The sequence below is a fragment of the Kitasatospora sp. NPDC001309 genome (assembly GCF_042896295.1).
GTDB lineage: Bacteria > Actinomycetota > Actinomycetes > Streptomycetales > Streptomycetaceae > Kitasatospora.
On the sequence record NZ_JBIAXC010000017.1, the window covers coordinates 1 to 57,671 of the forward strand.

Annotated in this window: 48 protein-coding genes, 2 rRNA genes, 1 pseudogene and 2 riboswitches (1 of these 53 running past the window's edge); of the genes and pseudogenes, 31 read left to right on the forward strand and 20 right to left on the reverse strand. The window is 73.4% G+C overall.

The genetic code is table 11. From position 1 onward, the window contains the following. The 13 genes and pseudogenes from ACFY2K_RS18660 to ACFY2K_RS18720 all read left to right on the forward strand — a co-directional run. Positions 1-93: ribosomal RNA gene (locus tag ACFY2K_RS18660) — 23S ribosomal RNA — on the forward strand; the annotation flags it as partial. Between the two features lie 90 nt (positions 94-183). Beyond that, a 5S ribosomal RNA gene (gene rrf / locus ACFY2K_RS18665) occupies positions 184-300 on the forward strand. Between the two features lie 96 nt (positions 301-396). Then, on the forward strand, positions 397-1,017 hold the full coding sequence (locus tag ACFY2K_RS18670) for a CDP-alcohol phosphatidyltransferase family protein (RefSeq protein WP_375893575.1): 621 nt from the start codon (positions 397-399) through the stop codon (positions 1,015-1,017). A gap of 124 nt (positions 1,018-1,141) precedes the next feature. Further along, on the forward strand, positions 1,142-3,637 hold the full coding sequence (locus ACFY2K_RS18675) for a sugar phosphate nucleotidyltransferase (protein ID WP_380644502.1): 2,496 nt from the start codon (positions 1,142-1,144) through the stop codon (positions 3,635-3,637). A gap of 233 nt (positions 3,638-3,870) precedes the next feature. Next, positions 3,871-4,707 (forward strand): annotated as a pseudogene (locus tag ACFY2K_RS18680) (DUF881 domain-containing protein); the annotation flags it as partial. Positions 4,708-4,892: 185 nt separating this feature from the next. Further along, positions 4,893-5,225: a small basic family protein gene (locus ACFY2K_RS18685; RefSeq protein WP_030062488.1), complete on the forward strand. Its 333-nt coding sequence runs from the start codon at positions 4,893-4,895 to the stop codon at positions 5,223-5,225. 220 nt (positions 5,226-5,445) lie between these two features. After that, complete coding sequence (locus ACFY2K_RS18690) at positions 5,446-6,321, forward strand: DUF881 domain-containing protein (RefSeq protein ID WP_380595134.1); 876 nt, start codon at positions 5,446-5,448, stop codon at positions 6,319-6,321. A gap of 562 nt (positions 6,322-6,883) precedes the next feature. Beyond that, the gene (locus ACFY2K_RS18695) at positions 6,884-7,426 is read left to right on the forward strand and encodes an FHA domain-containing protein (protein ID WP_387712566.1); all 543 of its coding nucleotides are present in this window, start codon (positions 6,884-6,886) and stop codon (positions 7,424-7,426) included. A gap of 182 nt (positions 7,427-7,608) precedes the next feature. Next, complete coding sequence (locus ACFY2K_RS18700) at positions 7,609-8,301, forward strand: MerR family transcriptional regulator (RefSeq protein WP_375893682.1); 693 nt, start codon at positions 7,609-7,611, stop codon at positions 8,299-8,301. A 98-nt stretch (positions 8,302-8,399) separates the two neighbouring features. Continuing rightward, positions 8,400-8,876, forward strand: coding sequence for a bifunctional nuclease family protein (locus ACFY2K_RS18705; RefSeq protein WP_375893581.1), 477 nt, complete (start codon positions 8,400-8,402; stop codon positions 8,874-8,876). Positions 8,877-9,106: 230 nt separating this feature from the next. Next, the gene (locus ACFY2K_RS18710; RefSeq protein WP_380528703.1) at positions 9,107-9,751 is read left to right on the forward strand and encodes a MerR family transcriptional regulator; all 645 of its coding nucleotides are present in this window, start codon (positions 9,107-9,109) and stop codon (positions 9,749-9,751) included. 97 nt (positions 9,752-9,848) lie between these two features. After that, positions 9,849-10,571 carry a vancomycin high temperature exclusion protein gene (locus ACFY2K_RS18715; protein ID WP_375893585.1) on the forward strand — a complete coding sequence of 241 codons (723 nt, stop codon included), beginning with the start codon at positions 9,849-9,851 and terminating at the stop codon, positions 10,569-10,571. 89 nt (positions 10,572-10,660) lie between these two features. Further along, entirely contained in the window at positions 10,661-12,052 is a 1,392-nt protein-coding gene (locus tag ACFY2K_RS18720) for a DNA polymerase IV (protein WP_387712569.1), read from the forward strand. 192 nt (positions 12,053-12,244) lie between these two features. On the opposite strand, the gene ACFY2K_RS18725 is transcribed toward ACFY2K_RS18720, so the two are convergent. After that, positions 12,245-13,735, reverse strand: a complete 1,491-nt coding sequence (locus ACFY2K_RS18725) for an MFS transporter (protein WP_380402126.1) — start codon at positions 13,733-13,735, stop codon at positions 12,245-12,247. Between the two features lie 171 nt (positions 13,736-13,906). Further along, entirely contained in the window at positions 13,907-15,022 is a 1,116-nt protein-coding gene (locus ACFY2K_RS18730) for a PRC and DUF2382 domain-containing protein (protein ID WP_387712572.1), read from the reverse strand. A gap of 223 nt (positions 15,023-15,245) precedes the next feature. Beyond that, a riboswitch (glycine riboswitch) is annotated at positions 15,246-15,349 on the forward strand. A 236-nt stretch (positions 15,350-15,585) separates the two neighbouring features. Here ACFY2K_RS18730 and gcvP point away from each other — a divergent pair. Then, complete coding sequence (gene gcvP / locus ACFY2K_RS18735) at positions 15,586-18,486, forward strand: aminomethyl-transferring glycine dehydrogenase (RefSeq protein ID WP_387712575.1); 2,901 nt, start codon at positions 15,586-15,588, stop codon at positions 18,484-18,486. 144 nt (positions 18,487-18,630) lie between these two features. Here the strand turns inward: gcvP and ACFY2K_RS18740 are convergent, their stop codons facing one another. Together ACFY2K_RS18740 and ACFY2K_RS18745 are read right to left on the reverse strand one after the other, a co-directional pair. Beyond that, positions 18,631-18,822: a DUF5999 family protein gene (locus ACFY2K_RS18740; RefSeq protein WP_360242315.1), complete on the reverse strand. Its 192-nt coding sequence runs from the start codon at positions 18,820-18,822 to the stop codon at positions 18,631-18,633. Positions 18,823-19,229: 407 nt separating this feature from the next. Then, entirely contained in the window at positions 19,230-19,802 is a 573-nt protein-coding gene (locus ACFY2K_RS18745) for a hypothetical protein (protein WP_380402117.1), read from the reverse strand. 376 nt (positions 19,803-20,178) lie between these two features. Here ACFY2K_RS18745 and ACFY2K_RS18750 point away from each other — a divergent pair, with 376 nt between their 5' ends. Then, complete coding sequence (locus ACFY2K_RS18750; RefSeq protein ID WP_380528710.1) at positions 20,179-21,684, forward strand: glutamate--cysteine ligase; 1,506 nt, start codon at positions 20,179-20,181, stop codon at positions 21,682-21,684. A gap of 76 nt (positions 21,685-21,760) precedes the next feature. After that, positions 21,761-22,549: a CPBP family intramembrane glutamic endopeptidase gene (locus ACFY2K_RS18755; protein ID WP_375893597.1), complete on the forward strand. Its 789-nt coding sequence runs from the start codon at positions 21,761-21,763 to the stop codon at positions 22,547-22,549. Here ACFY2K_RS18755 and ACFY2K_RS18760 read toward each other — a convergent pair. The 6 genes from ACFY2K_RS18760 to ACFY2K_RS18785 form a co-directional block, all read right to left on the reverse strand. Then, positions 22,527-23,063: an HAD domain-containing protein gene (locus tag ACFY2K_RS18760; protein ID WP_380528711.1), complete on the reverse strand. Its 537-nt coding sequence runs from the start codon at positions 23,061-23,063 to the stop codon at positions 22,527-22,529. The genes ACFY2K_RS18755 and ACFY2K_RS18760 overlap by 23 nt on opposite strands. Before the next feature lie 99 nt (positions 23,064-23,162). Continuing rightward, positions 23,163-24,437, reverse strand: coding sequence for an MFS transporter (locus ACFY2K_RS18765; protein WP_375893601.1), 1,275 nt, complete (start codon positions 24,435-24,437; stop codon positions 23,163-23,165). A gap of 106 nt (positions 24,438-24,543) precedes the next feature. Beyond that, positions 24,544-25,245, reverse strand: a complete 702-nt coding sequence (locus ACFY2K_RS18770) for a dienelactone hydrolase family protein (protein WP_380644507.1) — start codon at positions 25,243-25,245, stop codon at positions 24,544-24,546. 104 nt (positions 25,246-25,349) lie between these two features. Next, positions 25,350-26,762, reverse strand: a complete 1,413-nt coding sequence (locus ACFY2K_RS18775; protein WP_380528714.1) for a sugar porter family MFS transporter — start codon at positions 26,760-26,762, stop codon at positions 25,350-25,352. A 113-nt stretch (positions 26,763-26,875) separates the two neighbouring features. Beyond that, positions 26,876-27,559, reverse strand: coding sequence for an FMN-binding negative transcriptional regulator (locus tag ACFY2K_RS18780; protein ID WP_380528716.1), 684 nt, complete (start codon positions 27,557-27,559; stop codon positions 26,876-26,878). Between the two features lie 13 nt (positions 27,560-27,572). Continuing rightward, entirely contained in the window at positions 27,573-28,247 is a 675-nt protein-coding gene (locus tag ACFY2K_RS18785) for a pyridoxamine 5'-phosphate oxidase family protein (protein WP_380402099.1), read from the reverse strand. 34 nt (positions 28,248-28,281) lie between these two features. On the opposite strand from ACFY2K_RS18785, the gene ACFY2K_RS18790 reads away from it, so the two are divergent. Together ACFY2K_RS18790 and ACFY2K_RS18795 are read left to right on the forward strand one after the other, a co-directional pair. Beyond that, positions 28,282-29,613 (forward strand): aminotransferase class I/II-fold pyridoxal phosphate-dependent enzyme, encoded by a 1,332-nt coding sequence (locus tag ACFY2K_RS18790; protein ID WP_387712582.1) that lies wholly within the window; start codon positions 28,282-28,284, stop codon positions 29,611-29,613. 158 nt (positions 29,614-29,771) lie between these two features. After that, positions 29,772-30,974 carry a GDSL-type esterase/lipase family protein gene (locus tag ACFY2K_RS18795; protein WP_387712585.1) on the forward strand — a complete coding sequence of 401 codons (1,203 nt, stop codon included), beginning with the start codon at positions 29,772-29,774 and terminating at the stop codon, positions 30,972-30,974. A gap of 101 nt (positions 30,975-31,075) precedes the next feature. Here ACFY2K_RS18795 and ACFY2K_RS18800 read toward each other — a convergent pair whose 3' ends face one another. Further along, complete coding sequence (locus ACFY2K_RS18800; RefSeq protein ID WP_380528719.1) at positions 31,076-32,434, reverse strand: NAD(P)/FAD-dependent oxidoreductase; 1,359 nt, start codon at positions 32,432-32,434, stop codon at positions 31,076-31,078. A 183-nt stretch (positions 32,435-32,617) separates the two neighbouring features. Here ACFY2K_RS18800 and ACFY2K_RS18805 point away from each other — a divergent pair, with 183 nt between their 5' ends. From ACFY2K_RS18805 to purB, 4 genes are all read left to right on the forward strand, one after another. Next, the gene (locus ACFY2K_RS18805; RefSeq protein ID WP_375893615.1) at positions 32,618-33,373 is read left to right on the forward strand and encodes a HipA family kinase; all 756 of its coding nucleotides are present in this window, start codon (positions 32,618-32,620) and stop codon (positions 33,371-33,373) included. Then, positions 33,370-33,786: a DUF3037 domain-containing protein gene (locus ACFY2K_RS18810; RefSeq protein ID WP_375893616.1), complete on the forward strand. Its 417-nt coding sequence runs from the start codon at positions 33,370-33,372 to the stop codon at positions 33,784-33,786. The genes ACFY2K_RS18805 and ACFY2K_RS18810 overlap by 4 nt, the downstream gene beginning before the upstream one ends. 152 nt (positions 33,787-33,938) lie before the next feature. Further along, positions 33,939-34,397 (forward strand): MarR family winged helix-turn-helix transcriptional regulator, encoded by a 459-nt coding sequence (locus tag ACFY2K_RS18815; RefSeq protein WP_375893617.1) that lies wholly within the window; start codon positions 33,939-33,941, stop codon positions 34,395-34,397. Between the two features lie 103 nt (positions 34,398-34,500). Further along, a complete protein-coding gene (gene purB, locus ACFY2K_RS18820; protein ID WP_380526639.1) occupies positions 34,501-35,931 on the forward strand; it encodes an adenylosuccinate lyase in 1,431 nt (476 codons plus the stop codon). A 7-nt stretch (positions 35,932-35,938) separates the two neighbouring features. Here the strand turns inward: purB and ACFY2K_RS18825 are convergent, their stop codons facing one another. Then, entirely contained in the window at positions 35,939-37,480 is a 1,542-nt protein-coding gene (locus ACFY2K_RS18825) for an MFS transporter (RefSeq protein ID WP_387712590.1), read from the reverse strand. A 312-nt stretch (positions 37,481-37,792) separates the two neighbouring features. Next, positions 37,793-37,975, forward strand: a riboswitch (cyclic di-AMP (ydaO/yuaA leader). A 2-nt stretch (positions 37,976-37,977) separates the two neighbouring features. On the opposite strand from ACFY2K_RS18825, the gene ACFY2K_RS18830 reads away from it, so the two are divergent. Next, a complete protein-coding gene (locus ACFY2K_RS18830) occupies positions 37,978-38,943 on the forward strand; it encodes a peptidoglycan DD-metalloendopeptidase family protein (protein ID WP_380526637.1) in 966 nt (321 codons plus the stop codon). 260 nt (positions 38,944-39,203) lie between these two features. Here the strand turns inward: ACFY2K_RS18830 and ACFY2K_RS18835 are convergent, their stop codons facing one another. The 4 genes from ACFY2K_RS18835 to ACFY2K_RS18850 all read right to left on the reverse strand — a co-directional run bounded on the left by ACFY2K_RS18835 (position 39,204) and on the right by ACFY2K_RS18850 (position 42,568). After that, positions 39,204-39,929, reverse strand: a complete 726-nt coding sequence (locus tag ACFY2K_RS18835; protein WP_387712593.1) for a DUF2470 domain-containing protein — start codon at positions 39,927-39,929, stop codon at positions 39,204-39,206. Between the two features lie 198 nt (positions 39,930-40,127). Further along, positions 40,128-40,538 carry a RidA family protein gene (locus ACFY2K_RS18840; protein WP_375893625.1) on the reverse strand — a complete coding sequence of 137 codons (411 nt, stop codon included), beginning with the start codon at positions 40,536-40,538 and terminating at the stop codon, positions 40,128-40,130. Between the two features lie 46 nt (positions 40,539-40,584). Further along, a complete protein-coding gene (locus ACFY2K_RS18845) occupies positions 40,585-41,334 on the reverse strand; it encodes an IclR family transcriptional regulator (RefSeq protein ID WP_387712595.1) in 750 nt (249 codons plus the stop codon). A gap of 37 nt (positions 41,335-41,371) precedes the next feature. After that, a complete protein-coding gene (locus ACFY2K_RS18850; RefSeq protein ID WP_387712598.1) occupies positions 41,372-42,568 on the reverse strand; it encodes a sugar kinase in 1,197 nt (398 codons plus the stop codon). Between the two features lie 153 nt (positions 42,569-42,721). Here ACFY2K_RS18850 and ACFY2K_RS18855 point away from each other — a divergent pair, with 153 nt between their 5' ends. The 5 genes from ACFY2K_RS18855 to ACFY2K_RS18875 all read left to right on the forward strand — a co-directional run bounded on the left by ACFY2K_RS18855 (position 42,722) and on the right by ACFY2K_RS18875 (position 49,388). After that, entirely contained in the window at positions 42,722-44,059 is a 1,338-nt protein-coding gene (locus tag ACFY2K_RS18855; protein WP_387712601.1) for an amino acid deaminase, read from the forward strand. Further along, a complete protein-coding gene (locus ACFY2K_RS18860) occupies positions 44,059-45,693 on the forward strand; it encodes an amidohydrolase family protein (RefSeq protein WP_387712604.1) in 1,635 nt (544 codons plus the stop codon). The genes ACFY2K_RS18855 and ACFY2K_RS18860 overlap by 1 nt, the downstream gene beginning before the upstream one ends. Positions 45,694-45,719: 26 nt before the next feature. Continuing rightward, complete coding sequence (locus ACFY2K_RS18865; protein ID WP_380592445.1) at positions 45,720-46,388, forward strand: bifunctional 4-hydroxy-2-oxoglutarate aldolase/2-dehydro-3-deoxy-phosphogluconate aldolase; 669 nt, start codon at positions 45,720-45,722, stop codon at positions 46,386-46,388. A 177-nt stretch (positions 46,389-46,565) separates the two neighbouring features. Next, positions 46,566-48,158, forward strand: coding sequence for an alpha-amylase family glycosyl hydrolase (locus ACFY2K_RS18870; protein ID WP_387712607.1), 1,593 nt, complete (start codon positions 46,566-46,568; stop codon positions 48,156-48,158). A gap of 165 nt (positions 48,159-48,323) precedes the next feature. Then, positions 48,324-49,388, forward strand: coding sequence for a hypothetical protein (locus tag ACFY2K_RS18875; RefSeq protein ID WP_387712610.1), 1,065 nt, complete (start codon positions 48,324-48,326; stop codon positions 49,386-49,388). Between the two features lie 100 nt (positions 49,389-49,488). Here the strand turns inward: ACFY2K_RS18875 and ACFY2K_RS18880 are convergent, their stop codons facing one another. Then, positions 49,489-50,301 (reverse strand): (2Fe-2S)-binding protein, encoded by an 813-nt coding sequence (locus ACFY2K_RS18880; RefSeq protein ID WP_387712613.1) that lies wholly within the window; start codon positions 50,299-50,301, stop codon positions 49,489-49,491. Between the two features lie 295 nt (positions 50,302-50,596). On the opposite strand from ACFY2K_RS18880, the gene ACFY2K_RS18885 reads away from it, so the two are divergent. After that, entirely contained in the window at positions 50,597-51,781 is a 1,185-nt protein-coding gene (locus ACFY2K_RS18885; RefSeq protein WP_387712616.1) for a sensor histidine kinase, read from the forward strand. A 92-nt stretch (positions 51,782-51,873) separates the two neighbouring features. Continuing rightward, positions 51,874-52,365, forward strand: a complete 492-nt coding sequence (locus ACFY2K_RS18890; RefSeq protein ID WP_387712618.1) for a hypothetical protein — start codon at positions 51,874-51,876, stop codon at positions 52,363-52,365. 49 nt (positions 52,366-52,414) lie between these two features. Here ACFY2K_RS18890 and ACFY2K_RS18895 read toward each other — a convergent pair whose 3' ends face one another. After that, entirely contained in the window at positions 52,415-54,010 is a 1,596-nt protein-coding gene (locus ACFY2K_RS18895; RefSeq protein WP_380592435.1) for a purple acid phosphatase family protein, read from the reverse strand. A 170-nt stretch (positions 54,011-54,180) separates the two neighbouring features. On the opposite strand from ACFY2K_RS18895, the gene ACFY2K_RS18900 reads away from it, so the two are divergent. Next, the gene (locus tag ACFY2K_RS18900; protein WP_375893646.1) at positions 54,181-54,858 is read left to right on the forward strand and encodes a response regulator; all 678 of its coding nucleotides are present in this window, start codon (positions 54,181-54,183) and stop codon (positions 54,856-54,858) included. 334 nt (positions 54,859-55,192) lie between these two features. Here ACFY2K_RS18900 and ACFY2K_RS18905 read toward each other — a convergent pair whose 3' ends face one another. Both ACFY2K_RS18905 and ACFY2K_RS18910 read right to left on the reverse strand, forming a co-directional pair. After that, positions 55,193-56,875 (reverse strand): peptide-N4-asparagine amidase, encoded by a 1,683-nt coding sequence (locus tag ACFY2K_RS18905; RefSeq protein ID WP_380643583.1) that lies wholly within the window; start codon positions 56,873-56,875, stop codon positions 55,193-55,195. Positions 56,876-57,033: 158 nt separating this feature from the next. Continuing rightward, positions 57,034-57,671, reverse strand: the 3' portion of a protein-coding gene (locus tag ACFY2K_RS18910) for a LysR family transcriptional regulator (RefSeq protein WP_380402036.1). Its footprint extends 265 nt past the window's final position; 638 of the gene's 903 nt are visible here — the last part of the coding sequence; its start codon lies off the right edge, out of view; it ends in the stop codon at positions 57,034-57,036.

Genomic DNA, 57,671 nt, shown 5'->3' on the forward strand with positions numbered 1-57,671 from the left:
GGCTCCCAGTAGACGACTGGGTTGATAGGCCGGATATGGAAGCCCTGTAAGGGGTGGAGTTGACCGGTACTAATAGGCCGAGGGCTTGTCCTCAGTTGCTCGCGTCCACTGTGTTGTTCTGAAACAACGACCCCGACCCGGGGAGAAGTTCACGGGTTGGTGCGGTTGACAGTTTCATAGTGTTTCGGTGGTCATAGCGTGAGGGAAACGCCCGGTTACATTCCGAACCCGGAAGCTAAGCCTCACAGCGCCGATGGTACTGCAGGGGGGACCCTGTGGGAGAGTAGGACGCCGCCGAACAATCATTCAGAAAAGCCCCCGCCGGGTGAACCGGGCGGGGGCTCTTCTGTTGTAGGGTCAACGTGCATTGTCGTGACACAGGACAGGAGGACCCGGGTGGAGGTCCAGGAGACGCGGGTCCAGACCGATCGCGTCCTCACCATCCCCAACCTGCTGAGCATGGGCCGGCTGGTCGGTGTTCCGGTTTTTCTCTGGCTCATTCTGTGGCCCGTCTTCGGCGGGCCGAAGAACGACGGGTGGGCGCTGCTGATCCTGATGCTCAGCGGAATCAGCGACTACCTGGACGGAAAGCTCGCCAGGCGGTGGGGGCAGATCAGCCGGGTGGGGCAGCTGCTGGATCCGCTGGCCGACCGGCTCTATGTGCTGTCCACGCTCGTCGGATTGACGTGGCGTGAGTTCCTGCCGTGGTGGGTGACGGCGATTCTGCTGGCCCGTGAGGTCTTCATCGCCTCGTTGCTGCCCATTCTGAACCGGCACGGTTACGGGCCGCTCCAGACGAGTTTCCTCGGCAAGGCCGCGACCTTCAATCTGATGTACGCGTTTCCGCTTCTCCTGCTCGGCGGCATCGACAGCTGGATCGCGCGGCCGGCCGAGGTGGTGAGCTGGGCCTTCATCTGGTGGGGGACCACGCTGTACTGGTGGTCGGCGATCCTTTACGCGGTGCAGGCGCGGCAGATCATCAAGGCGGGTCCCGCGGGCTCGGCGTCCACAGTCTGAGACGTGATCTGAGAGAAGTCCCACGCCGTCCCGGTGCGTCGGACGATACCTTCCGGGTAGAGAACCCTCTGGAACGGTTTGATGGACCTGCAGGTCCACCACCGCGAAGGAGGACGCACCCGTAATGAAAGCCGTAGTAATGGCAGGGGGCGAGGGCACCCGACTCCGCCCGATGACCTCCAGCATGCCGAAGCCGCTGCTTCCGGTCGCGAATATGCCGATCATGGAGCACGTGCTTCGGCTGCTGAAGCGGCACGGCCTCTCCGACACCGTCGTCACCGTGCAGTTCCTGGCGTCACTCGTCAAGAACTACTTCGGTGACGGCGAGGAACTGGGCATGCACCTCACGTATGCCCATGAGGAGACGCCACTAGGCACTGCGGGGAGTGTCAAGAACGCCGAGGACGCGCTCAAGGACGACTCCTTTCTGGTGATCTCCGGTGACGCGCTGACCGACTTCAATCTCTCCGAATTGATCGACTTTCACCGCAGTAAGAACGCACTGGTCACGGTCTGTCTCACCAGGGTGCCGAATCCCCTGGAGTTCGGAATCACGATCACCGACGAGGACGGCCGGGTCGAGCGCTTCCTGGAGAAGCCGACCTGGGGCCAGGTCTTTTCCGACACGGTGAACACCGGTATCTACGTGATGGAGCCGGAGGTCTTCGACTACGTCGCCGCGGGTGAGTCCGTGGACTGGTCGAGTGACGTCTTCCCGCAGCTGTTGAAGGAGGGCAAGCGGGTCTACGGCTACGTCGCCGAGGGCTACTGGGAGGACGTGGGCACCCACGAGAGCTACGGCAAGGCCCAGGCGGACGTCCTGGAGGGCAAGGTCGAGGTCGAGCTCGACGGCTTCGAGATCTCGCCGGGCGTCTGGGTGGCCGAAGGGGCGGAGGTGGACCCGGAGGCGGTGCTGCGCGGGCCGCTGTACATCGGGGACTACGCCAAGGTCGAGGCCGGCGTGGAGATCCGCGAGCACACCGTGCTGGGCAGCAACGTGGTGGTCAAGCGCGGCGCCTTCCTGCACAAGACGGTGGTGCACGACAACGTCTACGTCGGACCGCAGAGCAATCTGCGCGGCTGCGTGGTCGGCAAGAACACCGATGTGATGCGGGCCGCGCGGATCGAGGACGGCGCGGTGATCGGGGACGAGTGCCTGATCGGCGAGGAGTCGATCATCGGGGCCAACGTCCGGGTCTACCCGTTCAAGACCATCGAGGCCGGCGCCGTCGTCAACACCTCGGTGATCTGGGAGTCGCGCGGCCAGGAGCACCTCTTCGGGCTCCGCGGCGTCTCCGGCATCCTCAACGTCGAGATCACCCCGGAGCTGGCCGTGCGGCTGGCGGGCGCGTACGCCACGACCTTGAAGAAGGGGGCCACCGTCACCATTGCGCGTGACCACTCGCGTGGTGCCCGTGCGCTCAAACGGGCGATGATCTCGGCGCTGCAGACCTCCGCGATCGACGTCCGCGACCTGGAGAACGTGCCGATGCCGGTGGCCCGGCAGCACACCGCGCGGGGGAGCGCGGGCGGGATCTTCCTGCGGACCACGCCGGGTGTGCCGGACTCGTTGGACATCCTCTTCTTCGACGAGCGCGGGGCGGACCTCTCGCAGGCCGGGCAGCGCAAGCTCGACCGGGTCTACGCACGTCAGGAGTACCGGAGGGCGTTCCCGGGCGAGATCGGGGACCTGACCTTCCCGTCCAGCGTCTTCGACTCCTACGCGGGCAACCTGCTGCGGGCGGTGGACACCACCGGGGTCCGGGAGGCCGGGTTGAAGGTGGTGGTGGACACCGCGCACGGCAGTGCCGGGCTGGTTCTGCCCAGCATCCTCGGCCGGCTCGGGGTGGAGGCGCTGACCGTCTCCAGCGGGCTGGACGAGGCGCGGCCGACCGAGGACGCGGAGACCCGGCGGGCCGGGCTGGCCAGGCTCGGCGAGCTGGTGGCCTCCTCGCGGGCGGCCTTCGGGGTGAGGTTCGACCCGGTCGGCGAGCGGGTCGCCTTCGTGGACGAGCTCGGTCGGGTGATCGACGACGACCGGGCGCTGCTGGTGCTGCTGGACCTGGTCGCGGCGGAGCGGCGCAGCGGGCAGGTGGCGCTGCCGGTGACCACGACCCGGATCGCCGAGCAGGTCGCGGCGTACCACGGGACCCAGGTCATCTGGACCACGACCACGCCGGACGACCTCGCGAAGGCGGCCGCCGCCGAGGGGACGGTGTTCGGCGGGGACGGGCGCGGCGGCTTCGTGGTGCCCGAGTTCAGCGGGGTGCTGGACGGCGCCGCGGCCTTCGTCCGGCTGGTCGGCCTGGTGGCGCGGACCCAGCTCACGCTGAGCCAGATCGACGCGCGGATCCCGCAGGCGCACATCCGGCGGCGTGACATCGCGACGCCGTGGGCGGCGAAGGGCATGGTGATGCGTTCGGTGGTGGAGGCGGCCGGCAGCCGGCGGCTGGACACCACGGACGGTGTCCGGGTCGTCGAGGCGGACGGGCGCTGGACGCTGGTGCTGCCGGATCCGGCCGAGGCGGTCACCCACCTGTGGGCCGAGGGTCCGGACGACGAGGCCACCGATGCCCTGCTGGACGAGTGGGCGGCGGTGGTGGAGGGCGCGGGGCGGTGACGTCCTGAGCGGACGGCCCCCTGAACGGCGGGGCGTGCGGAGCCATCCGCACGCCCCGTTGTCCGTTTTCACCTCATTCGGAATGGTCCGTCGCTTTCCGTCCATGTGTATGGCGTGTGTGCAGCTCAGGGGCCGTGCGCAGGGCCCTCCGCCGTCGTGGGACGATGGTCCGCATGCCAGCGACGCCGACGCCGAGTGCTCCGAACGGGCGGTACAACCGCCCCGACGCCTCGATGTCCCTGCTGACCAACGTGATGGACCACAGCCTGGACGAGGGCTACGCCGAGGCGGCCGCGGCCCGGGGCGGTGAGCACGACAGCCGGATACCCCGCACGCTGCGCGGACTGCTGACGCTCGGCGCCGGACTGGCGCTGGTGGGAACCGTGGTCACCGTCGGCGCGGTGAACGCGCACAAGGCGGAACCGACGCTGGCCAAGGAACGGGACGCGCTGATCCACCGGATCAACGACAGCAACGGCTCGGCGGACCGCCTGCAGAAGGAGGTCCAGGACCTGCGACGCAAGGTCGACGACACCCAGCAGCAGGCGCTGGCCTCCGGGGACGGCGGCAGCAGCGGCCTGACCGGTGAGGTCGGGCTGGGGGAGGTCACCGGGCCCGGGGTGAAGCTGGTCCTGGAGGACGCGGCCGGAACCGGCGGCGGGGGCAACGTCGACCCCCGGGCCGGGCAGGGCTTCTCCAACAGCGGCCGGCTGCGCGACCGGGACCTGCAACTGGTGGTGAACGGTCTGTGGGGATCCGGGGCGGAGGCCGTCTCGATCAACGGCCAGCGGCTGACCGCGCTGTCCGCGATCCGGGCGGCCGGTGAGGCCGTGCTGGTGGACAACCGGCCGCTCGTGCCGCCGTACAACATCCAGGCGATCGGGGACGGGCCGAAGCTCCTCACCGCCTTCGAGAACGACATGGCCGGGCAGTACCTGCGGCTGCTGGAGGAGAAGTACGGCATCAAGTCGACGCTCTCCACCCAGAAGAGCCTGACCCTGCCGGCGGCGGTCGGCGTGTCGCTGCGGAGCGCCCAGCCCGTCACGCCCGAGGCCTCGCCGACCGGGTCCGCGTCGGCGTCCCCGTCAGCCGGTCCGTCGGCCGGTCAGAGCGGGACGCCGACGAGCGTCCCGGGAACCTCGGAGAGCCCCGCCGCGTCCGTTTCACCGTCCGCGCCCGGTGCCGGGCCGTCCCCGAAGCGGCGGCCGTCCGGCGGATCGACCAAGACCACCACAGGGACAGGAGCAGCTAGACCGTGATTGCCGTACTGGGTCTCGTGATCGGGGTGGTCGTCGGGCTCTTCGTCCAACCCGAGGTGCCCGACGCCGTCGTGCCGTACCTGCCGATCGCGGTGGTGGCGGCGCTGGACGCGGTGTTCGGCGGCGTCCGGGCGATGTTGGACGGGATCTTCAACGACAAGGTCTTCATCGTCTCGTTCCTGTCGAACGTGGTGGTCGCCGCGCTGATCGTCTTCCTGGGCGACCAGCTGGGTGTCGGTTCGCAGCTGTCCACGGGTGTGGTCGTCGTCCTCGGCATCCGCATCTTCTCCAACGCGGCCGCGATCCGGCGCCATGTCTTCCGTGCCTGAGCAGGGCCGCGGGGCGGCGGCGGAGGAGCCGGCGGAGCCAGCGGCGCCGGCGGTCGAGGAGACCGTCGCGGAGCCGGGCGGGAAGGCGGCCGGGAAGGCTCCGGAGGAGTCGCCGGGGAAGGCCGTCGAGGAGGCCTCGGCGGTGGCCGGGGCCGGCCGGGACGAGCCCGGAGCTGCGGGGGAGTCGGAGAAGTCTGACGCTGAGGCTGAGCTTGAGACCGTGTCCGCGGCGCCGCCGTCGCCGGTGCGGCTGACGAAGACGCCCGTCGAGGCCGAGGCCGAGGCCGGCACCGACGAGCCGTCGGAAGCAGCGGAGCCGGCGGCCGTCGAGGAGTCGGAGGCCGCCGAGGAGCCGCCCGCCGGGGACCGGAACGCCGGTCGGCGGCGGTTGAAGGCGGCGGTCTGGCCGCCGCGGCTGTCGCGCGGGCAGCTGGTGGTGGCGCTGCTGCTGTTCTCGCTCGGGCTGGGGCTGGCGATCCAGGTGCGGTCGACCAACGACCACCACAACCAGCTGCGCGGGGCCCGCCAGGAGGACCTGGTCCGGATCCTCGACGAACTGGACAGCCGTCAGCAGCGTCTGCAACAGGAGAAGGCCGAGCTCGAGCAGTCCCTGGGCAAGTTGGAGAACAGCTCCAACCAGGCCAAGGAGGCCCAGGAGCAGACCAGGAAGAAGATGACCGAACTGGGTGTGCTGGCCGGTACGGTCAAAGCCACTGGTCCGGGCATCGTCCTCACGGTCGATGACCCCCAAGGGCAGGTGAAGGCGGATATGCTGCTGGACACCCTGCAGGAACTTCGAGCGGCGGGGGCGGAGGCGATTCAGATCAACGATGTGCGCGTGGTGGTCAACACCTACTTCACCGACCTGTCGGGCGGTGGGGTGCAGATCGACGGGAAGAAGGTCTCGCAGCCCTATCGGTTCACCGTCGTGGGGAACCCGCAGGACCTGACGCCCGCGCTGAACATCCCGGGGGGCGTCGTGCGCACCCTGGAGAGCCACCAGGCGCGGGCGACGATCACCCAGCAGCAGAAGGTGGTCGTGGACGCCCTGGTGGATCTGAAGACGCCGCAGTACGCCAAGCCGGCTTCGAAGTGACGGGGCGCTCGACGAACGGCCCGTCACGGGCCCGCGGCACCCGGTGCGGGGTGTCGTCGTCGCGTGGGGGAGACTGGTTCGCACCAGTACGCTCCGTAGCACCAAACGCAACACCACACGTCGGAGTACCACTCCAGCAGGCCCGAGCCGCAACCGGGCCCGCAGCCTGTCCGAGGTTCTCACCCTGCCCCGCGGGCGGGTCTGTCACACGCAAGGGGATTCGCCCGTGAGTTTCTTCTCGAAGTTGTTCGGTCGCAACAAGGGCCGCGACGCGGCCGCCGTCGAGGCGCCGACCGCCCGGCACCGCCGGTCGGAGGACGAGCCCGCGGTGCCGGGCATGCGCCCCGCCCCCGAGGCCGGTCAGTACGCCGGTCAGCAGCTGTACCGGGACGGTGCCGCGCAGTACGCCGGGAATCCGGCGGGCTACGGCGCGTCGGTTGACCCCTCCGGCGACCCGCGCATAGGTTTCCCGTCAGGACCCTCAACCTCTGGTGGAGGGTTTGCCCCGGACCCGTACGCCGGGCACAACCCGTCGGGTGTGCCGCGCCAGGAGGCTGTGAACATGGCTGGCCCCACTCCGTGCCCCAGGTGCGGCAACCAGAACCCGGCCGCGGCCCGCTTCTGTTCCCACTGCGGTACGGCGCTGCGCGGCGGCCTGCTGCCGGAGGGGGCGGCGGAGACCACCTCGACGATCTCGATCTCCGGTCTGGAGTCCTACGACCCCTCCGCTACCACCGGCACCGGGACCACGCCGGCGCTGTCGGCCGAGGTGCTGTCGGCGATCGACGCGCTGCCGCCGGGCTCGGCGCTGCTGATCGTCCAGCGCGGTCCGAACTCGGGCAGCCGGTTCCTGCTGGACTCGGACGTCACCACGGCGGGGCGTCACCCGCAGGGTGACATCTTCCTGGACGACGTCACGGTCTCCCGCCGCCACGTGGAGTTCCGCCGCACCCCGGCCGGATTCAGCGTCGCGGACGTGGGCAGCCTGAACGGCACCTACGTCAACCGGGAGCGGATCGACGAGGTGCCGCTGAACAACGGCGACGAGGTGCAGATCGGGAAGTACCGGCTGGTGTTCTTCGCCGGCCACAACCGGGGGTACTGAAACCAACGTCGGCGGGAGCCCGAGTGAATACGAATACTCCTTCCTCTTCTCTCGGGGCGGCCAACCCTGCGTCGTCGTCCGGTCCGCAGGCGGACCGCGGCGGGCGCGGGGTGGTCGCGGCCCCCCGGCAGCCGGTCCGTCCGGACCGGCCCGCCGGCCGCCGGCGCGGCGGTGACGAACTGCTGAGCATCGGCGCGGTGCTGGCCTTCCTGCGCGACGACTTCCCCGAGGTGACCATCTCCAAGATCCGCTTCCTGGAGGCGGAGGGGCTGGTCGAGCCGCAGCGCACCCCCTCGGGGTACCGCAAGTTCAGCCCCGCCGACGTGGAGCGGCTGGCCTACGTCCTGCGGATGCAGCGGGACCACTACCTGCCGCTGCGGGTGATCCGCGAGCACCTGGACGCGATCGAGCGCGGTGAGGCCCCGCCCGCGCTGCCGGCCGCCGACGCCCGGCCCGGCCCGCTGGAGGAGGCCGACCGCGAGCTGGTGGCCTCGGCCGAGGTCGCGTCCGGGGTCCGGCTGGGGCGGGCCGAACTGCTGGCCGCCGCCGGGGCGGGGGAGCCCGAACTGGCCGAGTGGGAGGCGTACGGGCTGGTCATGCCGGGTCCGGACGGCGGGTACGACGGGGAGGCGCTCCAGGTGGCCCGGCTGGTGGCCGAACTCGGCCGGTACGGGCTGGAGCCGCGGCACCTGAGGGCGATGAAGGCGGCGGCGGACCGCGAGATCGCCTTGGTGGAGCAGGTGGTGGCGCCGCTGCGCCGGCACCGGAACCCGCAGACCCGGGCGCACGCGGAGGCCACCGCGCGGGAGCTGGCCACGCTGTCCGTACGGCTGCACGCGGCCATGGTCCAGGCCGGTCTGCGGCCCCGGTCCTAGACCGTGGGGACGCCCTCCGCGGGCCCGGTGCACCGCGCTGACCAGCGGCGTCGGCCCTGCGCTTTCATATCCGGGGTCGGAGCCATAGGGTTGCCTGTGTGAATGAGCTCGACGTCGTGGGTGTCCGGGTGGAGATGCCTTCCAACCAGCCGATCGTGCTGCTTCGGGAGGTCGGGGGAGATCGATACCTGCCGATCTGGATCGGCCCCGGCGAGGCGACCGCGATCGCCTTCGCCCAGCAGGGCATGACTCCGGTGCGCCCGCTGACGCACGACCTGTTCAAGGACGTCCTGGAAGCGCTCGGCCAGCAGCTCACCGAGGTCCGGATCACCGACCTGCGGGAGGGCGTGTTCTACGCCGAGCTGGTCTTCACCGGCGGGGTCGAGGTGAGCGCCCGGCCGTCCGACGCGATAGCGCTGGCCCTGCGCACCGGCACGCCGATCTACGGGAGCGAGGAGGTGCTCGCGGAGGCGGGCATCGCGATCCCGGACGAGCAGGAGGACGAGGTCGAGAAGTTCCGCGAGTTCCTCGACCAGGTGTCGCCCGAGGACTTCGGGGGCGGCGGCCCGCAGTAGGGCGAACGGCGGACGGGGCTGGTCAGCCCTTTTGCATGCCGTTTTGCCAAAAACCGTCCACCTACCCAAACTAGGGGCACGAAAAACCACTCTCCTGAGTGATGTGGTTTGTCTGGCCCGGCGTGGCGATCGTTGACGGGTCATAGGGGACTGCCTACCGTCAGGAGTGGCTGTCCGGGTGGCCGATGCCCGCAGTCGGTTGCCCGCAGCACGAGTGGACGGAGGTAGGCATGAGCAGCACCGGCGATGACGCGGCCGTGGGAGGCCTGTGCTCCGTGCACGTGCCGCGCACCGCTCGCACCGTGTCGGACCTGCCCAGGATGAGCAGGTTCCCGGCCGTGCAGCCGGGCCAGCCCGCGATCGAGCGGCTGGCCCCGACGTCCGAACTGGTCGGCTTCCGCGGTCCGACGGCCTGTGCGGCGGCCGGCATCACGTACCGCCAGCTGGACTACTGGGCCCGCACCGGGTTGTTGGAGCCCAGCGTCCGCACGGCGTACCCGGCGACCAGTCAGCGGCTCTACAGCTTCCGCGACGTGCTGCTGTTGAAGATCGTCAAGCGGCTGCTCGACGCCGGCGTCTCATTGCAGAACATCCGGGTGGCCGTCGCCCATCTGCAGGCGGCCGAGCAGGCCGACCTGGCCGGGCTGACGCTGATGTCCGACGGCGCGACGGTGTACGAGTGCACCACGCCGCAGCAGGTGGTCGACCTGTTGAAGGGCGGTCAGGGCGTGTTCGGCATCGCGGTCGGAGCGGTCTGGCGGGAGCTGGAGTCGACCCTCGGGCGGCTGCACGCGGAGCGGACCGACACCGGTGAGACGCTGGTCGGTGACGATCCGGCGGACGAACTGGCGCAGCGGCGCAACCGGGCGGTCTGACCGGCAGCACTTCCACGGGGCCGTGGGCGGGAACGGGGAACCGTTCCGGCCCACGGCCTCGTCGTGTTGCCTGGTGAAACGATCGAGGGAGGGGCACGTGAAGGTCGGCACCGGGATATCGGAGTTGCTGCGGCGTCGGGCCGGCGGGGTGCGGGCGCGGCTGCGGGAGCGCCGTACGCAGCGCAGGGTCTTCCAGGCGACGACGCTGCTCTGCTCGCTCGCGCTGGCGCCCAGCGCCTGGCTGTGGGTCGGGGCGGGGGACCGGGTGGGCACGGTGGAGAGCGCGCCCTCGGCTCCGGTGGCGGTGGTCTTCGGCGCCGGGCTGGACCAGGGCAAGCCGTCGCCGTACCTGGAGCACCGGCTGGTGGCGGCACTGGACCTGTACCGGGAGGGCAAGGTCAAGGCCATCCTGGTGACCGGGGACAACGGGCGGATCGAGTACGACGAGCCGGACGCGATGTACCGCTACCTGACCGAGCACGGCGTCCCCGGGGACCGGGTGGTGCGGGACTACGCGGGCTTCGACACCTGGAACTCCTGCACCAGGGCGCACCGGATCTTCGGGGTGGACCGCGCGGTGCTGGTCAGCCAGGACTTCCACGTCCGTCGGGCGCTGGCGCTGTGCGAGGCGGCGGGGATCCGCTCGTACGCGGTCGGCGTGCCGGAACTGCACGACACCACCTGGCTGTACGGCGGGCTGCGGGAGGTCGCCGGGGCGGGCAAGGCGGCGGTGAACGTCTGGCTGCGGCCGGACCCGGCGTTCCTCGGGCCCAAGGAGGACGGCATCCCGAAGGCGCTGGCGGAGGCCGCGAAGCAGTAGCCGGGGCGTGGGCGGGCGGGCGCCGGGCGTCGGCCGGGACCTCGGCCGGGTTCGTACGCACTGTCGGACCCGTGCGCGATGATCGGCGGGTGCGATCTCTGCCGAGCATCATCCACCTCGACATGGACGCCTTCTTCGCGGCGGTGGAGCAGGCGGCCAAGCCGAGCCTGCGCGGGAAGCCGGTGGTCGTCGGCGGGCTCGGCGGGCGCGGGGTGGTCTCCACGGCCTCGTACGAGGCGCGGCGGTTCGGGGTGCACTCGGCGATGCCGATGGCCCAGGCGCGGCGGCTGTGCCCCAACGCGGCCTTCCTGTCCGGGCGGTTCGAGGCGTACCGGCAGAACAGCGAGATCGTGATGGGACTGCTGCGCCAACTGTCGCCGCTGGTGCAGCCGTTGAGCCTGGACGAGGCCTTCGTCGACCTGATGGCCGGTCCGTACGGCCCGGTGCTGTCGGAGGCGGACCACGAGACCGGGGAGCGGCTGGTGCTGGCCCTGGCGGAGGACCTCAGGGCGGACATCCAGCGGCTCACCGGGCTGACCGGTTCGGTGGGGGCGGCGGGCTCCAAGCTGATGGCGAAGATCGCCTCCGAGCAGGCCAAGCCGGACGGGCTGGTGCTGGTCGAGCCGGGGCAGGAGCGGGCCGTGCTCGGCCCGATGCCGGTCCGGGCGCTGCCCGGGATCGGGCCGGCCACCGAGCAGGTGCTGCGCCGGGCCGGGTTGAGCACGGTGGCGGACCTCGCGGAGGCGGGGGAGGCGGAGCTGGTCCAGCTGCTCGGGCGGGCGCACGGCACCGGGATCTTCCACATGTCGACAGGGCTGGACGACCGGCCGGTGGTGGCCGACCAGGATGCCAAGTCCGTCTCGGTGGAGGACACCTACGAGGTGGACCTGGCCGACCGGGACCGGGTGCTGCGGGAGGTGGAGGCGCTCGCCGGGCGCTGCGTCCGGCGGCTGCGCTCGGCCGGGCGCTCGGGCCGGACGGTGGTGCTCAAGGTGCGGCGGTTCGACTTCTCGACGCTGACCCGCTCGGAGACCCTGGGCGGGCCCACCGACGACGCTGCGGTGATCACGGCGACGGCCCGGCGCCTCGCCGAGCAGGTGGACATCACCGGCGGGGTGCGGCTGCTCGGGGTGGGCGTGGCCCAACTGGCCGACTACACCCAGGAGGACCTCTTCGCGCAGGCGCTGCGGGAGGAGGCGGCGGAGCACGCCGAGGTGGCCGAGGCGGCGGTGGCCGAGGAGGAGCCGGAGGAGATCGTGGTGCGGCGCTGGATGCCCGGACAGGACGTCCGGCACGCCGAGCTGGGGCCGGGGTGGGTCCAGGGCAGCGGAGTGGGGCGGGTGACGGTGCGGTTCGAGACGCCGTGGAGCGGGCCGGGCCGGGTGCGGACCTTCGCGGTGGACGATCCGGCGCTGGAGCCGGCCCGGCCGCTGCCGCTGCGGCAGCCGGAGGAGCCGGACGCGGACGGGGCTGAGGCGTAGGGGGCTGAGGGACGGTGCCCGAGGCGGGCGGGCGCGGTAGCGGCCCGGGAACGCGGAACGGCCCCACCCGGTAGGAAGTACCGGGTGGGGCCGCATACCGTGCCGGGCCCCGGACGGTCGCGATGCCCTCGCGACCGGGCTGAGGCCCGGGCCCGTGCGTCCTGTCCCTGAACGCGCGGGCCGGACGCCTCGTCAGGCGTCGGTCTTGGCCAGCTCGGGGCTGGAGTCCTGCCGGGCCGCGCCGCCGGCGACGGTGACGGCCGGCTTGGTCGTGCGGATCAGGAAGGGGACGACGCCGGCGATGACGCAGACGACGGCCGTGACCCAGAACGCGTGCTTGTAGGCGTCCAGGGTGGGCAGCAGCACCGGGATCTTGATCGGGAGCTTCATGGTGTCGCCGGTCAGGATGGCGGTCATCACGGCGGTGCCGATCGCGCCACCGACGGTGCGCAGCACGGAGTTCATGCCGTTGGCGATGCCGCTCTGCTCGACCGGGACGGCGCCGTTGATGAAGGCGGGCATCGCGGCGAAGGCGAGGCCGATGCCGAGGCCGAAGATCGCGGAAGCGGTGTAGATGTCGCCCTCGGCGCTGTGCCGCAGGGCCAGGTAGGCCATCGCGATCGCGCCGAGGACGCCACCGAGGACCAGCGGCAGGCGCGGGCCGCGGCGGGCGATCATCAGGGCGCCGATCGGGGCGGCGACCATCGAGCCGATCGCGGACGGCAGCAGCATCACGCCGGCGTGCAGCACGGTCGCGGTGAAGCCGTAGTGGGCCAGCTTCTCCGGGGTCTGGGCGAAGTTGCTGATGACCATGAACGAGCCGTACATGCCGAAGCCGATCAGCAGGCCGGCCAGGTTGGTGAAGGCGACGGCCGGGCGGCCCATCATCTTGAGGTCCACCAGCGGGTGGGCGACCTTGGTCTCGATGACGCCCCAGATCAGGGCGACCACCGCGGCGACGGCGAACAGGCCGAGGGTCTTGGTGGAGGTCCAGCCCCAGTGGTTGCCCTGGCTGACCGCGACCAGCAGGGCGGAGAGCCAGCCGGCCAGGGTGAGCGCGCCGAGCGGGTCGGCGCCGCCCTCCTTGTCGGTCACCGGGTCGGTCGGGACCCGGAAGGCGACCAGGGCGATGGCGAGCAGGCCGAAGGCCAGGCCCATCCAGAAGATGGACTTGTAGTTCCAGTGCTCCAGCAGCAGGCCGGTCGCGACCAGGCCGAGGCCGGAGCCGACGCCCATCGAGGCGCTGATGGCGGCGACGCCGCCGGTCACCTTCTGCTTGGGCAGCTCGTCACGGACGATGCTGATCGCCAGCGGCATCACGCCACCGCCGGCGCCCTGGAGGACGCGGGCGACGATCAGCCAGGTGAAGGAGTGGGTGCAGACGGCCAGCGCCGAACCGGCGATCAGGCCGGCCAGCGAGATCAGCAGCATGGGCTTGCGGCCCCGGAGGTCGCCGAAGCGGCCCAGCAGGGGAGTCAGCACGGCCGCGGACAGCAGGTTGGCGGTCATCAGCCAGGTGATGTTCGACCCGGAGACGTCCAGTTCCTTGGCCAGCGACGGCAGGATCGGGACGACCGCGGTCTGCACCACGCTGAAGGACAGCATCGCCAGGATGAGGGCCGGCAGGACCCGGGCGTTGCTCTGCTTCTCGGCCGCAGTGGTGGGCTGTGGTGCCTCACTCACGGTTGCTTCCTCCCGTACATAGTGAATGAACTCAAGTAACTGTGCGGGTGGATAGTTCATGATGTCAAATATCGAGTGGTTAAGGTTTGGCAAAGTGGGGAACTACGGCGCAACACGAGGGCCCCGGACCGGAGTCCGGGGCCCTCGTGGAACGGGCGGAGATCGGGGAGGTCAGGCCAGCGGGCGCAGGGCGGCGGGCCGGGGGCCGTCGGCCGCGTGGACGAGCGCCTCGCCCGCCTCGGCCGGTGCGGTGGCGGCCGTGTCGTCGTGGACCTCGACGTGCTCGCGGCGGAGCTCGTCCCGGACCACCTCCTCCTCCGTGTAGCGCTCCACCACCAGGCGGACCCGCTCGATCGGGGCGAGGTACTTGCGGACCACCGGCCGCTCCTCACGGAGGGTCACCTCCTCGACCGCCTCGTCGATCTCCTTCTCGGTCAGCGAGGCCAGCTCGGCCTCGCCGACCGGCATCCGCTCCACCCGGACCCGCTCGCGGACCACCGGGACGCGGCGCTCGACCTGCTCGCTGGTCACGTACTTGCGCAGCTTCGCGGTGCCCAGCACGTGCCACTCGGTGGTGATGTCCAGCCGCTCCTCGCGGCAGGTGATCTCGACCGGGCCGCTGGGGGCCGAGGAGGCGGCGGTGCCGTTCGCGGCCGGGGTGGTCGCGGTGGGCTGCGGCTTCGGCTCGGCCAGGTGGGCGGCGGCCGGCGCGAGGACGGTGCCGTTGGCGATCGGTGCGGGGGTGCTGAGGGTCCGCACGTGGGCCTCCGTGGCGGTGTCGGTGCTGGTGTGTGTCGTGCCGGTGCTGGTCATGGTGGTCGTGCCCGTCGCGGTCGCGGTCGCGGCCGGGGCGGGGTCGGGGTCGGGGGAGTGGAAGGCGATCGGCTTGGCGGCCGCGGCGGCCGTGGTGGTGCCGAAGTCGAGGTCCGGCCGGTCGTCCCGGGCGGGCTCCGTGGTGGCCGGACGGCCGTCCGCGGGGGTGTCGAGGCCGTAGTAGCGGTAGAGCTGGAGCTCCTGGGCCGGCGACAGGTGCTGGCCCACGCCGAAGTCCGGCGAGTCCTTCACCAGCGACTTGTCGTACGGCACCCGGAGCTCCTCGCCGGAGAACTCGCTCGTGGTGAGCGGGACGAAGGCGTCCCGGCCGAAGATGCCGGTGCGGACGGCCGCCCACTCCGGATGCCCGGTGGCGTCGTCCAGGTACACCTCGTCCACCGTGCCGATCTTGTCCCCGTTGCGGTCGACCGCCTTGTGGCCGATGAGGTCCCTGGGGTCGATGTCGGTCTGCACTCTTTCCTCCAAGCGCTGCGCCTGCGGAACTCCCGCAGGTGAGGCGGCCGGAGCACCCGTCCCGTCCGCCACTTCACACCAAAAGCCATCAATCGGACGCGCGCGACCGGGGTGCGCCGGACGGGCTTCGCGCTGGGCCGTCCGGGGGACGCGCGTAGACCCGGAGTGACCGGACGCACCCGTGATCGGAAGCCCTCCCGCTGGTACCCTGGGCCGCGACCGCCGAGCCCGCTCGGGAGAGTCCCCGACAGTGAAAACCGCTGGTCGGGGCGCCGAAGGAGCAACTCCTCCCCGGAATCTCTCAGGCATCCGTACCGTGCGGGATAGGTCACTCTGGAAAGCAGGGCAGGACCGCCGGCGCGGGAGCCGACGATCACCACCCTCACCGACGGTGCAAGCCGACGGCGCGCCATCGCGCGGCGTGCGGGCGAAGCTCTCAGGTCCCGATGACAGAGGGGGAGGCCTTTCGGGTCCGCCCGCCCAGGTCGGTCCGCTGTCCGCAGCGGCGCGACCGGCCGGCGTGCGTACCCCCGCCGGTCCGTGACCAGGAGGCCTCGACCACCATGAACGCCCAGCCGAACGCGGGACGCCCCACCAGCGCCTCGACCCTCACCGAGCTTGAGCTGGCCAGCCCCTTCGAGAACCGCCACATCGGCCCCGACGCCGCCGCGCAGGAGAAGATGCTGGCCTCCGTCGGCTACGGCTCGCTGGACGAGCTCGCCGCCACCGCCGTTCCCGAGGCGATCCGCTCCATCACCGCCCTGGACCTGCCCGCCGGCCGCAGCGAGGCGCAGGTCCTCGCCGAGCTGCGCGAGCTGGCCGGCCGCAACCAGGTGCTCCAGCCGATGATCGGCCTGGGCTACTACGGCACCTTCACCCCGCCGGTGATCCTGCGCAACGTCATGGAGAACCCGGCCTGGTACACCGCGTACACCCCGTACCAGCCGGAGATCTCGCAGGGCCGCCTGGAGGCCCTGCTCAACTTCCAGACCCTGGTCTCCGACCTGACCGGTCTGCCCACCTCCGGCTCCTCGCTGCTGGACGAGGGCACCGCGGCCGCCGAGGCGATGGCGCTGGCCCGCCGCGTCACCAAGGTCAAGGGCGGCGTCTTCCTGGTCGACGCCGAGACCCTGCCGCAGACCGTCGCGGTGATCAACACCCGCGCCGTGCCGACCGGCGTCGAGGTCGTCGTCGCCGACCTGTCCGAGGGCATCCCGGCCGAGATCGCCGAGCGCGGCGTCTTCGGCGTGCTGCTGCAGTACCCGGGCGCCACCGGCGTGGTCCGCGACCTCACCGCGGTGATCGAGCAGGCGCACGGCCTGGGCGCGATCGTCGCCGTCGCCGCCGACCTCCTGGCGCTGACCCTGCTCAAGTCCCCGGGCGCGCTGGGCGCCGACATCGCCTGCGGCACCTCGCAGCGCTTCGGCGTCCCGATGGGCTTCGGCGGCCCGCACGCCGGCTACCTCTCGGTGCGCGCCGAGTACGCCCGCTCGCTGCCCGGCCGCCTGGTCGGCGTCTCCGTCGACGCCGACGGCAACCGCGCCTACCGCCTGGCCCTGCAGACCCGCGAGCAGCACATCCGCCGCGAGAAGGCCACCAGCAACATCTGCACCGCCCAGGTGCTGCTCGCCGTGATGGCCTCGATGTACGCCGTCTACCACGGCCCGGACGGCCTGGCCGACATCGCCCGCCGCACCCACCGCTACGCCGCCGCCCTCGCCGAGGGCCTGCGGGCCGGCGGCGTCGAGCTGCTGCACGGCGAGTTCTTCGACACCGTCACCGCCGTCGTCCCGGGCCGCGCCGCCGAGATCGCCGCCGCCGCCCGCGCCAACGGCATCAACGTGTTCCAGGACGGCGAGGACCGGATCTCGGTCTCCGCCGACGAGACCACCACCCGCGAGCACCTGGCCGGCGTCTGGGCCGCGTTCGGCGTCCCCGCGGTCGAGGTCGCCGAGGCCGCCGACGCGCTGCCGGCCGCGCTGCTGCGCGAGGACGAGTACCTGACCCACCCGGTCTTCCACAGCCACCGCTCGGAGACCGCCATGCTGCGCTACCTGCGCCGCCTCTCGGACCGGGACTACGCGCTGGACCGCGGCATGATCCCGCTGGGCTCCTGCACCATGAAGCTCAACGCCACCACCGAGATGGAGGCGGTGACCTGGCCGGAGTTCGGCCAGCTGCACCCCTTCGCGCCGGTCGACCAGGCCGCGGGCTACCTGACCCTGATCCGCCAGCTGGAGCAGCAGCTCGTCGAGGTCACCGGCTACGACGCCGTCTCGATCCAGCCGAACGCCGGCTCCCAGGGCGAGCTGGCCGGCCTGCTGGCCGTCCGGGCCTACCACCACGCCAACGGTGACGCCCAGCGCGACGTCTGCCTGATCCCGTCCTCGGCGCACGGCACCAACGCCGCCTCCGCGGTGATGGCCGGCATGCGCGTGGTCGTGGTGAAGACCCTGGTCGACGGCGACGTGGACGTCGAGGACCTCAAGGCCAAGATCGAGCAGCACCGCGACAACCTGTCGGTGCTGATGGTCACCTACCCGTCGACCCACGGCGTGTACGAGACCCAGATCACCGACATCTGCGCCCTGGTGCACGAGGCCGGCGGCCAGGTGTACGTCGACGGCGCCAACCTGAACGCCCTGGTCGGCCTGGCCAAGCCGGGCAAGTTCGGCGCGGACGTCTCGCACCTGAACCTGCACAAGACCTTCTGCATCCCGCACGGCGGCGGCGGCCCGGGCGTCGGCCCGGTCGCGGTGCGCGCCCACCTGGCGCCGTACCTGCCGAACCACCCGCTCCAGGAGGAGGCCGGCCCGGCCACCGGCGTCGGCCCGATCTCGGCCGCGCCGTGGGGCTCGGCGGCGATCCTGCCGATCTCCTGGGCGTACGTCCGGCTGATGGGCGGCGAGGGCCTCAAGCACGCGACCCAGGTCGCCGTGCTGAACGCCAACTACATCGCCAAGCGCCTCGCGCCGCACTTCCCGGTGCTCTACACCGGCCCGGGCGGGCTGGTCGCGCACGAGTGCATCATCGACCTGCGCCCGCTGACCAAGGAGACGGGCGTGACGGTGGACGACATCGCCAAGCGCCTGATCGACTACGGCTTCCACGCGCCGACGATGTCCTTCCCGGTGGCCGGCACGCTGATGATCGAGCCGACCGAGTCCGAGGACCTGCACGAGATCGACCGGTTCTGCGACGCGATGATCGAGATCCGCAGCGAGATCGACAAGGTCGGCTCGGGCGAGTGGGCGGCCGACGACAACCCGCTGCGCAACGCCCCGCACACCGCCGCCGTGCTGGCCGGCGACTGGGCGCACGGCTACTCGCGGCAGGAGGCGGTCTTCCCGGCGGGCGTGAACCCGGCGGACAAGTACTGGCCGCCGGTGAGCCGGATCGACGGCGCGTACGGCGACCGCAACCTGGTCTGCTCCTGCCCGCCGCTGGACGAGTACGGCGTCTGATCGACCGCGCAGGAACGAGGCAGGGCCCCGGCAGAACGTTTCTGCCGGGGCCCTGCCCTTGTGCGCTGTCCGGGTGTCGGACGGGGTGCCGCGTGGGCTCGGGCCGTGGCGGCGCGGGCGGTGGGGCGGCGGGGCGGCGTGGGCTCAGGCCGCGTGGGCGACCGGGCGGCGCGGGGCGATCACCCGGCCGTCGGGCAGCAGTTCTCCGGTGTCCTCGAACAGGAGGACGCCGTTGCAGAGCAGGCTCCAGCCCTGCTCCGGGTGGCAGGCCACCGGCTCGGCCGCTTCGCGGTCCTCGGACTCGGCCGTCGGGCACTCAGGACGGTGCTGGCACATACGCGTACCCTCGCTTCGCTCTGCGATCCTCCCCGTGGTGCGGTTCCCGGAGGTCGAGCCGTCCGGGGCCGCCGTGGTGGTCGGATCCTGTCCGCGTGCCGGCCAGGTTTGGCCAGCACTCAAGTGGGTAGGACAGGGGGTCCTTCCACGCTGGTTCCCAGTGTCGGCATCTGCGGACGCGCGCGCAGCAATTTCGTGACATGCGCCACAACTCCGGGACAGAGATCACCCGTTCAGGTGGGGCCGGGGAGAAATCGCGCACCAGTGGGCCAGTCGGGGCATGGCCCGAGAGGGCCATGGCGGATGGCCCGTCCGGGTAGTGGCCGTTCGGGTGAGGGCGGCGGGCGGGGCGGGCGCGGCGAAGGGCCGCCGGGCGCGGTGCCCGACGGCCGGTGCGGTGCGCGTCCTCAGGGGGAGCCGAGCAGCAGGGATCCGGCCAGCGGGGCGCGGGCGAGCAGCGGGAGCAGCTCGGCGGCCGGGTAGGCGCGGTGCGCGGTGACGCCGAGCGGGGCCGGGGCCAGCGGGATCAGCAGGTCGGCGGACGGGCCGGCGTCGGGGCTGTGCAGCCAGAGCGCGGTGGCGTACTGGCCGGGGAAGGTGAGCAGCCGGGGCTGGCGGCGGGAGCGGGAGCCCTGGGCGAGCTGCCAGGCCTCGCGCAGTGCCCGGACGGTGGAGGAGAGGTACGGGCCGGCGGTGAAGTGGGAGAAGGTGTGGCCCTCGGGGCTCTGCACCACCTCGGCGGCGGCGGCCACGTCGGGGCCGTCCTTGATCAGGAACCGCCAGCCGGTGCGCCGGGCGGCGGGCAGCTCGGGGCGCGGGCCGTCCAGGACGTGCACCGCGAGCGGGTGCGCGGGGAGCAGTGGACCGGTCGGGTGACGCAGCGCGGCGGCGGCGGGCTGGCGCAGCGCGGTCTCCGAGTCGAGCGCGCCCAGGACCGCGCGCAGGGCACTCGGTGGGGGCTGGGGGGTCTGCAGGGTCATGGCGGGGTCCGCCTCTCCAAGCGAGATCGGCGTGCGAGTGCGGCATACCGGCGCGGCTCGGCGCGTCCACGGTGACGGGGGCCGGCCTTGTCCGGTTGTGCAGGATCGCGGCGCCGGCGCGGTCTCCGCCGTCGATGAGGGACTCGGGGCGGGAGCGGACCGGCCGGAGCGCAGTGCGAACTCAGCGGCTTCATCGAACAAATGCGCAGGGTGATCTGTTTATCACAGGCGGTGGCGGCGGGCAAGTCTGCAGATGACCTGAATTCCCGTCAGATGCCTTGCAATGCAAGCCAGTACAAGCATTCGGGTATCGATCTTCGAGGTGGGCATGATGCTGGCACGGTCGACCGGCCGGGTGTCTCAGGAGGAGGGGACCGTGGGCGAGAAGGTCGTGGCGACACGGGCGGATCTGGCGGACCGGCAGCAGTACCGGCTCAAGCTCCAGGCCTGCCTCGACGCGCTCGGGCGGATGCTGCGCGAGGACCGCTTCGACCGGCCGCGGGCCGTGATGGGGCTGGAGATCGAGCTCAACCTGGCCGACGAACAGGGCCTGCCGGTCATGCGCAACGCCCAGGTGCTGAGCGCGATCGGGTCCAGCGACTTCCAGACCGAACTGGGCCAGTTCAACATCGAGGTCAACATCGTGCCGCACCGGCTCTGCGGGCACGTCTTCGAGGAACTGCGCGAGGAGATCGACACCGGGCTGCGGTACGCCGACCGGCAGGCGGCCGAGGCCGGCGCCCGGATCGTCATGGTGGGCATCCTGCCGACCCTGGAGAACGACCACACCGGGCTGGACGCGATGAGCCACAACCAGCGCTACAGCCTGCTCAGCGACCAGATCCTGGCCGCCCGGGGGGAGGACATCGCGCTGGACATCGAGGGCGTGGAGCACCTCCAGCTGGAGTCCATCACGATGGTCGCCGAGGCCGCCGCGACCTCGCTGCAACTGCACCTCCAGGTGACCCCGGAGCGGTTCTCCTCGGTGTGGAACGCCGCCCAGGCGATCTGCGGGCCGCAGCTGGCGCTCGGCGCCAACTCCCCCTTCCTGTTCGGACGGGAGCTGTGGCGGGAGACCCGGCCGGTGCTCTTCCAGCAGGCCTGTGACACCCGTTCGGCGGAGCTCAAGGCCCAGGGCGTGCGCCCGATCACCTGGTTCGGCGAGCGCTGGGTGGACTCGGCGTACGACCTGTTCGAGGAGAACCTGCGCTACTTCCCGGCGCTCCTGCCGATCTGCGACGACGAGGACCCGCTCAAGGTGCTGGCCTCCGGCGGCGCGCCCAGGCTCGCCGAGATGCGGCTGCACAACGGCACCATCTACCGCTGGAACCGCCCGGTGTACGACGTCTCCGGCGGGGTCGCGCACCTGCGGGTGGAGAACCGGGCGCTGCCGGCCGGGCCGACGGTGGCCGACACGCTGGCCAACGCCGCCTTCTACTACGGGCTGGTGCGGGTGCTCGCCGAGCAGCCCCGGCCGGTCTGGACCCGGCTGCCGTTCGAGCGGGCGGACGAGAACTTCCGCCAGGGCGCCCGGTACGGCATCGACGCGGTGTTCCAGTGGCCGCGCCCCGGCCGGGCCGGCCGCGGCGGCGGGCTGCAGACGGTGTCGGCGGTCGACCTGGTGCTCAACGAGCTCCTCCCGATGGCCTACCAGGGGCTGGACGAGTGGGGCGTGGAGCCCGCCGACCGGGACCGCTACCTGGGGATCATCGAGCAGCGCTGCCTGCGCCGCACCAACGGCGCCGCCTGGCAGAGCGCCACCTTCCACCGGTTGCGCGAGCAGTACGGCATGGACCGCCCGGCCGCGCTCGCCGCGATGACCAGGCGCTACGCCGAGCACATGCGCGGCGGCGAACCGGTGCACACCTGGCCGGTGGGCTGAGCCCGCCGCTGTGTCAGGATGATCGCCCCGGTCGTCGGCCGACGACCGGAGCGACCGTCCGTCCGCTGGAGCACCCGTGACGACCCGCCCGACCGTGCCGGAGACCGTGCGGCCCGACCGACGCCTGCTCGGCGTGGAACTGCTGGTCGTCCTCGGCCTCTCGCTCGGGGCCAGCGGGATCAGCGCGCTGATCAGCTTCGCGGGCTCGCTCACCGAACCGCTCCAGCTCGGGCAGCAGGTCGCCACCCTGAACGGCTCGCGCGCGCCCGGGCGGCCCTGGCTGGACCTGGTCTGGCAGCTGTACTACATCGGACGCGGGCTGATGCCGGTGGTGCTGGTCGGCTACCTGCTGGTGCGCGAGGGCGCCTCGCTGCGGGTGCTGGGCTTCGACCTGCGGGAGAAGCTGCGCGACCTGGGCCGGGGCGCGGCCGTCGCGGCGGCGATCGGCGGCTCCGGGCTGGTGCTGTACCTGGCCTCGCAGGCGGCCGGGTACAACCTGACGGTGGCGCCCTCCGGACTGCCGGACGTGTGGTGGCGGGTGCCGGTGCTGGTGCTGTCGGCCTGGCAGAACGCGATCCTGGAGGAGGTCGTCGTCCTCGGCTACCTGCTGCGCCGGCTGGGGCAGCGGGGATGGTCCTGGCCGGCGGCGGTGGTGGCCAGCTCGGTGCTGCGCGGCTCGTACCACCTGTACCAGGGGGTCGGCGGGCTGGTCGGCAACATGGTGATGGGGGCGGTGTTCTGCCTGCTGTACCGGCGCTGGGGGCGGGTGATGCCGCTGGTGGCGGCGCACGCGCTGATCGACACGGTGGCCTTCGTCGGGTACGCGCTGCTCGCCGGGCACGTCAGCTGGCTGCCGACCCCCTGACCGGTGATCCCGACAGGGACTGGCTGCGCGGCGGGCGGGCGAGCAGCCGGTCGACGTGCCGGCGCTCCAGGCCCCGGCCGGGGTCGATCGGCAGCAGCAGGCGGTCCCGGCGCCACAGCGAGCGGCGGACCAGCCGGGACGGGATGACGTCGTCCACCCAGGCGAACGGGCGGCCCTCGGCGTAGCGCAGCAGCGGTGCCCACTTGCGGGCGGAGAACAGCTGCATCAACGGGACGTGCGGGTCGCCGGGTTGCTGGACGTACCCGGTGAAGCGGACGAAGGGGAGCGGGTCCAGGCCGATCGCCGGGGCGATGTGGGTGTTGGCGTGCTCCTCCCAGGTGGTGGCCCAGACCAGCTCGTACGTCCCGGCGAGTTCGCGCAGCCAGGCGCCGTGCTCGGCGGAGAGCAGGACGGCGTAGCCGAGCAGGGTGTGGGTGTCGAACCCGGCGTCCGGAGGCGGGCAGACCGGGTTCAGCACCCCGTCGACGTCCAGGAACAGCAGTGGCTTCGGCACCGGTGGGCCCCCAAGTGGATGGATCTTCCTACCCGGTCGGACGAACCGTCGGCCCCGATGGTTGCTTTCCGACGGGCGCACGCGGGGCGCACAGGGCGCTCACGGCGCGGGCGCGGGTTCGCCGGCGGGCACCGGTGCGTCCGGGGTGCTTCCCCGCGGGTCGCGGCGGGAGAGCCGGCGGATCTGCGGGTCGATCAGGACGACGGCGCTCAGCAGCAGGCACAGCGCCGCGCAGGCCCACAGTGCGCCGGAGAGGCCGAGCGCGGCCGCGGCCGGGCCGGCCAGCGCGGTGCCGACCGGGGCCAGCGAGTAGGAGCCGAGCTCGTCGTACGCGGAGACCCGGGAGAACATCTCCTCCGGGATCTCCTGCTGGAGCACGACCATCCAGTTGACGCCGAAGACCGTGACGCCGACCCCGGACAGGAACATCGCGGCGATCAGCAGCGGCAGCGGGGCGCCGGCGGCCAGGGCGAGGGCCGGGGCGCCGAACAGGAACACGCCCCAGTTGCCGACCAGCAGGATCCGGCGGGGGCGCCAACGGGCCATCAGCAGGCCGGTGACGACCAGGCCGACGCCGTACGCGGACATCGCCAGGCCCCAGGCGCCCGCGCCGCCCAGGCGTTCGTCGGCCACCGTCGGCCCGTACACCGCCTCGACGGTGTTGATGCAGGCCACCACGACGGCGAACTGCAGCACGATCACCCACAGCCAGCGGCGGGAGGCGAACTCCCGCCAGCCCTCGCGCAGGTCGCGCAGCATGCCGCCGCCGGAGGGGGCGGGCGCGGACTCGGGCTCCAGGAAGAAGCGCAGGGAGGCGGCGACCAGGAAGCAGAGGGCGTCCAGGGCCAGCACCCAGCCGGGGCCGACGGCGGCGGTGAGCGCCCCGCCGAGGGCGGCGCCGCCGATCTGGGAGGCGTTCAGGCCCATCCGGAAGACCGCGAAGGCGCGGGCGGCGTGCTCCTGGGGGACGGCCTGCATGATCATGCCGCCGGCCGCGGGGGAGTAGAGGGCGTAGCCGGCGCCGCCGGCGGCGGAGAGCACCAGCAGCTGCCACAGCTGGACGTTCCCGGCCAGCACCAGGGCGGCCAGCACGGCCTGGGAGGCGCCGCTGAACAGGTTGGCGGCGACCATCACGTGGTGGCGCGGGAGCCGGTCGGCGAGGGTGCCGCCGACCAGCAGGAACAGCACGGTGGGCAGCAGCCGCGCGGCGGTGACGTAGCCCACCTCGGTGGCGCCGCCGCCGTTGCCGAGGACGGCGAAGGCGGTGGCGATGGGGGCGCCGGCGTTGCCGAGGCCGCTGATCACGGTGGCGGCGGTCTGGATGCGGAAGTTGCGGCTCGCCCAGGTGGGGCGGCGGGGGAGTGGGGTCGGCACCCGGGTGACTATGGTCGGAGTTCGTACCGGTGTCATCCGGATTTCGCGCCCGAACCGGTGGGGGCGGGCGCCGGCGGCGGATGGGGCGGGGCGGTGGGGCGGGGCGTCAGCCCAGGTGGCCCCAGAGGAAGGTGAGGGTACGGCGCCAGGCGATCCGGGCCTGGAGGGCGTCGTAGGTGCCCAGCGGGTTCTCGTCGTTCATGAAGGCGTGCCCGGCCGGGTAGAAGTGGATCTCGGGGCGGACGTCGGTGGCCTCGCCGATCCGGGTGGCCGCCTCGTCCACGTCGGCCATCGGGATCGAGCCGTCGAGTTCGCCGAAGTGGCCGAGGACGTGGGCGGTCAGGCCGCGGTAGTCGAAGTCGGGGTCCGCCGGGAGGCCGTAGAAGGGGACCGCGGCGGCCACGGCGTCGCCGGCCCGGGCCGCCAGCATCAGGGCGAAGCCGCCGCCCATGCAGAAGCCGACCGCGCCGACCGCGTCGCCGACCACGCCGTCCAGCGCGAGCAGGTGGCCGACGGCGCCGGAGAGGTCCTCGACGGCCCGCTCGACCGGGAGTTCGCGCTTGAGCCGGGCCGCCTCGGCGCCGTCGTGGGTGGTGGTGCCGCCGAAGAGGTCGGGGGCCAGCACGGTGAAGCCCTCGGCGGCGAAGCGGTCGGCCATGTCCGCGACGTGCGAGGTGAGCCCCCACCACTCCTGGACCACCACCAGGCCCGGTCCGACGCCCTGCGGAGGGCGGGCCAGGTACCCGTGCGCGGTGCGGCCGTTGCTCGGGAAGCTGACGTTCTGCCGGGGGCCGCCGTGGTCGGGCATGGCTTCCTCTCGGTGGGTCGGGCCGGTCGGGGCTGGGCCGTTCGGCGGTCGGGCCGTTCGGTGGGTCGGGCCGTCTGCGGCGGGGAGCGGGAGGGCGGGGCCGGTCAGCCCATCTCCTCCAGGGCGCGGCCCTTGGTCTCCTTGATGCAGAAGGCCACGAACGGGATGGAGAGCAGCGCGAAGGCCGCGTAGATGACGTACGTCGCGGAGAGGTTCCAGTCGGCGAGGTCCGGGAAGCTGACCGTGATCGCCCAGTTGGCGATCCACTGGGCCGAGGCCGCGACCGACAGGGCCAGCGCCCGGATCCGGTTGGGGAACATCTCGCCGAGCAGCACCCAGACCACCACGCCCCAGGAGAAGGCGAAGCAGAGCACGAACACGTGGGCGGCGACCAGGGCGACGGTGGCGTGGGTGTTGTCCAGGGTCGCGGTGTCGCCGGTGCCGTGCCGGTAGGAGAACGCCCAGGCGGCGGTGCCCAGCGCGGCCGCCATGCCGATCGAGCCGGCCAGGGCCAGCGGCTTGCGGCCGATCCGGTCCACCAGGGCCATCGCGATCACCGTGCCGATCACGTTGACGATGGAGGTGGAGAGGCTGATCAGCAGCGAGTTGGACTCGTTGATGCCGACCGACTGCCAGAGCAGGGAGGAGTAGTAGAAGATCACGTTGATGCCGACGAACTGCTGGAACACCGAGGCGCCGATGCCGATCCAGACGATCGGCAGCAGGCCGAAGCGGCCGCCGAGCAGGTCCTTGAGCCGGGGCTTGTGGGCGGATTCCAGCACCGCGCGGATCTCGGCGACCCGGGCGTCCAGGTCGACGTCCTCGCCCTCGACCTCGACCAGCACCTTGCGGGCCTGCTCCTCGCGGTGGTCGGCGATCAGGAAGCGCGGCGACTCCGGGATGGAGAGCGCCATCAGCCCGTACACCAGGGCCGGGATGGTCTCGACGCCGAGCATCCACTGCCAGGCCTGGATGCCGCCGAGGTGGCCGGTGGACTCGCCGCCGGCGGCCTGGTTGAGCGCGTAGTTGGCGAGCTGCGAGACGGTGATGCCGAGCACGATCGCCATCTGCTGGAAGGAGGCGAGCCGGCCGCGGTAGGCGGTCGGCGCGACCTCGGCGATGTAGGTCGGCGCGATCACCGAGGCGATGCCGATCGCGACGCCGCCGACCACGCGCCAGCTCGCGAGGGCCTCGATGTTCGGCGGGAACATCGAGCCGATGCCGCTGGCCGCGAACAGCACGGCGGCCAGCAGCATGGTGCGCACCCGGCCGAAGTGGTCGGCCAGCCGGCCGGCGACCACCGCGCCGGCGGCCGAGCCGAGCAGCGCGATGGCCACCACGAAGGCGGTGGTGCCGTGGCCCACCGCGAAGTGCTTCTGGATGCCCGTCACGGCGCCGTTGATCACGGCGCTGTCGTAGCCGAACAGGAAGCCGCCCATCGCGGCGGCCGCCGAGATGAAGATCACGTGCCCGAGGTGGGCCTCGCCGGAGGCCCGCTGGTGATGGACTGTAGACACGCGCGCTCCCCGGGTGGACGGGCCCGCCCCGACGGCTGGGCAGGACTCGTCTCACATTCGAGCAGCGCGGCGGCCGACCCGCCCGAGTTGGGGACCGATCGGGTGAAACGGGGTCAGTCGGCGGCGCGCGCGGTGGCCGTGCGCCGCTCCTGGAGCCGCTCCTGACGTCGGCGGTGGCGCCGCAGCAGTTGGGTGCGGGCGGCGGCGTCCTGGTCCCGGCGGAGCGCCGGGGCGTCCGCGCGCTCGGCGAGCCGCCCGGCGATCGCGTGCTGTTCGGCGGCCGGCTTCTTGTCGTCGTACTTGAACTTGGCGCGCACCTCGCGGACCGTCAGTCGGAGCCCGCGCAGGCCGGGCAGCAGCCGGCCGAACTCCGTCCGGCCGGGGACCACCCGGACCTCAGGGGTCTCCGGCTGGAAGTGCGCCAGCTGGCGGTTGAGGATCTCCGCCTTGCCCTCGGCGGACTCCACCACCTCGGCGGTGCAGTGGAAGTGCACCGAGGCGTAGTAGCTGGTGGGCGTGCCGGGCTCGCCGCGCCAGTGGCCGGGCGCGAAGGCGTAGCCGTCGGTGACCGCCAGGGTGACGTTCGGGTCGGCGCGGACGGCGGTCAGCAGCGGGTTGGGCGTGGCGAGGTGGAGCAGGATCTCGCCGCCCTCCTCGTCCAGCAGGAAGTGGGTGGGGACGAGCACCGGGCCCTCGTCGGGGCCGCCGTTGGCGGCGAGCAGGCCGAAGTCGCGGCCCTCGGCCAGCCAGGCGCGCCACTCCTCCTCGTCACCTCGGTCCCAGGACCTGATCAGCATCGAACGGCCTTCCTCAGCGGGGGTAGCGGCGCATGTGCGCGGGCAGCGGGACGTTCGGGTCGTGCGGCTCGGGGGCGCCGTAGGCGGTGCTGACCGGGACGGTGCCGGACCAGTACGGCAGGTCGGCGTCGGCCGGGTCGTCGGCGGCGCCGTCCGAGCGGGTCTTCGCCGAGACCTCGTCCAGCTCCAGCCGGAGCACGGCGGTGGCGGCGAGCTCCTTGGGGTTGGCCGGGCGGATCTCGCCGGAGCGGCCGGGGACGACCTGGTCGACGATGGCGGCCAGCGCGACGTCCAGCTCCTCGGGGTCGGTGACCTGGTACGCGGTGCCGTGGGCGACCACCGAGCGGAAGTTCACCGAGTGGTTGAACGCGGACTTGGTCAGCACCAGGGCGTCGACGTGGGTGACCGTGAGGCACACCTGGAGGCCCTGGTCGTCGGCGGCGCCGCGCAGCGGGCGGCTGCCGGTGGAGCCGTGGACGTAGAGCCGGCTGCCGACCCGGGCGAAGACCGTGGGCAGGACGACCGGGGCGCCGTCGACGACGAAACCGAGGTGGCAGAGGTAGGCCTCGTCGAGGATGGCGTGGATCGCCTCGCGCTCCCAGGTGGCGCGGTCCTTGTAGCGGGTGGGGGTGGTGCGTGGGGTCCGGGCGTAGTCGGTGCCCTCGGTGTTCGTCGGCGTGGTCGACATGACAACCCCTATGTACTAGTGCATAATCTGGTTTGTGCTAGGAGACTATCCGCTGAAAGGGCGACGCGCCAGCGAAATCGCGGCCCACATCGAACAGGGCGTGAGCAGCGGACAGCTCGCGCCCGGAACCCCGCTCCCCCCGCTGCGCGACCTCGCCGTCGAACTCGGCGTCAACCCCAACACGGTGGCCGCCGCCTACCGGCTGCTGCGCGACCGGGGCGTGATCGAGACGGCCGGCCGCAAGGGCAGCCGGATCCTGCCCCGACCCGCGCTCACCCCCCGCGACCAGATCCGCGTCCCGGTGCCCGAACGCGCCCGCGACCTCTCCACCGGCAACCCCGACCCGGCGCTGCTGCCCGACCTCGCCCCCGCCCTCGCGGCCGCGGTCGCCCGGACCGGACCCGTGCTGTACGGGCAGTCGCGGATCGACCCCGGGCTGCTCGAACTCGCCCGCAGCTCCTTCGAGGCCGACGGACTGCCCGGCGGCCCGATCGCCGTCGCCTCCGGCGCGCTGGACACCATCGAGCGCACGCTCGGCGCCTGGCTGCGCCCCGGCGACGCGGTGGCGGTCGAGGACCCGGGCTGGGGCAGCCTGCTCGACCTGCTGCCCGCGATGGGGCTGCGCCCCCTGCCCGTACGGCTGGACGACGAGGGGCCGCTGCCGGAGGCGCTGGCCGCGGCACTCACCGACGGGGCCCGCGCGGTGGTGGTGACCAGCCGGGCGCAGAACCCGACCGGTGCGGCGCTCGGCGAGGCGCGGGCCGCGGCGCTGCGGGCCGTGCTGGCCGAGCACCCCGGGGTGCTGCTGATCGAGGACGACCACGGGCACGGCATGGTCGACCAGCCGTACCGGCCGCTGGTCGGCGCGGGGCCGCGGCACTGGGCGGTGGTGCGCTCGGCGGCCAAGGCGTACGGGCCGGACCTGCGGGTGTCGGTGATGGTCGGCGACGAGGAGACGGTCGGGCGGGTCGCCGGGCGGCTGCGGCTCGGCGCGGGCTGGGTCAGCCACCTGCTGCAGCGCACCGTCGCCGAGCTGTGGCGCGCCGACGCGGCGCCCGCCGCGAGCGTGGCCGCCGCCTACCGGGAGCGGCGGGACGCGCTGCTGGCGGAGCTGGCGGCGCGCGGCATCGAGGCGCACGGGGCGAGCGGGCTGAACGTCTGGGTGCCGGTGCCGGACGAGACCTCGGCGCTGGCGGCCCTGGTGCAGCGCGGCTGGGTCGCGGCGCCCGGGGCGCGGTACCGGATCCAGTCGCCGCCCGGGCTGCGGTTCACCGTCGCGGGACTCGACCGGGCGGGCGCAAGGGACCTGGCCAACGATCTGGCGGCGGTTCTGGGAACGGGCGGTGCCGACACCCGGCTGGTCTGAACCCGTCGGTAACAAAGCGGGAAACCTGCTGCACGTACCTAGCGGTAACCGGCGCGGCCATGCCATCTTTCGTGCGCCACCGGCGCCGGCGGCCTTCCCTCACGTACGCGTCTTCCCGTCCCCATCGCGCGGGGAGACCGAGCCGCAGGAGTTCCGCCGTGCCCGAAAACAGTTCGAGCAGCACCAGCAGCACCCCTGGACTCGGCCGTCGGCTGCTCACCGCAGCCGCAGCCCTGCCGCTGACCCTGGCGGGGCTGGCCCTCGCCGCGCCCGCCTCGGCGGCCCCGGCCGCGCCGGCCGCCGCGCCGGGCGGACCGACCGCGAGCGTCACGCTCGGCGACAGCTACATCTCCGGCGAGGCCGGCCGCTGGAAGGGCAACTCGGCCGACTCCAGCGGTAACCGGACCGGGACCGACCGGGCCTGGAACGGCAGTTCGTACGACCCCTCGCTGGTCTACGGCGCGACGGCGGCCAGCGGGTGCGACCGCTCCGACGTCGCCGAGGTGCTCGGCGCCCAGGGCGTCGCCCAGAAGCAGGTCAACCTGGCCTGCTCGGGCGCCGTCACCGGCAACGTCTTCCGCGCCTCCAACGGCGGGCAGTCCCTCAAGGGCGAGGCCCCGCAGGCCGACCAACTCGCCACCGTGGCGGCCCATAACAACGTCAAGCTGATCACGCTGTCGATCGGCGGCAACGACCTCGGCTTCTCCGGGATCATCTCCAACTGCGTGCAGGACTACCTGGTCTGGTACTCCTACTGCCACAGCTCGGCGCAGTCCCAGATCGACTCCAAGATGCCCACCGCGATGGCCGGGGTGAGCAAGGCGATCGACGAGATCCGGGCCGTCATGACCAACGCGGGCTACGCGCGCTCCGACTACCGGCTGGTGCTCCAGTCGTACCCCTCGCCGATCCCGCGCAGCGCCGAGATGCGCTACCCGGAGAGCGGCTGGAGCCGGTCGGACACCGGCGGCTGCCCGTTCTGGGACGGCGACGCCGACTGGGCGCGCGACTCGATGGTGCCGCAGATCTCCAAGGCGCTGGCGGGGGTCGCGGCCGCCAAGGGGGCGCAGTTCCTGGACCTCTCCAACATGCTCCAGGGCCGTGAGGTGTGCTCCACCTCCGCGCAGCAGCCGAGCGCGGGCTCCGGCCCGTCCGCGACCACCAGCGAGTGGGCGCGCTTCCTGGACGGCGGTCTCAACACCAGCCAGGGCGCGGTCCAGGAGTCGATGCACCCGAACTACTACGGGCAGCAGGCGCTGGGCGCGTGTCTGGGGCAGCTGTGGACCCGGCCGACCGGCAACTACGCGTGCAACAACACGGCCGGGCGGGACGCGAGCGGGATGTACCTGACGGCGGAGTGAGGCGGACGTGCCGCCGCCCCTCGTCCGGAGTGTGCGGGTGGGGGGCGGCGGTGCGGCGCTCGGCTCGGCCTTCGGCTCGGCGCTCGGCTCGGCTTTCGGGTTCAGCCCTTGGCGAGCAGGGACTGGGCGTGGGCGCGGACCTGATCCTTCGTCAGATAGGCGTCGGTGTACTCGAAGTCCTGCAGCCGGGCGGGCTGGCGGGCCAGGAAGCCGGTGCGGACGAAGTCGTCCCCGGCGGTCGCGTTGAGCAGCCAGTTCGCCCCCACCCGGAACTTCGCCGCGTTGGTGCGCATCGCCATCAGGTGGTAGCCGCGGGCCACCAACTGGGCCGGAACACCGCGTAGTTCGACGCCCACCGGCTTGGAGACCGCGTCCTTGCCGCCGAGGTCGACCACCAGGCCGAGGTCCTTGTGGTAGTACGGCTCCAGCGGCTGGCTGCGCAGCGAGGCGATCACGTTGTCGGCCACCGCGCGGCCCTGGCGGGCCGAGTGCTGGGCGGTCGGCGGGCAGACCGCGCCGTCGCCCTTGGCCAGGTCGGGGACGGCGGCCGCGTCGCCGAGCGCGAACACGCCCTCGAACTGCGGCACCCGCATCTCCGCCGTCACCGCGAGCCGGCCGCGGACCGTCTCCGCGTCCAGGGTGGCGATCAGCGGGCTCGCGGCCACCCCGGCCGTCCAGATCAGGGTGCGGCAGGGGATCACCCGGCCGTCGGTGAACTTGACCGTCTCGGCGCCGACCTCGGCCACCGACACGCCGAGCGACACCTCGATGCCGCGGCCGCGCAGCACCTCCAGGGCCGCCGTGCCGAGGGCGTCGCCCAGTTCGGGCATCAGCTTGGGGGCGATGTCGATCAGGTGCCACTTGATCTGCTGGGCGTCCAGGCGCGGGTAGCGGCGGGCGGCGGCGGTGGTGAGGCGCTGGAGGCAGGCGGCCGTCTCGGTGCCCGCGTAGCCGCCGCCGACGACCACGAACTGCAGCCGGGACTCGCGCTCGTGCTGGTCCAGGGTGGCCGAGGCGAGGTCGAGTTGGGCGATCACGTGGTCGCGGACGTAGGCCGCCTCGGCGAGCGTCTTCATGCCGCGGGCGTAGTCGGTCAGGCCGGGGATGTCGAAGGTGCGGGTGACGCTGCCGGGGGCGAGCACCAGGACGTCGTACTTCTGCGCGACCACCTCGTCGGTGATCTTGCGGACCACGCACACCCGGGAGGCCGGGTCCACGCCGATGGCGCCGCCGGGGACGATGTGGGTGCGGCGCAGGCTCCGGCGCAGGGAGACCGCCACGGACTGGGGGGTGAGGACGCCGGCCGCGACGTGGGGCAGGAGGGGGAGGTAGAGCTGGTAGCTGAACGGCGTGACCAGCGTGATCTCGGCCTCCGACGGCGAGAGCTTGCGTTCGAGGCGGCGGGCGCACTCCAGGCCTGCGAAGCCGCCGCCGACGATCAGGATCCGAGGTCGTTCCATCGCTCATCCCTTTGCCGTACAGGTCGTACCGGAAGGCCCCCATTACTGTCCGCCACACTCGCACGGAGCAGCGGGGGCTGCCACCGGGATGGGGCGCAGGGGGGAGGAGGGGGAAGAGGGGTTCCTGAAGAGGGGCTCCTGTCGGGGGCCGGGGCGGGGCGGGGCACCGATAGGCTGTCGGGCGTGCTCCCCGAGGTGACGGCGATCCGGTACGTGACGCCACTGCGAGAAGGCGGCTCGATGCCGGGCCTGGTCGAGGCCGACGACCGGCGGCTGTACGCGCTGAAATGGGTCGGCGCCGCGCAGGGCCGGAAGGCGCTGGTCGCGGAGGTGCTGGCCGGCGAGCTGGGGCGGCGGCTGGGGCTGCCGGTGCCGGAGCTGGTGACCGTCGACCTGGATCCGGTGCTCGCGCGCAGCGAGCCGGACCACCAGGTCCAGGACCAGATGCGGGCCAGCGGCGGGACCAACCTCGGGATGGCCTTCGTCAGCGGGGCGCTGAACTTCGACCCGCTCTGCTTCGAGGTGGACCCCGAACTGGCCGGGCAGGTGCTCTGGTTCGACGCGCTGATCGGCAACGTCGACCGGTCCTGGCGCAACCCCAACCTGCTGGTGGCGACCGGCGGGCTGCGCCTGATCGACCACGGCGCGAGCCTGATCTTCCACCACAACTGGCCCGGCGCCGCGGCCTGGGTGCGCCGCCCGTACGACGCCTCCGACCACGCGCTGCTGCGCGCCCGGCCGGACCTGGCGGCGGCGGACAAGGCGCTCGCGCCGATCGCGGAGGAGGCCGTCGAGGCGGCGGTGGCGCAGATCCCCGAGGTGTGGCTGGTGGACGAGTTCGGCTTCGACTCGCCCGAGGACGTACGCGCCGCGTACCGCGCCCAGCTGACCGGGCGACTGGCCGGTCCGCGGGACTGGCTGCCGGAGGTGTCCGCATGACCGGGCCGCTGTCGGCCGCGCTGCCGGCCGTCGTGGAGCTGCACGACTACGAGTACGCCGTGATCCGGGCGGTGCCGCGGGTCGAGCGGGGTGAGTGCGTGAACGTCGGGGTGCTGCTGTACTGCCGGCAGAGCGCCCACCTGGCCGCGCGGACCCACCTGGACCAGGCCCGGCTGCTGGCGCTGGACCCGGTCGCGGACGTGCAGGGGGTGCGCCGGGCGTTGCAGGGGATCGAGGCGGTCTGCCTGGGCGGGCCGCAGGCCGGTCCGGCGGCCTCGGACAGCCCCGGGCAGCGGTTCCGCTGGCTGACGGCGCCGCGCAGCGCGGTCGTCCAGCCGGGGCCGGTGCACACCGGGCTGACCGCGGACCCGGAGGTCGAGCTGCGGCGGCTGTTCGACCAGCTGGTGCTCTGACCCCGCCGCTCCGGGCCCGGCCCTGCTGCGCCTCCCGCGTCTCCGTCCCTCCTGTCCCTCGTGCCCCGAACGGGGGTACTGTGAGGCGGCTCGCCGACGTTTGCCGTGGTCAAAGCTTGAGTTAGTGAAGCACTCAGCCGTACGCTGACCCCATGGGTTCGATCTCGACGACGACCGTACCGACCAACGCCGAGCTGATGGAGGCGTTGGCCGCCGTCGGTGCCGCGTACTTCCAGGACTTCGCGGCCGCCGCGGCCCGGCACGGGCTGTCCTCCTCCCAGGCCAAGGCGCTGGGCTCGGTGCAGGAGCCGGTGCCGATGCGCGCGCTGGCCGGGCGACTGGGCTGCGACGCGTCGAACGTGACCGGGATCGTGGACCGGCTGGAGACGCTGGGCCTGGCCAACCGGGAGGCGGCCGCCGGTGACCGCCGGGTGAAGATCGTGGTGATCACGGCCGAGGGCCGGGAGATCCTCAACCGGATCCGCGGCGAGATGGCCCGAACCCACCAGGCCTTCTCGGCGATGACCGACGAGCAGCGGATCGCCCTGCACTCGATCTGCGGGCAGGTCCTCCCGGTGCTGGCCGGCCGGACGGGCGCCGCGCCGCAGTAGCGGCGGCCACCGGGCCCGCCGGTCGGGCCCGCCGGCCGGGTCGGTGCGGCCTCGCGCCATCCGCCGACGTTCGGCGTGACCTCGGCTGTTAGGCTTGCGAAGCGTGAGCGCGAAGCCCCAGATCCCCAATGTCCTGGCCTCCCGGTACGCCTCGGCGACCCTGGCCCAGCTGTGGTCCCCCGAGCACAAGGTGGTCCTCGAGCGCCACCTGTGGCTCGCCGTCCTGAAGGCCCAGCAGGACCTCGGTGTCGAGGTGCCCGCGAATGCCGTCGCCGACTACGAGCGGGTGGTCGACCAGGTCGACCTCGGCTCGATCGCCGCCCGTGAGCGGGTCACCCGCCACGACGTGAAGGCCCGGATCGAGGAGTTCAGCGAGCTCGCCGGCCACGAGCAGATCCACAAGGGCATGACGTCCCGGGACCTGACCGAGAACGTCGAGCAGCTGCAGATCCGCCAGTCCCTGGAGCACGTCCGGGACCGTACGGTCGCCGTCCTGGTGCGCCTGGCCAAGCTGTCCGCCCAGCACTCCGAGCTGGTCATGGCCGGCCGTTCGCACAACGTGGCCGCGCAGGCCACCACCCTGGGCAAGCGCTTCGCGTCGATCACCGACGAGCTGCTGGTCGCCTTCCGCCGTCTGGAGGAGCTGATCGCCCGCTACCCGCTGCGCGGGATCAAGGGCCCGGTCGGCACCGCCCAGGACATGCTGGACCTGCTCGGCGGCGACACCGAGAAGCTGGCCGAGCTGGAGCGCCGGGTCGCCGGCCACCTCGGCTTCGACCACGTGCTGACCAGCGTCGGCCAGGTCTACCCGCGCTCGCTGGACTTCGAGGTGCTCACCGCCCTCGTCCAGCTGGCCGCCGCGCCGTCCAGCCTGGCCAAGACCATCCGCCTGATGGCCGGCCACGAGCTGGTCACGGAGGGCTTCAAGGAGGGCCAGGTCGGCTCCTCCGCGATGCCGCACAAGATGAACACCCGCTCCTGCGAGCGCGTCAACGGCCTGGCGGTCATCCTGCGCGGTTACGCGTCGATGACCGGCGAGCTGGCCGGCGACCAGTGGAACGAGGGCGACGTCTCCTGCTCCGTGGTGCGCCGGGTCGCGCTGCCGGACGCCTTCTTCGCCTTCGACGGCCTGCTGGAGACCTTCCTCACCGTCCTGGACGAGTTCGGCGCCTTCCCGGCCGTGATCGAGGCCGAGCTGGACCGCTACCTGCCGTTCCTGGCCACCACCAAGGTGCTGATGGGCGCGGTGCGTGCGGGCGTCGGCCGGGAGACCGGCCACGAGGTCATCAAGGAGCACGCCGTCGCCTCGGCGCTGGCGATGCGCGCCGGCGCCCGGGAGAACGAGCTGCTGGACCGCCTCGCCGCCGACGAGCGGATCCCGCTGGACCGGGCCGGGCTGGACGCGCTGCTCGCCGACCGGCTGTCCTTCACCGGTGCGGCCGGGGCGCAGGTCGCCGAGGTCGTCCGACAGGTGGAGGCCGTCGCGGCGGCCTACCCGGAGGCGGCCAAGTACGCCCCCGGCGACATCCTCTGACGAGGAGTCAGTTCTCTGACGAGGGCCCTGCCGCCGTTCCGGTGGCGGGGCCCTCGCGCGTCCGGGGGCGGCCCGGGTCGAGCGGCGGGGTGGTGGTGGCGCAGGGCCAGTCGCAGTTCGGCTCGGCCACCGGGTGCTCCTCCTCCGGCGCCAGCACATTGCCCCGGACGGTGGCGAAGGCGATCAGCCCGCCGGCGGCCAGCAGCCCCGCGCAGATCAGCATCGCGGTGTGGAAGGCGGAGTCCACCGCGGAGGGCACCCGGTAGGCGTCGCCGCTCAGTCCGGCCAGGGCCGGCAGGGCGGCGACCGCGAGCAGGCCGGCCGCGCGGGCGGCGGCGTTGTTGACGCCGCTGGCGATGCCCGCGTGCCGCACCTCGACGGCGGCCAGCACGGTGGCGGTCAGCGGGGCGACCAGCAGCGTCATCCCGGAGCCCATCACCGCGACCGCGGGCAGCACGTCCGCCCAGTAGGAGGAGCCGGGGCCGGTGCGCAGCATCAGCAGCACCCCGGCGGCGCACAGCAGCGGGCCGACGGTGAGCGGGACGCGCGGGCCGATCCGCTTGCCGAGCCGTCCGGCGCGCGCGGACAGGGTCAGCATCAGCACCGTGATCGGCACCAGGGCGAAGCCGGAGACCAGCGGGGAGAAGCCCGAGACGATCTGCAGCTGCACCACCAGCAGGAAGAAGACCCCGCTGAACGCCGCGTAGACGCAGAGGGTGACCAGGTTCACGGCGGTGAAGAGCCGGGAGGAGAACAGGCCGAGCGGCAGCATCGGGTCGGGCGTGCGCCGCTCGACGGCCACGAAGGCGGCGGCCAGCAGCAGGCCGATCGCACCGGTGACCCAGACGGCGGGGGACAGTCCCTCCCCGGCGGCGGTGAGCGCGTAGGTGACGGCGCCGAGCGCGAGGGCGGCGAGCAGGGCGCCGGGCACGTCGAAGCGGCCGGCGGCGGACTCGTCCCGGCTCTCCGGGACGTAACGGGAGGTCACCGCGATCACGGCGGCGGCCAGCGGCAGGTTCAGCAGGAAGATCCAGCGCCAGCCCGGGCCGTCCACCAGCCAGCCGCCGAGGAAGGGGCCGACGGCCGCCGACACCCCGCCCAGGCCGGACCAGAGGCCGACCGCCGCCGAGCGGTCGTCCGGGTAGAAGACCGCCTGGAGCATGGCGAGCGAGCCCGGGGTGAGCAGCGCGCCGCCGATGCCCTGGACGGCGCGGGCGGCGATCAGCACGTGGATGGTCGGGGCCGCGGCGCAGGCCGCGGAGGCGACGGCGAACCAGACCACGCCGATCAGGAAGACCCGGCGCCGTCCGTAGCGGTCGCCGAGGGCGCCGCCGAGCAGGATCAGGCCGGCCAGGGTGAGCAGATAGGCGTTCAGGGTCCATTGCAGGGAGGCGAGGGAGGCGCCGAGGTCGGCGCCGATCCGGGGCAGGGCGACGTTGACGACGGTGCCGTCGAGCATCGCCATGCTGGAGCCGAGCACTGTCGCGAGGAGTACCCAGCGGCCCTGCGCGGTGCCCAGGCGCAGAGTGCCGGCTTGAGAGGTGGCCACGGGCCGAATCCTGCGCCCGCCGGGGCGTACGTGACAAGGGTCACCGGGTGGTGTGTCGGTCGGTGGCGGTGCGTGAACGGACGGTCGCACGGGGGTGGTCCCGGCGGCGCAGGGTGGTGGATCAGTGGCGCCGGGTGAATGGATCGTGCACGGAGCGTGCAAGGGATCATTCGGAGGGTGACGGGGCCGCGGGGGTTGTTGCCGATTCAAGAGATCGACATTGCTTCACCCGAACGGATGAGTTTTAGTTCAGCGACCGCCCGGCCAGTCCGGACGGATCCACCGGGTGGAACGCCGAGTCCTGCCGCTGCCCGGTGGCTCGCACCGAACTCTGTACGGCAGGAGCGGGGGACCCACAGGTAAGTCGCCGGACCGGAGTTCGCGCCTTTTCGGGCGCGGACCACCAGGGCCGGCTTGGGGTGAAGCCGCACATGCGGCCGGGCAACTCCAGCCCGAACCCGACAGCTCACCTCGCAGGCGTCGGAGAGGAAAATTCCATGCCTGCACAGGCTCGTCGTATCGCCCTGCCCCGTGCCGCCCGCATCGGCATCGCCACCGCCGTCACCGGGGCCTCGTTCGTCCTGCCGCTCGTGACCGCGATGAGCGCCCAGGCGCACACCGCCCCGGCGGCCACCACCGCCCCGGCCGCTTCCGGGGCCGCCGCTCCGGCTGCCGCCCCGGCCGCCCAGCAGAGCTACCGCGTCGTCAGCGGTGACACCCTGTCGAAGATCGCCGACGCCAAGAACGTCGAGGGCGGCTGGCACGCGCTGTACGAGCAGAACCGCTCGGTGGTCGGCGCCGACCCGAACCTGATCTTCCCCGGTCAGCAGCTGGCCCTCGCCGGTCACGCCGCCGCTCCGGCGAAGCCTGCCGCCCCGGCCAAGCCGGCCGCTCCGGCGAAGTCCGCCGCGCCGGTCACCCAGGACACCTCCGCTGCCGCGGACTCCCAGGTGCAGGTCCGGACCGAGGCCGCCAAGCCCGGCGCCCAGGTGCAGACCCAGGTTCAGACCGCCGCCCCGGCCCAGGCCGTGACCGCGGCCCCGGTCGCCGCCACCTCCGGCTACGTCGCCCCGCTCGCCAACCCCGTGCTGGGCGAGGCCTACGGCGTGGCCGGCTCGATGTGGGCCTCCGGCCACCACACCGGCCAGGACTTCGTCGCCTCCACCGGCACCCCGCTGCGCGCCGTCGCCAACGGTGTCGTGGTGAAGGCCGGCAGCGACGGCGCCTACGGCAACGAGGTCGAGATCAAGCTCGCCGACGGCAAGTACGCCCAGTACGCGCACCTGTCCTCGATCGGCGTGAGCGTCGGTCAGACCGTCACCGCCGGCCAGCAGCTCGGCCTCTCCGGTGCGACCGGCAACGTGACCGGCCCGCACCTGCACTTCGAGATCCGTACCGGTTCCGAGTACGGCTCGGACATCGACCCGGTCGCCTACCTGCGGGCGCACGGCGTCGCGCTCTGACCCTCCGGGGCCTTCCGCAGGAACGTGTGAACCACCGCTGGTGCGGGGCGAATCGACGCCCGGGATGGTCATGTCGGGTGACCGCTCGACCGGGTGATCGCCGCACCGGTGGACCTGGGCGCGGGACACGCCCAAGGCCGGCCCGGCCGTACGGGACAACCTCTCGTACGGCCGGGCCGGCCGCTGCCGTTCTCCGCTCGGTCGTCGTGGTCCACGGGTACGTCTCGTATTCGCGCTGACTGCGCCGACTGCGGCGGCGGTCAGGGGCGGCGGGCCGGGAGGCCGTGTTCGGCGGCGGCCATCAGGTCGTGCATCCGGTGGCCGAAGTCCTCGGTGTCGCAGGCGGGTTCGGGGAAGACCAGGCGGACGTCGCGGTGGCCGTGCGAGTGGTCCAGGCGCAGTACCAGGCCGTGGCGGTCCAGGGCGAGCGGGCGGACGGCCGGGCCGTGGGTGAGCAGCGCCGGGTCGAGCAGCCGGGTGAGCAGGTCGAGGGCGTCGGCGTGGTCGTCGGCCAGGTGGGTGAGCAGGGCGGCCTCGTGACGGGCCAGCGGGTCGGGGGCGGCGAGGGAGAGGTCGGCGGCGGTGAGCGCGCCGGTGCCGTACGGGGTGGCGAGGACGGCGTGGGCGACGTCGACCCGCAGGTGGACGCTGAGGCCGTCGTCGGCGAGGTGGGCCAGGTGCAGCCGGCCGGCCAGGGTGAGTCGGCCGCGGATGCGGTCGCGGACGGCCACGGGGGAGACGTCGGTGACGTCGAGCACGACGGCCAGGCCGTCGGTGGCGGTGGCGCCGGCGAGGGCCGCGACGAGCGGGGCGTCCAGCGGGGCGCGCAGGCGCAGCCGGGAGCCGTGGACGGAGACCGGGGTGTCCAGGTCGTGGTGCTCGCCGAGGGCGCGGACGGTGAGCGAGGAGGTCGCGCTGAGCAGGCTGCGGACCCGCTCGGCGGTGGTGGGCTCGGGCACCTCGGCGTCACCGGCGGTGATGCTCATGAACGGACCTCCTGTTGGTTAGGTGAGGCTAACCTAATGTCCCCCTGGAGGTGTGGCAAGTGGGCGGGCGGTGGTGCGGCGGCGTGGCCGGGTGGGGATGCGCCGAGGGCCCGGACGCGTTGGTGGCGTCCGGGCCCTCGGGGTGTCGCGGCAGCGGGTCGGGCCGTCAGGCCGCCGGGCGGTCAGGCGGTCAGGTGGTCAGCCGATGACGGCCTGGGCGTCGATCTCCACCAGCATCGGCTCCTGCGGCAGTTCGACGAAGATCGTGGTGCGGCACGGCTTCACCCCGCCGGGCTTGACGTTCTCCTCGATGAACTCGGCGTAGACCTCGTTCATCAGCGGGAAGTCGGCGCGCTTGGTGAGGTAGACGCGGAACATCACCACGTCCTCGATGGTGGCGCCGCCGGCCTCGACGATGGCCTTGACGTTCTCCAGGGTGCGGCGGGTCTGCGCCTTCACGTCGCCGTGGTGGAGGTACTCGCCGGTCGCCGGATCCTGCGGGCCCTGGCCGGAGACCTGGAGGATCGGGCCCTTGCGGACGCCCTGGGAGAACATCCAGGCCGGGGCCGGGGCGCCGTCGGTGCGGATCTCGGTCTTGTCGGAGGACATCGGGGTCGGGACTCCTTGCGGTCGGGGACGGTGCGGTGACGGTTCGTCAGTTGTGGTCGGGGCGGCCGCAGTCGGCCGAGACCGCCCGGGCGGTCGCGAGCAGCTGCGGGAGGAGGTCCAGCACCTGCTCGTACGGGAGGAGGACGTCCGGGACGGAGATGGAGGCGGCGGCGACCACCCGGCCGCTGGCGTCCCGGATCGGGGCGGCGACGCAGTTGATGAAGGCCTCGTGCTCGGCGTGGTCCTGCGCCCAGCCCTGGGCCGCGACCTTCTCCAGCTCGGCGAGCAGCGCCTCGGGCGTGGTGAGGGTGCGTTCGGTGTGCGGGGTGAAGTCGATCCCGGCCACCACCCGGCGGCGCTCGGGCAGCGGGAGGTCGGCCAGCAGGACCTTGGAGACGGCGGCGCTGTGCAGGGCGGCGCGCAGGCCGATCCGGGAGTACATCCTGACCGGGTGGCGGGAGTCGAACTTGTCGATGTAGACCACCTCGCCGCCCTCGTAGGCCGCCAGGTGCACGGTCTGGCTGGTGGCGGAGTTCAGCTCGGCGAGGTGCGGGGCGGCGATCCGGCGGATGCCGCGCTGCTCCAGGGCGAGGCCGGACAGGGCGAACAGGCCGGCGCCGAGGTGGTAGCGGTAGGCCGCGTCGCGGTAGACGAACCGTTCCTCCTCCAGGCTCTGGAGCAGCCGGAGCACGGTGGTCTTGTGCACGCCGAGGACCTCGGCCAACTGGTCGAGGGAGCGCTCGCCCTCGCCGAGTTCGGCGAGGATGCGCAGGGCGCGGGTGACGGTCTGACTCATCGGGCTCGTGCTCCGGTCGGGTGGCGGGGGTCGGTGCTCATTGTGCCCGGGCCCGGTCGGCGCGCGCCCCGGCGGCCGCCTGGGTTGCCGCCCCGGCCACCGCCTGGGCCGCCTCCTGGGTCGCTGTCAGGGCCGGTGCGTCCGCGGCGGTCCGCCGCCAGGGGCGGGCGGCGGGCAGGGCCGGGGAGTCGATGCCCTCGGCGCTGACCCGGGTGGCGGCCCAGTCGGCGGGGGAGGCGTCGAGCAGGGCCGTCAGCACCGGGGCCGGCGGCAGTTCGGCCTGGTCGCCGTGCGCGGTCAGCGCGCAGGCCGCGCTCAGGTGGCCCAGCCGCAGCCGGCGGCGCTGGTCCAGGGCGTGGAGGGTGCCGGCCAGGTAGCCGGCGGCGAAGGCGTCGCCCGCGCCGGTCGCCTCCACCACCTCGACGGTCAGGGCCGGTTCGGCGACGGCCGTGCCGTCCCGCTCCAGCGCGGTGACCAGCCGGGCGGCGTCCTTGACCACCACGGTGGCGGGTGCGGGGAAGCGGCGGCGCAGCGCGGCGGGCTCGTCGGTGCCGAAGGCGGCCCGGGCCTCGTCGGCGCCGAGCAGCAGCAGATCGGCGGCGTCCAGCAGCGGCGGCAGCACGGCCGGGTCGCGGTCCCGCCAGAGCGCTGGGCGCCAGTTGAGGTCGAAGCTGATCAGCCGCCCCGGGCGGCGGTCGGCGAGCAGGGCGCGCAGCAGGGCCAGGCAGTCGTCGGAGAGCGCGGCGGTGATGCCGGACAGGTGCAGCAGGCGGGCGCCGGCCAGCAGGCCGGCGGCGGCCGGGTCGGTGAGCAGCGCGGGGGAGAGGGCGGCGGCCGCGGAGCCGCGCCGGTGGTAGTGCAGCCGGCTGCGGCCGGGGCCGAGGTCGTGCCGGTGGCCGGTGGTGCCGCCGACCTCCTTGAGGTAGAGGCCGGTCGGGCGGTGCGGGTCGACGGTGACGCCGGAGACGTCCACGCCGCGGGCTGCGACCTCGGCGAGCAGGCGGCGGCCGAAGCCGTCGTCGCCGACCCGGCTGATCCAGGCGGTCGGCACGCCGAGCGCGGCCAGGGCCCCGGCGACGTTGGACTCGGCGCCGCCGACGGACAGCCGGAAGGTGTCCACGGACTCCAGCGGGCCGGGGCGGTCGGGCAGGAGCACGGCCATCGACTCGCCCACGCACACGGCCGTCGGGGGAGGGCCGGGGCGGTCCGGCCCCGGGTGGTCCTGTGGCGGCATCTGCTGGGCTCCTCGTCTGCGGCGGCGGTGTGTCGACCTCTGACGATGGGGTTCGACTCCGTTGACCGTGATCCGGCGCCGATGCTAGAACCGTGTTGCCAACATGTGCAACCCTCGTTGCGCATGTTGCAACATGGTGGATGGAGGAAGACGGTGGAGCAGACTTTCGCGGGCCGTGGCACCCTCGCGGGCAGTGGCGCCTTCGCGAGCGGTGCGGACGGGCCCGGCATCGCCGAGGGGGCGGTCGCGGCGCTGGCCGACGAGACCCTCGACTGGCGGTTCAAGGCCGCCCCGCCGGAGAGCTGGGGCCGCACCACGCGCGACTGGCTCGCCACCGGACCGACCCTCTCCTCCCTCGGCACCCCGCTGCTCACCCTCGACGGCGCCGCGCTCGACCACAACGTCCTGACCATGGCCGACTGGTGCGCCGAGGCGGGCGTCGCGCTCGCCCCGCACGGCAAGACCACCATGGCGCCCCAGCTCTGGCAGGCCCAACTCGCCGCCGGCAGCCACGGGATCACCCTCGCCAACCTGCCCCAGGTGCGGGTCGCCCGCGCCTTCGGCGTCCAGCGGATCCTGCTCGCCAACACCCTGCTCGACCCGGCCGGACTCGCCTGGCTCGCCGCCGAACTGACCGCCGACCCGGGCTTCGGCTTCCTCTGCTGGACCGACTCCACCGAGGGCGTACGGCTGATGGACGAGGCGCTGTGCGCCGCCGGGGCCGAGCGGCCGGTCGAGGTGCTGGTCGAACTCGGCGGCCCGGGCGGGCGGACCGGCGTGCGCGGCGTGGACGCGGCCGTCGAGGTCGCCGCCGCCGTGCTGCGCGCCCCCACCCTGCGGCTGGCCGGCGTCGGCGGGTACGAGGGCGCCCTCGCGCACGACGCCACCGCCGAAGGGCTGGCCGCCGTCCGCGGCTACCTGAACGCGCTCGGCGAACTGCACGGTCGGCTCGCCGGGGCCTACCCGGACGGCGCGCCACCGGTGGTGTCAGCTGGCGGAAGCGCCTACTTCGACCTGGTGGCCGAGGAGTTGGCCGCCCTGCCGGAGGCGCTGGTGGTGCTCCGCTCGGGTGCGTACATCGCCCACGACGACGGCTTCTACCGGGGCATCTCCCCGCTCGCCCGGGGCGGCGGGCCGACCCCGTTCCGCGCTGCGCTGCACGGCTGGGCCCGGGTGGCCTCCCGGCCCGAGCCCCAACTCGCGCTGCTGGACGCGGGCAAGCGCGACCTGCCCTTCGACGAGGGCCTGCCCGAGCCGCAACTGGTGCGTGGCGGTGCGGCGTTGACCGGCACGGCCGCCCGGATCACCGCGCTCAACGACCAGCACGCCTACCTCCGCGACGCGGGCGACCTCGCACCGGTCGGCGCGGTGCTGCGGCTCGGCGTCTCGCACCCGTGCACGGCCTTCGACAAGTGGACCGCGATCCCGGTGCTGGACCGCGCGGACGCGGCCGAGCCGCAGGTCACCGGGCTGATCAGGACGTTCTTCTGATGACGGCGGGGGAGAGAACCGCTGCCTTCCCGGGGGCGACCGTCTTCAAGGGGGCCACGGTCGTCGACGGGACGGGCGCCGACCGCTACCGGGCGGACGTGCGGATCGCCGACGGCGTGATCACCGAGATCGGCGCGGGCCTCGGCGGGGGTACCGTGGTGGACGCCGACGGCCTGGTGCTCGCCCCCGGCTTCATCGACATGCACGCCCACTCCGACCTCGCCCTGCTGCTCGAACCCGAGCACCCGGCCAAGGTCACCCAGGGCGTCACCTGCGAGGTGCTCGGCCAGGACGGCCTGTCCTACGCCCCGGTGGACGACACCACCCTGCCCGCGCTGCGCCGGCAGCTGGCCGGATGGAACGGCGATCCGGCGGGCTTCGACTGGGACTGGCGTGACGTCGGCGGGTACCTGGACCGGATCGACCGCACCCGGGTCGCCGTCAACGCCTGCTACCTGGTCCCGCACGGCTCGCTGCGGATGCTCGCCATGGGCTGGGACAACCGCCCGCCCACCCCGGCCGAACTCGACCGGATGCGGCAGGTGTTGGCGCAGGGCCTGCTGCACGGCGCGGTCGGCATGTCCAGCGGGCTCAGCTACACCCCCGGGATGTACGCGGACACCGCCGAGCTGGCCGCGCTGTGCACCGTGGTTGCGGCCTACGGCGGCTTCCACGCGCCGCACCAACGCTCGTACGGGAAGGGTGCGTTGGAGGGCTACGCGGAGATGGTGGAGATCGCCCGGCGGTCCGGCTGCGCGCTGCACCTGACCCACGCCACGATGAACTTCGGCGTCAACCGGGGCCGGGCCGGCGAGTTCCTGGACCTGGTCGACCGGGCGCTCGCGGACGGCGTCGACCTCACTCTGGACAGCTACCCCTACCTGCCCGGCTCCACCACCCTGGCGGCCCTGCTGCCGAGTTGGGCCGCCGAGGGCGGCCCCGGCGCCACCCTGGCGCGGCTCGCCGACCCGGCTGCGTGCGAGCGGATCCGGTACGCGATGGAGCGGACCGGCAGCGACGGCTGCCACGGCGTGGTCGCCGACTGGGCGACCGTCCAGATCTCCGGCGTCCGCTCGGCCGACCTCGCGCCGACGGTCGGCCGGACGGTCGCCGACCTGGCCGCCGAGCGGGGGGCCGGCGGGACGGAGGTCTTCCTCGACCTGCTGCGCCGCGACGAGTTGGCCACCACCGTCCTCCAGCACGTCGGGCACGAGGAGAACGTCCGGGCGGTGATGCGCCACCCCGCCCACACCGTGGGCAGCGACGGCCTGCTCGTCGGGGCCCGGCCACACCCGCGCGCCTGGGGCACCTTCCCGCGCTACCTCGGCCACTACGGACGGGAGTTGGGCGTGCTCACCCTGGAGCAGGCGATCACCCGGATGACCGGCCGGCCCGCCGCCCGGCTGGGGCTGGACCGGCGCGGCCGGATTGCCCCCGGCCACCACGCCGACCTGGTGCTGCTGGACCCCGAACGGGTCCGGGACACCGCCACCTTCGAGCAACCCCGGCTGCCCGCCGAGGGGATCCAGTACGTGTACGTCAACGGCACCGCCGTCGTCCGGCAGGGTCGCACCACCGGCGCCCGGCCCGGGCGCGCCCTGCGCCGCACCGATCGAGGAACGCTGGCCCGATGAATGTTGGCCCGATGAACGCTGGCCCGATGAACGCCACGAACGCCACGAACGCCACGAATGCTGTGAACGGCACGAACGCCCTCGCCGAGCTGCGGAACGACCCGGTGATCGCGGTGGTCCGCGCACCCCGGATCCCGGACGCCGCCGCACTGTGCGCCGCACTCGCCGAGGGCGGCATCAGCTTCACCGAATTCACCTACACCACACCGGATGTGACGGACCACCTGGAGCGTGCCTCGGCGTCCGGATGGCGGGTCGGGGTGGGGACGGTGCTGACCGCCGAGCAGGCCGGGCGGGGGATCGACGCCGGGGCCTCCTTCCTGGTCACCCCCGGCTGCCGGCCCGAGGTCGCCGAGGTCGGACGGGCACGCGGGGTGCCGGTGGTGCTGGGGGCGCTGACCCCGACCGAGGTGGCCCGGGCGGTCGACCTGGGGGCGGCCGCCGTCAAGATCTTCCCGGCCCGGTCGTTCGGCCCCGGCTACTTCAAGGACCTGCGCGGCCCGTACCCCGACGTGCCGTTGGTGGCCTCGGGCGGGGTGAACGCGGGCAACGCGGCCGAGTTCCTGGCACAGGGGGCGCTCGCGGTGTGCGCGGGGACGGACGTGGTGCCGCCGGCGGTGGTGGAGGCGGGGGACTGGGCGGAGATCACCAGGCGGGCCCGGGCGTTCACCCGGGCCTGCGCGGCGGGGGCGTAGCGGCTTCCTGTGGAGCGGGGGACTGGGCGGCGCCGGCTCGGCGGCGGTTCGGTGAAGGTGCGCGGCGGGCTGTCGGGACGGCCGGGATCGGACGAGAATCGGTGGCACCCGGCCCACCCCGGGCCCCTCGGCCCCCCGGCCCGGGCGGCCCCCGGACCCGACAGGAGGACCCGCCCCATGACCTCGACCCGCCCCGGCCCCGACTGGTTGGCCGACGCCGTCCTCTACCAGATCTACCCGCAGTCCTTCGCGGACTCCGACGGCGACGGCATCGGCGACTTCACCGGCATCACCGAGCACCTCGACCACCTCGCCTGGCTGGGCGTGGACACCGTCTGGCTCAACCCCTGCTTCGCCTCGCCGTTCCGCGACGCCGGGTACGACGTCACCGACTACTTCACCCCGGCCCCGCGTTACGGCCGCACCGAGGACCTGGTCGCGCTGGTCGAGGCCGCGCGCGGCAAGGGCATCCGGATCCTGCTGGACCTGGTCGCCGGGCACACCTCCGACCGCCACCCCTGGTTCCTGGCCTCCGCCGAGGACCCGGCCGACCAGCGCTACATCTGGTCCGACCGGCCGGTGGACGGCTTCGTCGCCTCGCCCGGGAGCCGGCCGGGCTGGTACCGGCCGAACTTCTTCGACTGTCAGCCCGCCCTCAACTTCGGCTACGCGCGCACGAGTTCGTCGGAGCCCTGGCGGCAGCCGGTGGACGCCGAGGGCCCACGCGCCAACCGGGCGGCACTGCGCGACATCATGGCGCACTGGCTGGGCCTCGGCGTGGCCGGCTTCCGGGTGGACATGGCGTACTCGCTGGTCAAGGACGACCCGGGCCGGGTGGAGACCGCCAAGCTCTGGACCGAGCTGCGCGACTGGCTGGACCGCGCCCACCCCGAGGCCGCGCTGCTCGCCGAGTGGGGCGAACCGGCCGCCGCCGTCGCGGCCGGGTTCCACGCCGACTTCTTCCTGCACTTCGGCGGGGACGACCACGGCCTCCCGCTGCGCTCGCTGTGGAACAACGGCGGCGGGACGGTCGAGGAATTCTGGCAGCAGGGCCCGTGTTACTTCGAGGCCGAGGGGCGCGGCACCCCGCAGACCTTCCTGGACGCCTGGCGCTCCGCCGCCGAACTCACCGAGGGCAACGGGCACATCGTGCTGCCCACCGCCAACCACGACTTCTCCCGGCTGGCCACCGCCCCGCGCTCCGGGGAGCAACTCGCCCCCGCCTTCGCCTTCCTGCTCACCTGGCCGACCCTGCCCGCCGTCTACTACGGGGACGAGATCGGCATGCGCTACCTGCCCGGACTGCCGGACGTCGAGGGCAGCGTGCTCGGCCCGCGCTTCAACCGGGCGGGGTCGCGGACCCCGATGCAGTGGACGCCCGGCCCGTCGGCCGGATTCTCGGCGGCCGCGCCCGAGCGGTGCTACCTGCCGCCGGACCCTGACCCGCACCGCCCGGACGTGCTCTCCCAGCGCGCCGACCCGACCTCGCTGCTGCACACCGTCCGGCGCCTGATCGCGCTGCGCCGCGCCCACCCCGGGCTGGGCGCCGCCGGCGGGGTGGAGGTGCGGCAGGCCGGGTACCCGCTGGTGTACGTGCGGTCCGGGCGGTACCTGGTGGCGGTGAACCCGCGCCGGGAGCCGGGGGCGGTCCGGCCGGCGGGCCTCCCGGGCGGGGGAGCGGTGCGGCCGCTGGAGGTGCAGGGGGTGCGGGTCGTGGACGGTGAGCTGCGGGCCGAGGGGTTCTCGTACGGGGTGTTCGAGCTGGGCTGAGCCGGGCTGCCGGTTGCCGGTCGTCGGGCCGTGCTCCGGGCGGCCCGGCTTCCTATCGATGTCAAATAGTTGTAAGCTACATCCATAGATGGTTGCATTTGCCACCCGAATCGGTTGTATGTGCCGCCATCATCGAAGAGATCGCCGGAGGACGGTACGAACGCCATGAGCACACCCCAGACCCCCACCGCGGCGCCCACCCCGGGGCACGCGCTCAAGCACCTCGCCGTCCACCTGCTCACCCCGCTGCTGATGTGCCTCGGCATGGCCCTCGCCTACCAGGGCGCCTTCCACCAGCCCGAGCCCCACCACCTCAAGGTCGCCGTGGTCGGCGCCGGACCGCAGGCCCAGGGGCTGGCGCAGACCGTCCAGGGCAAGGCCGGTGCCGCGCTGGACGTGCGGACCGTCGCCGACCGCTCCGCCGCCGAGCAGCTGCTGCGCGACCGCGACCTGGTCGGCGCCTTCGTCCCGGACGCCCGGAACCCGGAGCTGATCGTGGCCAAGGGCAACTCCGACACCTCGGTGGTGGCCGCCACGGCGGTGTTCACCAACGTCACGGACCGGCAGGGCGTCCCGTTGCACGTCACCGACCTCACCACCCCCGCCGAGGGCGACCCGACCGGCCAGGGCCTGTTCTTCCTGCTGGTCGCGCTGAGCATCGGCTCCTACGCCAGCGTCGCGGTGATCGGCGCGGCCGGCGCCGGGCTGCCGATGCGGATCCGGGCCCTGGTGGGCGTGGCCGTCTCGCTGGTGGTCAGCGTGATCGGGATCGCCACCGCCGGTCCGCTCTTCCACGTGGTCGATCACGACTACGCCGCCGTCTGGGCGCTCGGCTGGCTCTACTCCGCGGGCATCGTGCTGATCGGCACCGGCCTGCACAGCTTCTTGAAGAAGTGGACCACGCTGGCGCTGATGGTGCTGTTCGTGATGCTCAACTTCACCTCCTCCGGCGGCATCTACCGGCCCGAACTGCAGAACGGGTTCTTCGGGGCCCTGCACGGCTTCTGGACCGGAGCCGGCTACCTGGAGGGCGCGCGGGACATCCTGTACTTCGACGGCGGCGCCGGCCTCGGCGGGCACGTGCTGACCCTGGTGGTCTGGCTGCTGCTGGGCGGGGCGGCCCTGGTCGCCGCGGCGGCGTACGAGGGCCGCGGGCGCCGCGCGGTGACGGCGCGGGCCGAGGCGGCGGCCGAGGCCGAGGAGGAGATGGAGGAGGCGGTCGCGGTCTGAGGACCGTCCACCCGAAAGGACTTCACCCGGTGCGAGGGCATCGGAACCGGGTGGGGAACAAGTGGCCCGCACCCGGCTCCGGACAAGCCGGGTGCGGGCCTCAGCGGGTCTCCGGTGCGTTCCGCCGGGCCGGCGGCCGGGTGAAGCAGCAGTCCCCGCAGAGCCCGGCGCCCGGGCCGGTCCGGTAGTAGAGGCAGCAGCTCGTCCGGTGGAACGCGGCCCCGCGCGGGCCGGTGTGCAGCGTGCCGGAGCCCGCGAGTGGCGGACGGTCCAGCAGCCGCGTGACCAACTCCCGGGCCGGGAGCGACGCCCGGGGGCTCAGTACCCGGAGCGTCCCGGCCAGCGCGGAGGCCGCGTTGCCGCGCAGCAGGCGTGCCGAGAGCGGCACGGCGGCGCGCACTGCTGCGGCCAGTGGCTCCAACTGCCCGATCAGGACGGATCGGTGGAGCTGATCGACGAGGTCCCCGGGCTCCGGGCGGACCGGTTCCGGCGGCGTCCAGAGGTCGATCGGTCCCTGGTCCGGGATCCGCACCCAGGCGTGGTCCAGGGTCGGGACCGTCCCCAGCAGGACGGCCGAGCCGATGCCCACCGACCAGAAGCGGGCGGCCAGGCCGAGGTGCAGGATCGAGGCGGCGACCCGGAGTTCGGCCGTGCCCAGGCGCTGCGCCACCACCCGGATCCGGGCGGGGAGTGGCGCGTCCGGGCCGGTGCCGTACAGCTCCGGCAGCGGGCGGAAGCCGGGCGGCGGGGGGCCGGCGGGGTCGGTGTCGGGGGCGGTGTCGAGGGCGAAGTACGGCCCGAGGGCGGCGAGTCGGGCGTAGTCGGACTGCTGCCGGTCGGCCTGCGGCCGGTCGGGCCGAGGCTGGTCGGGCCGAGGCTGTTCGGGTTGCGGTTGTTCGGGCGCGGGGTTCAACGGCCCTCCCCGGTAGGGTCGTTGAACCCCGTGCCGGCTTCGGTCGGCCCGGTCGGGATCGGGCGGTCGGGGTGCATCTGCTTCTCCAGAGGGCCGGGCCGGTCGTGCGGATGAACGCTACCGCGCCCTGGCGCTCGGAGATCCACGGTGATCCGTCCTCCGTTGCGGGGGTTGTTCCGACGGCATCGAGTCTGGCCCGTCCGAACCGTCCTGACCTCCCGCTGAGGAGGGGAGTCGCCTCCTGCGCGGGGAGGAGCGGGCCTCCCCCGGGAGAGCGGCCCGTAGGCTCGGCGGAGTGCGCACCGACCGTCAGTCCCGCCCCGCCCGGCGCCGCCGTTGGCCCGCCGTCGCCACCGCTCTGCTGCTGATCGCGCCCGTCGTGCTCGCTCATCCGGGTGAGCGCGGGGCGGCCCTGCTGCTCGCCCTGACGGCCGCGCTCGCAGCCGCGGTGGCGCTGCTGCTCTGGCCGCTCGGCCGCGTCACGCTCGCCGCCGCGGCGGCCGGCGCGGCCGGGGTCTCGCTGCTGGTCGACCTGGGCTACCCGGGGCCGTACCGGCTGCCCGCGTTCTGGCTGCCGCTGGAATGGCTCGCGCTGCTGGGCGTGCTGTACCGGGCCGTCCGCCGATTGCCCGAGCGCTGGGCCTGGCCGGTCGGCGGGGTGGTCTCCCTCGCGGCCGTGCTGCTCCCGTTGCGGTTCGTGCTCCGGATGCCGCAGGGCGGTGCGGCCGGGCCGGTGGGCGGCGTGCTGTTCTCGCTGCTGCCGGTGCTCGGGGTGGCCGGGGCGAGCCTCTACCTGCGGGTGCTGGACGTCCGGCGGGAGCGCGCCGTCGAGCGGGCGCGGCGCGAGCAGCGGCTGGACGTCGCCCGCGGGCTGCACGACTCCGTCGCCCACGAGATCACCGGCATCGTGCTGGAGGCCCAGGCCGGCCAGCTCCCGGGCCAGCAGGCGGAGGAGACGGCCGCCCTGTTGCGCCGCCTGGAGGAGGCGGGGCTGCGGGCGCTGGACTCGATGGACGAGATGGTCGGGGCGCTGCGCGAAGGCCGGGCGGCGGCCGGAACCACCCGCCGGGTCGGCCTGGCCGACCTGCCGGAGCTGGTGGAGCGCTTCGGTACGACGGGTGGCCCGCGTGCCACCGTGGAGCTCGCCCCAGAGGCCGTCGGACTGCTCGCCGCCGAGGCCGGGGCCACCGCGTACGCCGTCGTCCTGGAGGCCCTGACCAACGTCCGCCGGCATGCCCCGCAGGCCACCGCGGTGGCGGTCCGGGTGGCCGCCGAGCCGGACGGCCGGGCGGTGCGGGTGACCGTCGGCGACACCGGCGGGCCGGCCGCCCGACGGCCCCGGCTGCGCCGCCGCCCGGGCGCGGGCGGTACCGGTCTGGCGGGCCTGACGGCCCGGGCCGCTGCCCACGGGGGCAGCCTGACCGCCGGCCCGTCCGGCCCCTCGGGCTGGGAGGTGTGCTGCACCCTGCCGGGGCGGTGAGGCGGGGGTACCCCCCGGCTTTCCGGGTGACGGTCGGAGCGCTATGTTGAACACGTTCAAATCATCCGCGGGGTCGTTCTCAGGGGGTAGGGATGAGCGAGTCACTGCCGGCGCAGCCCGGTTTCGCGGCCGAGGCCGCGTTCACCGACCGGCCGAGGGAGCCACGTGCCCCCCTGGTCCGCGGCCGGGTCCGGACCAGTGGGCGCGTCCTCGTCGCGCTGGCCGGTGTCGCCTGGGTGCCGTGGGCCGTCGGCGGGGTGTGGTGGGGGGACGGCAACGCCTGGTTCTGGGGCCTGTACGTCGGATTCCTCGGGATGACGGTGCTGCCCCTGGCCGTACCGCGCGAGCCGGGCTTCCGGCGTGCCTGCCTCACGGTCGGCTGGTTGCAGCTCGGCGTCCAGGCCGTGTGCTCGGTGCCGTTCCTGCTGCTCCCGTTGCCGGTGTTCGTCTTCGCCCTCCCGTCCGGCGTCATGCTGCTGCTCACCGGCCGGCGCAACCGCGGCCGGGTGGGGACGGCGTTCGCCGCCCTGCTCCTCGCGGGCCCGCTCGGACTCCTCGCCAACGGCGGGTGGACCCACATCTAGGAGTGCCCGGGGGGCGCTGACCCGCGCCCCCGGGCGTGGGCGGGGAGGGTCAGCGCCCCCGGCCGCCGCCGCGCAGGCCGCGCGGGCGGGTGAGGGTGAAGCGGTCGACCGGGACGAGGTCGCCGTACGGGCCGCTCACGGAGTAGTACGTGACGGCGATGCTGGTGCGGCCGCCGCGCTCGCCCGGGTCGACCTCGAAGGCGGCGAAGCCGTACGGGTTCTGGGCGTCGCGGAAGGCGGACCAGGGGGCGTCCTCGATCACGTAGACCGGTGGCCGCTTGCCGGTGGCCTGGTCCACCGGGCCGACGCCGGTGATCACCCGGGCCTTGGGCGGGGTGAAGAAGAGGTGGTTGGAGGGGGCGGAGGTGCCGCCGCCGCCGATGACCATGTGGACGGTGCCCTGGGTGGTGTCGACGGTCTCGGTGCCGGTGGCGACCGGGATCGGGGTGCGGGTGTCGGTGGGCTGCTGGCCGCGGATCGGGTGGGAGCGCTCGTAGTGGTGCTCGTGGCCGCAGACCACCAGGTCGACGCCGTACTTGTCGAACAGCGGCACCCAGGCCTCGCGGACGCCGAGGTCGGCGCCGTTGAACTTGTCGGCGGTGGAGATCACCACCTGGTGCATGCAGACCACGATCCAGTCGATCCCCGGGTCGGCGTTGGCGGCGATCAACTCCCGCTCCAGCCAGCGCTGCTGGGCTCCGCCGGAGTAGCCGTGCACATAGCTGTTGCCGCCGTCCTGGTAGGCGACGTCGTCGTTGTTGAGGCTGATGACGCGCACCGAGCCGGCCGTGAACGCGTACCAGAGGCCGCGCAGTTCGTCGTCGGCGTCGGAGTCCGGGAGGTCGAAGTAGGCCTGGTAGGCGCCGTAGCCGATCGGGCCGTTGCCCTTCTCGTTCTCGTGGTTGCCGGCGGCGGGCATCCAGGGACGGTGGCGGGCCGAGCGGGTGTTGTTCTCGAACCAGTCGGACCAGGTGCGGACCCGGTCGGTGGAGAGGTTGGCGTAGCAGAGGTCCCCGTTGAGCAGGTGGAACAGCGGGGCGACCCGCTCGACCCCGGCGGTGGTGTCGCCCGCGGCCGGGCTGCCGAGGTTGTCGTTGGCGTAGCCGTTGGCGGTCTGCTTGCCGAGGGTGGGGGTGCCCTGGTCGCCGAAGCTGGTGAAGGTGAAGGCGGCCCGGCCGCGCGGGGCGGTGCGGACGGTGCCGAGTTCGGGGGTGGCGCCGTCGTGGACGGCCGCGTAGACGTAGTCCGTGTCGGGGTGCAGGTCGCCGATCCGGGCGTGGTGCACCTGGACCTCGGTACCGGAGTTGGCGTCCCGGTAGGTGCGGGTCTCGGCCTGCTCGGTGCGCCCGAAGCCGCCGTGCGAAGTCCCGTACATCACCCGGGGGTTGGAGACGGACGCGGTGGTGTGCCAGGAGACCGTGACCTCGCGCGAGGCGTCCGAGCCGAACTGCAGGTGCAGTCCGCCGACCCGCGGGGCGCCGGAGCGCTCCGGCCGCTCCCACAGCAGCGGGGAGGCGGCGGCGGGGGTGGCCGCGACGCCGGAGAGGGAGACGGCGCCGCCGAGGCTCAGGCCGGTCGCCCCGGCCAGGAGCCCGCGCCGGCTGACGGAGGGGGTGACGGGCGGACGTCCACTGGAAGCGTTCATGGCGGTCAGCTTCACCGGGCGGAGGTGAACCGCGCCGGACCGGCCGCGTGAACTTTCCCGGCGCCCTCTCCCGGCCGCCCGTCCTACCCGCCGTCTCGCGCCGTATCCCAGGCTCTCCCGGCCTCTCCCGGCCTTTGCCGCCCGCCGGTCGGTGCGGGAGACTGCCCGGTGTGACGAGTGCGAACGGTGAGTGCCCGCGGGTGATCCGGGTGTTGGTCGCGGACGACCAGGAGGCCGTCCGGCGCGGTGTGCGCCGGATCCTCGACGCCCAGCCGGACATCGAGGTGGTGGGCGAGGCCGTGGACGGTGTCGCCGCGCTGGAGCTGGCGGCCCAACTGCGGCCGGACGTCGCCCTGGTGGACATCCGGATGCCGCGACTGGACGGGCTGGAGGTGACCAGGCGGCTGTCCGGCTCGGTGCGGGTGGTGGTGCTGACCACCTTCGACCTGGACGAGTACGTCTACCCGGCGCTGCGGCACGGCGCTTCCGGGTTCCTGTTGAAGCGCTCCGGCCCGGCCCTGCTGGCCGAGGCGGTACGGGCGGCGGCGGACGGGGAGAGCCTGATCAGCCCGTCGGTCACGGTGCGGCTGCTCCAGCACGTGACGGCGCCGCGGCGGCCCGCGCGTCCGGCCGCGGCGGGGGTGGTGGTGCCGCTGACCGAACGGGAGGTGGAGATCGCCGGTCATGTCGCGGCGGGCCGCACCAACGCCGACATCGCGGCCGAACTGTTCATCTCCGCGGGGACGGTGAAGACCCACGTGGCCAGCATCCAGCGCAAGCTGGGCGTGTCGAACCGGGTCGGGATCGCCGTGCACGCCTGGGAGATGGGGTACCCGGTGCCGCGGTAGCGGGCGGCAGGGCGCGAGGGCGCGTCCACGGGGCCGAGGGGATGCTCCGTGGACGCGCGGAACCTGCGAGGTGGGGGTGGCCTCCGGACATCCCGTCCTCCGGCCGGTAGTTCGATCGTCGACCGAGGTAGTACCAGCGGCAGACCCTGATCCGTCTCGACCTGTCGCCACTGCCTCCTGCGGTCGAACTTCCTTCAGCTACCTCGCAGGTCCACCTCCCATCATGCGCTTCCTACGAGCCGTGCACCAGGGGTGAACGGTCCGAAATCGGGCGAATTTCGCAAGTCGGGCCCCCGGGGGTCCCGGGGGCCTCGGGGGCCTCGGGGGGAGTGCCTCAGGGCTTCGGCCACCCGTCGACGAAGCTCAGCGTCCGGTGGTACGGCCCGTCCGGCCCGGTGCTGCGGTAGTCCTCGGTGCTGCTGCCGGTCCGGACGGTGCGGTCGCCGTCGTGGCGGGTCGCGGTGGGCCGCAGGGTGTGGTCCACCGTGCTGCGCCCGGTGACGTGGCCGCCGGTCGCGGTGGTGGCCTCGCGGTGGTAGCCGAGGTCCATCGCGGTGTTCTGGTCGGTGTTCCCGGCCGCGTCGTGGGTCACCTTGTAGGTGACGTCCAGCGGTTCGCCCTCGTGCACGGTGGTGGTGCGGTGCGGTCCGCCGCCCCAGGTGGCGGTGGTGCGGGTGAGGTCGGTGCCGTTGTGCAGCGTCACGTCGTTGCCGCTGTCGCGCAGTTGCTGGGCGGAGCTGAACGCGAGGTCGTCGCGGACCTCGGTGGTGATCCGGCCGTGCGAGGTCTGCACCCAGCCGCGGGCCAGGTCGTGCCGGGCGGCGGTGACGGTCCAGTCGCCGCTGCCGCCGCCGTGGTCGGTGAGCCGGGTGGTGACGGCGGCCTCGGGGGCGACCCGGTAGTCGGTGAGCTGCCCGGAGGTGCGGGCGGTGTCGTGGTCGACCTCGGCGAACAGGTTGACCTGGCCGGTCCAGACGTCGTTGCTCTGCGCCTCGGAGGCGTTCACCTCGATGCCGACGCTGTGCGGGCGCCCGTCGAGCAGCAGACCGACGTACGGGGTGAGGTCGAGCCGGTAGGCGGGCAGGTCGAAGGCGAAGATGCCGGGGACCGGCCGCCACAGCAGCGGGTCCCAACCACCGGTGTAGATCACCGGGTACGGCCAGACGGCGCCGGCCACCCGGCCGTCCACGGTCAGCCTCAGTTCGCGGAACGGGCCCTTGCCGCAGGCGCCGATCGACGGGTTCGCGGCGACGAAGGCGTCCGGCGCGGAGGCGTAGGCGAACTCCTCGCAGGCGCCGCCGCCCCGCGCGTACACCTCGGCGGTCAGCCGTTGCAGGTTCTGCGGGAAGGTGAGGTCCTTGGCGGTGCCCGGAGCGGCCTGGGTGAGCGAGAACGCGCCGGTGGTGAGCACCTGGTCGGCGCCGTGGGCGGCGGGCCAGCGGTCGTTCGCGGTGTAGAAGGTCAGGCCGACCGAGACCTTGTAGACGCCGGTGTAGGTGGCGTCGGTGACGTTGGCGAGGTCGAGCGAGAACGGCTGCGGTCCGGCCGCGAACAGCGGGGCGTAGCGGGTGAGATCGCGTTCGACGTTCCACTGGATGCCGTCCGGGGACGGCTCCGGGGTGGAGGACAGCAGGACCTCGACACCGCCGACGCGGACGCTGAACATCCGGTCGAACTGCCGCCCGGCGACCTGCCCGTGGAGGTCGAGGACCACGGCGGACCAGGGGCCGGCGCAGTCGGCGGGCGGGGTGAGGGTGGCGGTGTACGGGGTGTCGGGCGGGTTGCCGTAGCCGTTGCGGAACTCCCGGTCGTGCATCACCTCGACGGTGCAGGAGCGGGTGTCGGGGCGGGTGAGCGGCTTGGTCGCGGTGACCGGGTCGTGGTAGCCGCGGCCGAAGTCGGCGTGGGCCGGGGCGGCGGCGGTCAGGGTGCCGGCGAGGGTGAGGACGGCGGCGCCGAGCAGTCCGGCGAGGCGGCGCAGCGGGCGGCGCGGGGAGCGCCGGGGGAACAGGGCCAAGGTGGGTCCCCGGGGTCGGGCGGCCCGTCGGCGCGCGACGGGCCGGGTGGCTGATCCGGGCATCCTTCCGGCGCTGGCATGTGACCGTCAAGAGTTGCTTTCGGGCCCTCCGGCGGGGCGTCGGTCCGCCCTCCCGGAACGGGGGCGGGCCGTTGCCGCTACCACTCCTCCAGGGCCGCGGCCTCCTGGCGGATCAGGTTGCGCAGCGTCGCCAGCGGGGGGCGGCGGTCGTCCGTGCGCCACTGCATCTCCAGCGGCAGGGTGGCCCGGCCGTCCAGCCGTACGGTGGCCACGTCCTCGGTGAGGTGGCCGGTCATCGAGCCGGGCACCAGGGAGAAGGCGCGGTTGCGGGCGAGCAGGTAGAGCCGGGAGCCGACGATCCGCGGCGGGCTGACCAGCACCGGCGGGTCGACGCCGTGCTCCGCGCACAGGCCGAGCACGTGGTCGTAGTACCGGGGGTGCTGCTCGCGCGGCCACAACAGCAGGGGCAGGTCGCGCAGTTCGGCCAGCCGCAGGGTCGTCCGGGCGGCCAGCGGGTGGTCCCGGCCGAGGGCGACCCGGACCGGCTCGTCGGCGATCCGCTCCAGCCGGTAGCCGGGGACGTCCTCCAGGAAGCGGCCGAGGCCGATGTCGGCGAGTTCGCCGGCCAGGGTGGCGGAGACCTGGCCGGTGTCGACGGCGAGTTCGGCGGTGTCGAGCGCGGGCAGCTCCTGTTCGGCCCGGCTGACCACGGCGGGCAGCAGCCGGTTCGCCACGCTCGGGGAGGCGACGATCCGGGCCGTCCCCAGCCGGGACT

What these genes read in the sequence shown, in the direction of transcription:
- ACFY2K_RS18835 (WP_387712593.1), bottom strand. Translation starts at nt 39,929, where the DNA reads ATGAGCATCACCGCCGGTGACGCCGAGGTGCCCGAGCCCACCACCGCC.
- ACFY2K_RS18865 (WP_380592445.1), top strand. Translation starts at nt 45,720, where the DNA reads ATGAACGCCACGAACGCCACGAACGCCACGAATGCTGTGAACGGCACG.
- ACFY2K_RS18785 (WP_380402099.1), bottom strand. Translation starts at nt 28,247, where the DNA reads ATGTCGACCACGCCGACGAACACCGAGGGCACCGACTACGCCCGGACC.
- ACFY2K_RS18890 (WP_387712618.1), top strand. Translation starts at nt 51,874, where the DNA reads ATGAGCGAGTCACTGCCGGCGCAGCCCGGTTTCGCGGCCGAGGCCGCG.
- ACFY2K_RS18800 (WP_380528719.1), bottom strand. Translation starts at nt 32,434, where the DNA reads ATGGAACGACCTCGGATCCTGATCGTCGGCGGCGGCTTCGCAGGCCTG.
- ACFY2K_RS18815 (WP_375893617.1), top strand. Translation starts at nt 33,939, where the DNA reads ATGGGTTCGATCTCGACGACGACCGTACCGACCAACGCCGAGCTGATG.
- ACFY2K_RS18740 (WP_360242315.1), bottom strand. Translation starts at nt 18,822, where the DNA reads ATGTGCCAGCACCGTCCTGAGTGCCCGACGGCCGAGTCCGAGGACCGC.
- ACFY2K_RS18710 (WP_380528703.1), top strand. Translation starts at nt 9,107, where the DNA reads ATGAGCAGCACCGGCGATGACGCGGCCGTGGGAGGCCTGTGCTCCGTG.
- ACFY2K_RS18875 (WP_387712610.1), top strand. Translation starts at nt 48,324, where the DNA reads ATGAGCACACCCCAGACCCCCACCGCGGCGCCCACCCCGGGGCACGCG.
- gcvP (WP_387712575.1), top strand. Translation starts at nt 15,586, where the DNA reads ATGAACGCCCAGCCGAACGCGGGACGCCCCACCAGCGCCTCGACCCTC.
- ACFY2K_RS18850 (WP_387712598.1), bottom strand. Translation starts at nt 42,568, where the DNA reads ATGCCGCCACAGGACCACCCGGGGCCGGACCGCCCCGGCCCTCCCCCG.
- ACFY2K_RS18770 (WP_380644507.1), bottom strand. Translation starts at nt 25,245, where the DNA reads ATGCCCGACCACGGCGGCCCCCGGCAGAACGTCAGCTTCCCGAGCAAC.
- ACFY2K_RS18845 (WP_387712595.1), bottom strand. Translation starts at nt 41,334, where the DNA reads ATGAGTCAGACCGTCACCCGCGCCCTGCGCATCCTCGCCGAACTCGGC.
- ACFY2K_RS18860 (WP_387712604.1), top strand. Translation starts at nt 44,059, where the DNA reads ATGACGGCGGGGGAGAGAACCGCTGCCTTCCCGGGGGCGACCGTCTTC.
- ACFY2K_RS18745 (WP_380402117.1), bottom strand. Translation starts at nt 19,802, where the DNA reads ATGACCCTGCAGACCCCCCAGCCCCCACCGAGTGCCCTGCGCGCGGTC.
- ACFY2K_RS18895 (WP_380592435.1), bottom strand. Translation starts at nt 54,010, where the DNA reads ATGAACGCTTCCAGTGGACGTCCGCCCGTCACCCCCTCCGTCAGCCGG.
- ACFY2K_RS18870 (WP_387712607.1), top strand. Translation starts at nt 46,566, where the DNA reads ATGACCTCGACCCGCCCCGGCCCCGACTGGTTGGCCGACGCCGTCCTC.
- ACFY2K_RS18675 (WP_380644502.1), top strand. Translation starts at nt 1,142, where the DNA reads ATGAAAGCCGTAGTAATGGCAGGGGGCGAGGGCACCCGACTCCGCCCG.
- ACFY2K_RS18695 (WP_387712566.1), top strand. Translation starts at nt 6,884, where the DNA reads ATGGCTGGCCCCACTCCGTGCCCCAGGTGCGGCAACCAGAACCCGGCC.
- ACFY2K_RS18780 (WP_380528716.1), bottom strand. Translation starts at nt 27,559, where the DNA reads ATGCTGATCAGGTCCTGGGACCGAGGTGACGAGGAGGAGTGGCGCGCC.
- ACFY2K_RS18840 (WP_375893625.1), bottom strand. Translation starts at nt 40,538, where the DNA reads ATGTCCTCCGACAAGACCGAGATCCGCACCGACGGCGCCCCGGCCCCG.
- ACFY2K_RS18810 (WP_375893616.1), top strand. Translation starts at nt 33,370, where the DNA reads ATGACCGGGCCGCTGTCGGCCGCGCTGCCGGCCGTCGTGGAGCTGCAC.
- ACFY2K_RS18830 (WP_380526637.1), top strand. Translation starts at nt 37,978, where the DNA reads ATGCCTGCACAGGCTCGTCGTATCGCCCTGCCCCGTGCCGCCCGCATC.